53 protein-coding genes and 1 tRNA gene (1 of these 54 only partly in view) are annotated in these 56,875 nt (G+C 72.1%); 16 read left to right on the top strand and 38 right to left on the bottom strand.

What is annotated here, in order from left to right:
• On the bottom strand, positions 1-962 hold the 5' portion of the coding sequence (locus ACIBR0_RS09925; protein WP_396714024.1) for an adenosine deaminase. Its footprint begins 118 nt before the window's first position; 962 of the gene's 1,080 nt are visible here — the first part of the coding sequence; it begins with the start codon at positions 960-962; its stop codon lies off the left edge, out of view.
• 152 nt (positions 963-1,114) lie between these two features.
• On the opposite strand from ACIBR0_RS09925, the gene ACIBR0_RS09920 reads away from it, so the two are divergent.
• Positions 1,115-2,011 (top strand): putative RNA methyltransferase, encoded by an 897-nt coding sequence (locus tag ACIBR0_RS09920; protein WP_396714022.1) that lies wholly within the window; start codon positions 1,115-1,117, stop codon positions 2,009-2,011.
• On the opposite strand, the gene ACIBR0_RS09915 is transcribed toward ACIBR0_RS09920, so the two are convergent.
• From ACIBR0_RS09915 to ACIBR0_RS09875, 9 genes are all read right to left on the bottom strand, one after another.
• Positions 2,008-2,688, bottom strand: a complete 681-nt coding sequence (locus tag ACIBR0_RS09915; RefSeq protein ID WP_396714020.1) for a DUF4272 domain-containing protein — start codon at positions 2,686-2,688, stop codon at positions 2,008-2,010. The genes ACIBR0_RS09920 and ACIBR0_RS09915 overlap by 4 nt on opposite strands.
• Before the next feature lie 91 nt (positions 2,689-2,779).
• Positions 2,780-4,060, bottom strand: coding sequence for a thymidine phosphorylase (locus tag ACIBR0_RS09910; protein ID WP_396714018.1), 1,281 nt, complete (start codon positions 4,058-4,060; stop codon positions 2,780-2,782).
• A gap of 61 nt (positions 4,061-4,121) precedes the next feature.
• Complete coding sequence (locus tag ACIBR0_RS09905) at positions 4,122-4,826, bottom strand: cytidine deaminase (RefSeq protein WP_396714016.1); 705 nt, start codon at positions 4,824-4,826, stop codon at positions 4,122-4,124.
• A 12-nt stretch (positions 4,827-4,838) separates the two neighbouring features.
• Entirely contained in the window at positions 4,839-6,119 is a 1,281-nt protein-coding gene (locus ACIBR0_RS09900) for an ABC transporter permease (RefSeq protein WP_396714014.1), read from the bottom strand.
• Positions 6,120-6,122: 3 nt separating this feature from the next.
• Entirely contained in the window at positions 6,123-7,448 is a 1,326-nt protein-coding gene (locus tag ACIBR0_RS09895; protein WP_396714012.1) for an ABC transporter permease, read from the bottom strand.
• Positions 7,445-8,992 carry an ABC transporter ATP-binding protein gene (locus ACIBR0_RS09890; protein ID WP_396714330.1) on the bottom strand — a complete coding sequence of 516 codons (1,548 nt, stop codon included), beginning with the start codon at positions 8,990-8,992 and terminating at the stop codon, positions 7,445-7,447. The genes ACIBR0_RS09895 and ACIBR0_RS09890 overlap by 4 nt, the downstream gene beginning before the upstream one ends.
• Before the next feature lie 260 nt (positions 8,993-9,252).
• Positions 9,253-10,317 (bottom strand): BMP family protein, encoded by a 1,065-nt coding sequence (locus tag ACIBR0_RS09885; RefSeq protein WP_396714328.1) that lies wholly within the window; start codon positions 10,315-10,317, stop codon positions 9,253-9,255.
• 277 nt (positions 10,318-10,594) lie between these two features.
• Complete coding sequence (locus ACIBR0_RS09880) at positions 10,595-10,936, bottom strand: hypothetical protein (RefSeq protein ID WP_357030193.1); 342 nt, start codon at positions 10,934-10,936, stop codon at positions 10,595-10,597.
• A gap of 47 nt (positions 10,937-10,983) precedes the next feature.
• On the bottom strand, positions 10,984-11,973 hold the full coding sequence (locus ACIBR0_RS09875) for a hypothetical protein (RefSeq protein ID WP_396714009.1): 990 nt from the start codon (positions 11,971-11,973) through the stop codon (positions 10,984-10,986).
• 98 nt (positions 11,974-12,071) lie between these two features.
• Here ACIBR0_RS09875 and ACIBR0_RS09870 point away from each other — a divergent pair, with 98 nt between their 5' ends.
• Positions 12,072-12,668 (top strand): TetR/AcrR family transcriptional regulator, encoded by a 597-nt coding sequence (locus ACIBR0_RS09870; protein WP_396714007.1) that lies wholly within the window; start codon positions 12,072-12,074, stop codon positions 12,666-12,668.
• A gap of 68 nt (positions 12,669-12,736) precedes the next feature.
• Here the strand turns inward: ACIBR0_RS09870 and ACIBR0_RS09865 are convergent, their stop codons facing one another.
• The 3 genes from ACIBR0_RS09865 to ACIBR0_RS09855 form a co-directional block, all read right to left on the bottom strand.
• Positions 12,737-13,648, bottom strand: a complete 912-nt coding sequence (locus tag ACIBR0_RS09865) for a sugar ABC transporter permease (RefSeq protein WP_396714005.1) — start codon at positions 13,646-13,648, stop codon at positions 12,737-12,739.
• Position 13,649: 1 nt separating this feature from the next.
• Complete coding sequence (locus tag ACIBR0_RS09860) at positions 13,650-14,669, bottom strand: carbohydrate ABC transporter permease (protein ID WP_396714003.1); 1,020 nt, start codon at positions 14,667-14,669, stop codon at positions 13,650-13,652.
• 109 nt (positions 14,670-14,778) lie between these two features.
• A complete protein-coding gene (locus ACIBR0_RS09855) occupies positions 14,779-16,080 on the bottom strand; it encodes an extracellular solute-binding protein (RefSeq protein ID WP_396714001.1) in 1,302 nt (433 codons plus the stop codon).
• Between the two features lie 351 nt (positions 16,081-16,431).
• Between ACIBR0_RS09855 and ACIBR0_RS09850 the strand changes: the two genes are divergently transcribed.
• Entirely contained in the window at positions 16,432-17,514 is a 1,083-nt protein-coding gene (locus tag ACIBR0_RS09850; RefSeq protein ID WP_357030205.1) for a LacI family DNA-binding transcriptional regulator, read from the top strand.
• 388 nt (positions 17,515-17,902) lie between these two features.
• Positions 17,903-19,537, top strand: a complete 1,635-nt coding sequence (locus ACIBR0_RS09845) for a glycoside hydrolase family 13 protein (protein WP_396713999.1) — start codon at positions 17,903-17,905, stop codon at positions 19,535-19,537.
• Positions 19,538-19,683: 146 nt separating this feature from the next.
• Here ACIBR0_RS09845 and ACIBR0_RS09840 read toward each other — a convergent pair whose 3' ends face one another.
• The 6 genes from ACIBR0_RS09840 to ACIBR0_RS09815 form a co-directional block, all read right to left on the bottom strand.
• On the bottom strand, positions 19,684-20,124 hold the full coding sequence (locus ACIBR0_RS09840; RefSeq protein ID WP_396713997.1) for a hypothetical protein: 441 nt from the start codon (positions 20,122-20,124) through the stop codon (positions 19,684-19,686).
• An 85-nt stretch (positions 20,125-20,209) separates the two neighbouring features.
• Positions 20,210-20,578 carry a GntR family transcriptional regulator gene (locus ACIBR0_RS09835; RefSeq protein ID WP_396713995.1) on the bottom strand — a complete coding sequence of 123 codons (369 nt, stop codon included), beginning with the start codon at positions 20,576-20,578 and terminating at the stop codon, positions 20,210-20,212.
• Positions 20,579-20,598: 20 nt separating this feature from the next.
• On the bottom strand, positions 20,599-21,522 hold the full coding sequence (locus tag ACIBR0_RS09830) for a YhjD/YihY/BrkB family envelope integrity protein (protein WP_396713993.1): 924 nt from the start codon (positions 21,520-21,522) through the stop codon (positions 20,599-20,601).
• A 32-nt stretch (positions 21,523-21,554) separates the two neighbouring features.
• A complete protein-coding gene (locus ACIBR0_RS09825) occupies positions 21,555-22,127 on the bottom strand; it encodes a 2'-5' RNA ligase family protein (protein WP_396713992.1) in 573 nt (190 codons plus the stop codon).
• Positions 22,128-22,158: 31 nt separating this feature from the next.
• Entirely contained in the window at positions 22,159-23,184 is a 1,026-nt protein-coding gene (trpS, locus tag ACIBR0_RS09820) for a tryptophan--tRNA ligase (protein WP_396713990.1), read from the bottom strand.
• 33 nt (positions 23,185-23,217) lie between these two features.
• Positions 23,218-24,243: a hemolysin family protein gene (locus tag ACIBR0_RS09815; protein WP_396713988.1), complete on the bottom strand. Its 1,026-nt coding sequence runs from the start codon at positions 24,241-24,243 to the stop codon at positions 23,218-23,220.
• A 175-nt stretch (positions 24,244-24,418) separates the two neighbouring features.
• On the opposite strand from ACIBR0_RS09815, the gene galE reads away from it, so the two are divergent.
• Positions 24,419-25,402, top strand: coding sequence for a UDP-glucose 4-epimerase GalE (gene galE, locus ACIBR0_RS09810; protein ID WP_396713986.1), 984 nt, complete (start codon positions 24,419-24,421; stop codon positions 25,400-25,402).
• The gene (gene galK, locus ACIBR0_RS09805; RefSeq protein WP_396713984.1) at positions 25,399-26,583 is read left to right on the top strand and encodes a galactokinase; all 1,185 of its coding nucleotides are present in this window, start codon (positions 25,399-25,401) and stop codon (positions 26,581-26,583) included. The genes galE and galK overlap by 4 nt, the downstream gene beginning before the upstream one ends.
• A gap of 156 nt (positions 26,584-26,739) precedes the next feature.
• Here galK and cysN read toward each other — a convergent pair whose 3' ends face one another.
• From cysN to ACIBR0_RS09765, 8 genes are all read right to left on the bottom strand, one after another.
• On the bottom strand, positions 26,740-28,044 hold the full coding sequence (gene cysN, locus ACIBR0_RS09800) for a sulfate adenylyltransferase subunit CysN (RefSeq protein ID WP_396713982.1): 1,305 nt from the start codon (positions 28,042-28,044) through the stop codon (positions 26,740-26,742).
• The gene (cysD, locus tag ACIBR0_RS09795) at positions 28,044-28,955 is read right to left on the bottom strand and encodes a sulfate adenylyltransferase subunit CysD (protein WP_357032134.1); all 912 of its coding nucleotides are present in this window, start codon (positions 28,953-28,955) and stop codon (positions 28,044-28,046) included. Before cysD ends, cysN begins: the two co-directional genes overlap by 1 nt.
• A gap of 70 nt (positions 28,956-29,025) precedes the next feature.
• A complete protein-coding gene (locus ACIBR0_RS09790; RefSeq protein ID WP_357032131.1) occupies positions 29,026-29,838 on the bottom strand; it encodes a 3'(2'),5'-bisphosphate nucleotidase CysQ in 813 nt (270 codons plus the stop codon).
• A 137-nt stretch (positions 29,839-29,975) separates the two neighbouring features.
• A complete protein-coding gene (gene pth / locus ACIBR0_RS09785) occupies positions 29,976-30,566 on the bottom strand; it encodes an aminoacyl-tRNA hydrolase (protein WP_357032127.1) in 591 nt (196 codons plus the stop codon).
• A gap of 160 nt (positions 30,567-30,726) precedes the next feature.
• Positions 30,727-31,422: a 50S ribosomal protein L25/general stress protein Ctc gene (locus ACIBR0_RS09780; RefSeq protein WP_396713979.1), complete on the bottom strand. Its 696-nt coding sequence runs from the start codon at positions 31,420-31,422 to the stop codon at positions 30,727-30,729.
• A gap of 321 nt (positions 31,423-31,743) precedes the next feature.
• Positions 31,744-32,724: a ribose-phosphate diphosphokinase gene (locus ACIBR0_RS09775; RefSeq protein WP_357032121.1), complete on the bottom strand. Its 981-nt coding sequence runs from the start codon at positions 32,722-32,724 to the stop codon at positions 31,744-31,746.
• 57 nt (positions 32,725-32,781) lie between these two features.
• Complete coding sequence (glmU, locus tag ACIBR0_RS09770; RefSeq protein WP_396713977.1) at positions 32,782-34,317, bottom strand: bifunctional UDP-N-acetylglucosamine diphosphorylase/glucosamine-1-phosphate N-acetyltransferase GlmU; 1,536 nt, start codon at positions 34,315-34,317, stop codon at positions 32,782-32,784.
• Positions 34,318-34,422: 105 nt separating this feature from the next.
• A tRNA-Gln gene (locus ACIBR0_RS09765) sits at positions 34,423-34,494 on the bottom strand.
• A 180-nt stretch (positions 34,495-34,674) separates the two neighbouring features.
• On the opposite strand from ACIBR0_RS09765, the gene ACIBR0_RS09760 reads away from it, so the two are divergent.
• Entirely contained in the window at positions 34,675-35,361 is a 687-nt protein-coding gene (locus ACIBR0_RS09760) for a TetR/AcrR family transcriptional regulator (RefSeq protein ID WP_396713975.1), read from the top strand.
• Positions 35,362-35,379: 18 nt separating this feature from the next.
• On the opposite strand, the gene ACIBR0_RS09755 is transcribed toward ACIBR0_RS09760, so the two are convergent.
• From ACIBR0_RS09755 to ACIBR0_RS09730, 6 genes are all read right to left on the bottom strand, one after another.
• Positions 35,380-35,856 (bottom strand): DUF4383 domain-containing protein, encoded by a 477-nt coding sequence (locus ACIBR0_RS09755; protein ID WP_396713973.1) that lies wholly within the window; start codon positions 35,854-35,856, stop codon positions 35,380-35,382.
• 152 nt (positions 35,857-36,008) lie between these two features.
• Positions 36,009-36,464, bottom strand: a complete 456-nt coding sequence (locus ACIBR0_RS09750; protein ID WP_396713971.1) for a DUF4383 domain-containing protein — start codon at positions 36,462-36,464, stop codon at positions 36,009-36,011.
• Positions 36,465-36,567: 103 nt separating this feature from the next.
• The gene (locus tag ACIBR0_RS09745) at positions 36,568-38,373 is read right to left on the bottom strand and encodes an ABC-F family ATP-binding cassette domain-containing protein (protein ID WP_396713969.1); all 1,806 of its coding nucleotides are present in this window, start codon (positions 38,371-38,373) and stop codon (positions 36,568-36,570) included.
• 205 nt (positions 38,374-38,578) lie between these two features.
• Entirely contained in the window at positions 38,579-39,535 is a 957-nt protein-coding gene (locus tag ACIBR0_RS09740) for a 4-(cytidine 5'-diphospho)-2-C-methyl-D-erythritol kinase (protein ID WP_396713967.1), read from the bottom strand.
• Between the two features lie 147 nt (positions 39,536-39,682).
• Positions 39,683-40,552 (bottom strand): 16S rRNA (adenine(1518)-N(6)/adenine(1519)-N(6))-dimethyltransferase RsmA, encoded by an 870-nt coding sequence (gene rsmA / locus ACIBR0_RS09735; RefSeq protein ID WP_396713965.1) that lies wholly within the window; start codon positions 40,550-40,552, stop codon positions 39,683-39,685.
• A gap of 81 nt (positions 40,553-40,633) precedes the next feature.
• Positions 40,634-41,533, bottom strand: coding sequence for a TatD family hydrolase (locus ACIBR0_RS09730; RefSeq protein ID WP_396713963.1), 900 nt, complete (start codon positions 41,531-41,533; stop codon positions 40,634-40,636).
• A gap of 100 nt (positions 41,534-41,633) precedes the next feature.
• Between ACIBR0_RS09730 and ACIBR0_RS09725 the strand changes: the two genes are divergently transcribed.
• Together ACIBR0_RS09725 and ACIBR0_RS09720 are read left to right on the top strand one after the other, a co-directional pair.
• The gene (locus ACIBR0_RS09725; protein WP_396713961.1) at positions 41,634-42,881 is read left to right on the top strand and encodes a hypothetical protein; all 1,248 of its coding nucleotides are present in this window, start codon (positions 41,634-41,636) and stop codon (positions 42,879-42,881) included.
• Between the two features lie 77 nt (positions 42,882-42,958).
• Positions 42,959-43,810 (top strand): alpha/beta fold hydrolase, encoded by an 852-nt coding sequence (locus ACIBR0_RS09720; RefSeq protein WP_396713959.1) that lies wholly within the window; start codon positions 42,959-42,961, stop codon positions 43,808-43,810.
• A 56-nt stretch (positions 43,811-43,866) separates the two neighbouring features.
• Here the strand turns inward: ACIBR0_RS09720 and metG are convergent, their stop codons facing one another.
• Entirely contained in the window at positions 43,867-45,669 is a 1,803-nt protein-coding gene (gene metG / locus ACIBR0_RS09715; RefSeq protein ID WP_396713957.1) for a methionine--tRNA ligase, read from the bottom strand.
• A gap of 159 nt (positions 45,670-45,828) precedes the next feature.
• Between metG and ACIBR0_RS09710 the strand changes: the two genes are divergently transcribed.
• Complete coding sequence (locus tag ACIBR0_RS09710) at positions 45,829-46,749, top strand: hypothetical protein (RefSeq protein WP_396713955.1); 921 nt, start codon at positions 45,829-45,831, stop codon at positions 46,747-46,749.
• Between the two features lie 92 nt (positions 46,750-46,841).
• On the opposite strand, the gene rsmI is transcribed toward ACIBR0_RS09710, so the two are convergent.
• Entirely contained in the window at positions 46,842-47,708 is an 867-nt protein-coding gene (rsmI, locus tag ACIBR0_RS09705; protein ID WP_396713953.1) for a 16S rRNA (cytidine(1402)-2'-O)-methyltransferase, read from the bottom strand.
• Between the two features lie 66 nt (positions 47,709-47,774).
• Here rsmI and ACIBR0_RS09700 point away from each other — a divergent pair, with 66 nt between their 5' ends.
• From ACIBR0_RS09700 to ACIBR0_RS09685, 4 genes are all read left to right on the top strand, one after another.
• A complete protein-coding gene (locus ACIBR0_RS09700; RefSeq protein ID WP_396713951.1) occupies positions 47,775-49,496 on the top strand; it encodes a dolichyl-phosphate-mannose--protein mannosyltransferase in 1,722 nt (573 codons plus the stop codon).
• A gap of 556 nt (positions 49,497-50,052) precedes the next feature.
• Positions 50,053-50,610, top strand: coding sequence for an HNH endonuclease family protein (locus ACIBR0_RS09695; RefSeq protein WP_396713949.1), 558 nt, complete (start codon positions 50,053-50,055; stop codon positions 50,608-50,610).
• A gap of 213 nt (positions 50,611-50,823) precedes the next feature.
• Positions 50,824-51,453 (top strand): hypothetical protein, encoded by a 630-nt coding sequence (locus ACIBR0_RS09690; RefSeq protein ID WP_396713947.1) that lies wholly within the window; start codon positions 50,824-50,826, stop codon positions 51,451-51,453.
• An 8-nt stretch (positions 51,454-51,461) separates the two neighbouring features.
• Positions 51,462-54,779, top strand: coding sequence for a glycosyltransferase (locus ACIBR0_RS09685; protein WP_396713945.1), 3,318 nt, complete (start codon positions 51,462-51,464; stop codon positions 54,777-54,779).
• Positions 54,780-54,844: 65 nt separating this feature from the next.
• Here ACIBR0_RS09685 and ACIBR0_RS09680 read toward each other — a convergent pair whose 3' ends face one another.
• A complete protein-coding gene (locus ACIBR0_RS09680; protein WP_396713943.1) occupies positions 54,845-55,090 on the bottom strand; it encodes a hypothetical protein in 246 nt (81 codons plus the stop codon).
• 162 nt (positions 55,091-55,252) lie between these two features.
• Here ACIBR0_RS09680 and ACIBR0_RS09675 point away from each other — a divergent pair, with 162 nt between their 5' ends.
• Both ACIBR0_RS09675 and ACIBR0_RS09670 read left to right on the top strand, forming a co-directional pair.
• The gene (locus ACIBR0_RS09675) at positions 55,253-55,399 is read left to right on the top strand and encodes a hypothetical protein (protein ID WP_396713941.1); all 147 of its coding nucleotides are present in this window, start codon (positions 55,253-55,255) and stop codon (positions 55,397-55,399) included.
• The gene (locus ACIBR0_RS09670) at positions 55,392-56,048 is read left to right on the top strand and encodes a 4'-phosphopantetheinyl transferase (protein ID WP_396713939.1); all 657 of its coding nucleotides are present in this window, start codon (positions 55,392-55,394) and stop codon (positions 56,046-56,048) included. The genes ACIBR0_RS09675 and ACIBR0_RS09670 overlap by 8 nt, the downstream gene beginning before the upstream one ends.
• A gap of 6 nt (positions 56,049-56,054) precedes the next feature.
• Here the strand turns inward: ACIBR0_RS09670 and ACIBR0_RS09665 are convergent, their stop codons facing one another.
• Both ACIBR0_RS09665 and ACIBR0_RS09660 read right to left on the bottom strand, forming a co-directional pair.
• Positions 56,055-56,540: a molybdenum cofactor biosysynthesis protein gene (locus ACIBR0_RS09665; protein WP_396713937.1), complete on the bottom strand. Its 486-nt coding sequence runs from the start codon at positions 56,538-56,540 to the stop codon at positions 56,055-56,057.
• A gap of 76 nt (positions 56,541-56,616) precedes the next feature.
• Positions 56,617-56,793 (bottom strand): hypothetical protein, encoded by a 177-nt coding sequence (locus ACIBR0_RS09660; RefSeq protein ID WP_357034918.1) that lies wholly within the window; start codon positions 56,791-56,793, stop codon positions 56,617-56,619.
• Between the last annotated feature and the right edge of the window lie 82 nt (positions 56,794-56,875).

Here is a 56,875-nt window from a genome sequence, read left to right as displayed (position 1 = left end):
CAGCCGTAGCCGAAGGCGTCCACCAGCAGCGCCATCTCCCGGGACATCGAGGTGCCGCTCATCAGGCGGTTGTCGGTGTTGACCGTCACCCGGAACCGCAGGTCGCGCAGCAGCCCGATCGGGTGGTCGGCGATCGAGGCGACCGCGCCGGTCTGCACGTTGGACGACGGGCAGAGCTCCAGCGGGATCCGCTTGTCCCGCACGTACGCGGCCAGCCGGCCCAGCACCGGCGCCTCCCCGGGCGTGATGTCGTCCACGATCCGTACGCCGTGGCCGAGGCGGTCGGCTCCGCACCACTGGATCGCCTGCCAGATGGAGGGCAGCCCGAACGCCTCGCCGGCGTGGATGGTGAAGTGGAAGTTCTCCCGCTGGAGGTACTCGAAGGCGTCCAGGTGCCGGGTGGGAGGGAACCCCGCCTCCGCGCCCGCGATGTCGAAGCCCACCACCCCGGTGTCCCGGTGCCGCACCGCCAGCTCGGCGATCTCCTGCGAGCGGGCGGCGTGCCGCATGGCCGTGAGCAGCGTGCCGACCCGGATCGGCGTACCGGCAGCCGCGGCCTCCGCGCTGCCCTCGGCGAACCCGGCCAGCACCGCCTCGACCACCTCGTCCAGGCTCAGGTCACGCTCCAGGTGCTGCTCCGGAGCGAAGCGGACCTCCGCGTACACCACCCCGTCGGCGGCCAGGTCGAGCGCGCACTCCCGGGCCACCCGGCGCAGCGCCGACGCGGTCTGCATGACGGCGACGGTGTGCGCGAAGGTCTCCAGGTAGCGCTCCAGCGAGCCGGAGTCGGCCGCCGCCACGAACCAACGGCCCAGGGCCTCCGGCTCGGTGGTGGGCAGCTCGTGTCCGACCTCGGCGGCCAGCTCCACGATCGTCGCCGGCCGCAGCCCACCGTCGAGATGATCGTGCAGCAGCGCCTTCGGGACCTTGACGATGTCCTCGTACCGGATTGTCGCGACCATGACCCGACCCTAGTGGGCGCGGGTCCGGCGACCGACGAGGACCAGCCGGTCCGGGTGCCGGCACCGGGCCGGCTGGCCGGCCTGCGAGGATGAGCCGGTGAGCGTCGCACGCCGGACCGTACGGCACCTGCCGGGTGCCCTGGACGCCTGACGTGGATCCGCGCATCGTCGACCGGCTCCGCTGCCCGGTCTGCACCGAGCCGCTGGCCGAGGTGGCCGCCGGCACCGCCCGCGCCCTGCGTTGCTCCCGTCGGCACAGCTTCGACGTGGCGCGGCAGGGCTACGTGAACCTGCTGGCCGGCCGCGCCCCGCACGTCGGGGACACCGCCGAGATGGTCGCCGCACGCGCCGACTTCCTGGCTGCCGGTCACTACGACGTGATCTCGTCGGCCCTCGCCCGTGCCGCCGTCGCAGCCACCGACCGCGGAGCGCAGGGTGGGCGCGGCGTCGGGGCGTACCCCCTGGTCGTCGACGCCGGTGCGGGCACCGGCCGGCACCTCGCGGCGGTGCTGGCGGCGCTGCCGGACGCCGCCGGCCTGGCCCTGGACGTCGCCAAGCCGGCGCTGCGCCGCGCCGCCCGCGCCCATCCGCGGGCCGCCGCGGCGCTCGCCGACACCTGGCAGCGGCTGCCGCTGGCCGACGGCTCCACCGCCGTGCTGCTCAACGTCTTCGCCCCCCGCAACGGCGCGGAGTTCCACCGGGTCCTCGACCCGGCCGGGACGCTGCTCGTGGTGACCCCGGCGGAGGACCACCTCGCCGAGCTGGTCGGAGCGCTGGGCCTGCTCCGGGTCGACCCGGCGAAGGCCGACCGGGTCTCCGACAGCCTGGGCGGGCACTTCACCGAGGCGGCCTCCGAGGTGCACCGGCGCGAGCTGGAGCTGACCGGACCGGAGGTCGCGACGCTGGTCGGGATGGGTCCGAGCGCCTGGCACACCGACCCGGCCGGCCTGGCGGCCCGGATCACCGCGCTCGGCGAGCCGGTACGGGTGACCGTCGCCGTACGGCTCGGCGCCTGGCTCCCCCGTCAGGGCCTGCGTCAAAGCCCCTAGGTGGAGAGGTCGACCTCTTCCCAGCCGGGCGGCTCGTCGTGGTACGGGCCGCGCAGGATCACCGCCCACTCCAGCGCCCACCGGCGCTGCCCGATCGCGTTGGCGTCGACCACCCCGGGCAGCGCCCGGCCGGCCTTCTCGGCCTCCAGGTACGCCCAGTCCAGGCAGTAGTGCAGGTCGAGCAGGGCCGCCGCGTCGGCGGGGTGCTGCGGGGCGGCGAGGATCCGCGTGCGCCACTGCCCGAAGGTCTCCCCGGCGGCGATGTGCGGCATGCGCTCCACCAGCCGCTCGTCCACCGGCAGCGTCGGGTCGAGCTGTTTGGTCAGGCCGATCACCCAGGTGAGCGCGAAGAGCGCGTCGTGGTGCAGCACGAAGGACCGGTGGTCGCCCTTGCCGCCGGTGACGAAGTGCCACTCCGGCGGGGTCACCATCTCGACCAGGTGGGAGGCGAGCAGCCAGCTCATCGCCGCCTGCGGCGGCATACCGAAGCAGCGGGCCAGGATCAGGTGCAGTACCGCGATCCGCGCCTCGATCTCCCGGGTCGGACGCAGCTCGATCTCGTCGCCGGGTTCCCAGACCAGGGGGTACTGGGGTGGCGGCAACGGCAGCCCCATCCGGACCAGCTCGTCGAGGCTCGCCTCGCGCACGGCGCGCGGATCGGGGGCAGGTACGGTCACGGCGAAATCCTGTCTTTCACGACTGCTCGGCGCCGGTGGTCCCCCTGGCGAGGGAGGATAGCCCCACCGGCCCGCCTTCCGAAATGCCGGCTCAGCCGATCCGCTCGATGACCAGTGGCGACGTGGTCGGTGCCGCCGGCGCGATCCGCACCGCCCGGGCCGCCTCGGCGAGCGCCGCCGGAATCCGGGTGGCGTCGTCGGCGCGCAGCTCGTACAGGGGGTCGCCGGCCCGCACCGGATCGCCCGGCCGCTTGTGCAGCACGACACCGGCCGGCACGCTGACCGGGTCCTCCTTGCGGGCCCGTCCGGCGCCGAGCCGCCACGCGGCCACCCCCATGGCGTACGCGTCGACCTCCGCCACGAAGCCGTCCGCGTCGGCACGGACCACCTCGACCTCGGCGGCGGACGGCATCGGGGCGTCCGGGTCGCCGTCCTGCGCCCGGATCATCGACCGCCAGGCGTCCATCGCCCGGCCGTCGCGCAGCGCCGCCTCCGGGTCGGCGTCCGGCAGGCCGGCCGCGTCGAGCATCTCCCGGGCCAGCGCGAGGGTCAGCTCCACCACGTCGGCGGGACCACCACCGGCCAGCACCTCGACCGACTCGGTCACCTCGACGGCGTTGCCGATCGTCAGGCCGAGCGGGGTGGACATGTCGGTGAGCAGGGCGACGGTCTTCACGCCGTGGGCGCCACCCAGCTCGACCATCGTGCGGGCCAGCTCGCGCGCCTGGTCGACCGACTTCATGAACGCGCCGGAGCCGACCTTGACGTCGAGCACCAGCGCGCCGGTCCCCTCGGCGATCTTCTTGCTCATGATGGAGCTGGCGATCAGCGGGATCGCCTCGACGGTGCCGGTGACGTCGCGCAGCGCGTACAGCTTGCGGTCGGCGGGGGCGAGCCCGGCCCCGGCGGCGCAGACGACCGCGCCGACGTCGCGGAGCTGGGCGATGAACTCCTCGTTGCTCAGCGCCGCCCGCCAGCCGGGAATGGACTCCAGCTTGTCCAGGGTGCCGCCGGTGTGGCCGAGACCGCGACCGCTGAGCTGCGGTACGGCCGCGCCGCAGGCCGCCACCAGCGGGGTGAGCGGCAGAGTGATCTTGTCGCCGACGCCGCCGGTGGAGTGCTTGTCCACGGTCGGCCGGTCGACCGCCGACAGGTCGAGGCGCTCACCGCTGGCGATCATCGCGGCGGTCCACCGGGCGATCTCCGGTGCGGTCATGCCGTTCAGCAGGATCGCCATGGCCAGGGCCGACATCTGCTCGTCCGCGACCACCCCCCGGGTGTACGCGTCCACCACCCAGTCGATCTGCGCGTCGGAGAGCACACCTCCGTCGCGCTTCGTCCGGATGACGTCGACCGCCGCAAAACCACTCATCACAAGATCTCTCATCTAGTCGGTGCGGACACCGGTCCGCGAACCGCGACCGCCGACAGGCTCAGGACGACCAGCGGACCGGGATCTCCATCGGCGGATCGCCCTCGCCGGCCCAGAAGATCGTGCCCGAGGCGTCCACCACCACCACGCGTGGTGTCCGGGCCAGGCCCCAGGTGACCGCCTCCGCCGGAGCGTCCCAGGTGGGACCCTCCTCCAGCACGCCGGTCTCGGCGCCCTCGGTGTCGCCGGCCGACCGCTCCCAGTAGGCCGTCCAGATCTGCTGTCCGGCCGACAGGTCGGGATGCACGAAGACCGTGCCCCGCCCGCGCCAGGCGGCGAGCCGCTCGGGGACCACCGGCACCGGGGCCGCCGCGGTCACCGCGTCCAGGTCGGCCACGTCGAAGGCGTGCGGCAGCAGCTCGGCCATCCGCAGCGGGCCGCCCTTCGCCTCCACCAGGCACTCCGGGCCGCCGTTCTCCCACAGCAACTGCCGGCACCGGCCGCACGGCATGAGCGGCTCACCGGTGGCGTCGACGCAGGACAGCGCCACGAGCCGGCCCCCGCCGCTGGCGTGCAGCGAGGACACCACACCGCACTCCGCGCAGAGGGTGACGCCGTACGCGGCGTTCTCCACGTTGCAGCCGACCACGACCCGGCCGTCGTCGACCAGCGCGGCGGCACCCACCGGGAACCTCGAGTACGGCACGTACGCGTGCCGCATCACGTCGGTCGCGGCGGCCCGCAGCCGTTCCCAATCGATCTCCATGTCGCGCTCCCGTCAGCCCTTGATGTACGGCTTGCCGTCGGCGGCCGGCGCCCGTACCCGTCCAACGAGCCCGGCCACGGCCAGAATCGTCGCGAGGTACGGCAGCATGGCCAGGAACTGGCTCGGGATGGTGCTGTTGATCGCGCTGAGGTACGTGGCGAGCTGGTCGGCGAAGCCGAAGAAGAGCGCCGCGAGCAGCGCGCCGGTCGGGCTCCACCGGCCGAAGATCAGGGCGGCGAGGGCGATGAAGCCCTTACCGCCGATCATGTTCTTGGTGAACGAGTACAGCGCCAGGGTGTAGGAGGCACCGCCGATGCCGGCCACCACGCCCGCGAGCACCACGTTCAGGTACCGCAGGCGGAGCACCCGTACGCCGAGGGTGTCGGCCGCGATCGGGTGCTCGCCGACCGCGCGGGTCCGCAGGCCCCAACGGGTACGGAACAGCGCGATGTGGATCACCAGCACCAGCAGCAGGCCAAGGTAGAGGAAGATGTTGCCGCGGAAGAGCGCGGGGCCGAGCAGCGGGATGTCCGACAGCAGCGGGATCTCCCAGTTGCTGAACCGGGGCGCGCTGTTGTACTCCTGCGCGTTGGTCTGCATCAGGCGCTCGTAGAGGAAGCCGGTCACGCCCACCGCGAGCAGGTTCAGCACGATGCCCATGACCACCTGGTCGACCAGGTAGCGGATGGCGAAGACGGCCAGCAGCAGCGAGATGAACGCGCCGCCGATCGCGGCGGCGACCAGACCCACCCAGACGCTGCCGGAGATGCTGCCGAAGAGCGCGCCGCTGAACGCCCCCATCAGCAGTTGGCCCTCGATGGCCACGTTCACCACGCCGGACCGCTCGCAGAGCACGCCGGCGAGTGCGCCGAAGATCAGCGGCAGGGCCAGGATGAAGGTGCCCCGGACGATGTTGACCAGCGGCATGAAGTTCTGCCCGGTCGGCGCCGCGGACACCTGCCAGCACAGGAAGCTCAGCACGAAGCCGACCAGCCCGACACCGAGCACCAGGGTGAACCAGCGCTTCGGCAGCCCGGCGAGCATCGCCACGCCGGCGGCGATCGCGACCAGGCCGAACAGGATCGCGCCGATCGTGCCGTTGACCTCCAGCGCGGCGCCGGCGGCGTCCTCGCTGAGGGTGAAGCGGGCCCGCTGGTCGGTGGCGAGCGCCCCGAACAGGACCGCGCCGAGCAGGCCGAGCGCGAGCAGCACGACGCCGACCTTGCGCGTACGGGTCCAGAACCCCTGGTCGACCGGGGCGACCGCGACGTTCTCGACAGCCATGGTGGACACGGGTCACCAGCCCTTCGCGAGGCTCGTCTGGAGCCGGGCGGCCCGCGCGGCCCGGAGCTGGAAGATCGCCTTCACCAGGGCCGGCGCGGCGATGAAGATGACGATCAGCGCCTGGAGCACGGTGACCAGCTCCAGCGAGATCCCGGAGTACGACTGCATCCGGTTGCCGCCGGCCTGGAGCGCGCCGAAGAGCAGCGCGGCCAGCGCGACGCCCCACGGCTTCACCCGGCCGAGCAGCGCGACCAGGATGCCGTCGAAGCCGATCTGCGCCACCACCAGCGGAGTCAGGGCGCTCGCCGTGGTGCCGAGGACCATCTGCGAGCCGCCGAGGCCGGCGAGGGCACCGGCGAAGACCATGATCAGGACGTACGTCTTGGTGACGCTGATGCCGGCGGTGCGGGCGGCGTCCGGGTTGGCGCCCACGGCGCGCAGCTCGAAGCCGAGCGTCGAGCGGTTGAGCAGCCAGGCCACCGCCCAGGTGGCGAGCACCGCCACGATGATGCCGGCGTGCACCCGCAGCCCGTCGCCGAGCAGTCGGGGCAGCTGCGCCGAGGCGTCCACCGACTTGCTGATCGCGTCCGTACGGTTCGGGTCCTGAACCCCGTTCTGCACGATCAGCCAGGTCAGGAAGTAGACGGCGATGTAGTTGAGCATGATCGTGTTGATCACCTCGTGGGCGCCGGTCCGCGCCTTGAGGATGCCCGGGATGAAGCCCCAGATCGCGCCGCCCAGCGCGCCGGCGAGCACCGCGACGAGCAGGTGCAGGCCGGGCGGCAGCGGCAGCAGGAAGCCGGCCAGCGCGGCCAGGATGACACCCATGGTGGCCTGGCCCTGCGCACCGATGTTGAACAGGCCGCCCCGGAAGGCGAGCGCCACCGACAGGCCGGTGAAGACCAGCGGCGCGGTGTACGTCAGCGTCTCCGAGATCGGGCTGAGCGCCGCGTTGAAGCCCACGGCGTCCGGGTCGAAGACGGCGCCCTTGAACAGGTTCCCGTACGCCTCGCTGACCAGCGTCCAACTGGCGTTGATCGCGTCGGCCGGGCGGGCGGTGATGTAGCTGTAGGTGGCGAGAACCTCCGGGTCGGACACGATCATCAGCACCGCGCCGACGAGCATCGCCAGCACCAGCGACAGCAGCGTCACGGTGAAGGTGTTGGCCGCCCAGAGGTTGTCCAGGAACAGCCGGCCGAGCGACGGCCGCCCCTCGGGCGCCGGCCGCTTCGGCGTGGTCGCCGACTCGGCCTGCTCGGTGTTGCCGAGCGCGGTCTGCGCGGCCTGCGCCTCGGTCGCCGGCTCCTTGTCCGGAGAACCGGGGTTGGGAGTGCTCATGCCTTGTCCTCGCTGCCGGGGCCCTCGGGGGCCGGAGCCGCGCTGTCGGTGGTGGCCGGGCCGCCGGTCGTCCCGCTGCCGGTGCCGGTGGTCGCGCTGTCGGGGGCGATGCCGGCCATCAGCAGGCCGATCTCCTCACGCGGGGTGTCCGGGCCGACGATGCCGATGATCCGGCCGCGGTACATGACCGCGATCCGGTCGGCGAGGCCGATCACCTCGTCCAGCTCGCTGGAGACGACCATGACGGCGGTGCCGATGTCGCGCTCGCGGATGACCCGGCTGTGGATGAACTCGATCGAGCCAACGTCGACGCCGCGGGTCGGCTGGGCGGCGATGAAGAGCTTCAGCGGCCGGGACAGCTCCCGGGCCACGATCACCTTCTGCTGGTTGCCGCCGGAGAGGGTCCCCACCGGCGCTTCGGCCGAGGAGGTCCGGACGTCGAACTGCTCGATCCGCTCCTTCGCCGACGTGGCGATGGCGTCCGGCTTGAGCGCCAGCCCCTTGCCGTACGGCGGCCGGTCGTAGATGTCCAGCACCAGGTTCTCGGCGACGCTGAACTCCTTGACCAGGCCGTCGACGCTGCGGTCCTCGGGCACGTAGCCGACGCCCGCGCGGAGCACCTTCTTGGTCGACCAGCCGTGCACCGGCTGCCCGTCCAGGGTCACCGTGCCGGCGAGCGTCGGACGCAGGCCCATGATGGCCTCGATCAGCTCGGTCTGGCCGTTGCCCTGCACACCCGCGACGCCCAGCACCTCACCGGCGTGCACGGTCAGGTCCACTCCGTCGACGGCGCGCACCTGCCGGTCGTCGTCGACGACCAGGCCGGCGACCTCCAGGATCGGCTTGCCCGGGGTGGCCGGCTGCTTGTCCACGGTGAGGCGGACGCTGCGGCCGACCATGAGGGCGGCCAGTTCGTCGCGGCTCGCCTCCGGGGAGGCGGTGCCGACGGTCTTTCCGCGCCGGATCACGGTGATCCGGTCGGCGATGGCCTTGACCTCGCCGAGCTTGTGGGTGATGAAGACGATCGACTTGCCGGCGGCCTTGAGCGACCGCATCACGGTCAGCAGTTCCTCGGTCTCCTGCGGAGTGAGCACCGCGGTGGGCTCGTCCAGGATCAGCAGGTCCACGTCCCGGGTGAGCGCCTTGACGATCTCCACCCGCTGCTGGATGCCGACCGGCAGGTCCTCGACGATCGCGTCCGGGTCGACCCGCAGGTTGTAGCGGGCGGAGACCTCGGCGACCTCGCGCCGGGCCCGCCGCCGGTCCAGGAAGCCGGCCAGGCCGCCGCGGACCTGCTCGGCGCCGAGCATGATGTTCTCCGCGACGGTGAAGACCGGTACGAGCATGAAGTGCTGGTGCACCATGCCGATGCCAGCCCCGATCGCGTCGGACGGGCCCCTCAGCTTCAGCGGCTTTCCGTCGACCAGGATCTCGCCCTCGTCGGGCTGGTAGAGCCCGTAGAGCACGTTCATCAGGGTCGACTTGCCGGCGCCGTTCTCGCCGAGCAGGGCGTGGATCTCTCCAGGCTCCACCGTCAGGTCGATGTGATCGTTGGCGACCAGATCACCGAACCGCTTGGTGATGCCGCGCAGTTCGAGTCTCAGCGCAACCTCCTGGAGTGCGAAGCGATGGTGCAGCGTAGCTGCCGGGGCGCCGGGGGGCGCGCGGACCCGTCGTCGGGGCGGAGCGGATCGGCCGCCCCCGCGCCACGGTGTGCCCGTGGCGCGGGAGCGGCCGATCGTGGTGCCGTGCCACTCGCCGGCCTACCCCGATGATCGTCCCATCGTGGTCGGCCGGCGGTGGGTCACTTCGGCTGGGCCGCGGACTCGACCTTGATGGTGCCGGCGGCGATGTCCGCCTTCAGCTTGTCGATCTCCGTCTTCAGCTCGGCCGGGACCTTGCTGTCGAACTCGTTGTACGGAGCCAGCGAGACGCCGTTGTTGGCCAGGGTGCCCAGGAAGCCCGGGTTGGCCTCGAGCTTCTCACCGTTGGCGGCCTTGAGCACGGCCTCCTTCACGGCGTCCGGGATGTTCTTGACCACGGTGCTGATGATCACCGGGCAGTCCGGGGTGCTCTTGCAGCCGTCGACGTCCACCCAGATGGTGTTGTACTTGCCACCGGAGGCCTTGGCCGCACTGGTGGTCCCGAGGCCGGCGCCGCCGGCGACCGGCATGATGATGTCGGCACCCTGGGCGACCAGCGCGTCGCTGACCTTCTTGCCCTCGTCCTGCTTCACGAAGTCGTTGGTGAAGGAGCCCTTCTGGGTCGCCTTGTCCCAACCGAGAACGCGGACGTTCTTGCTCTTGGTCTTGTTGTAGTGCGCGACGCCGTCGGCGTACCCGTCCATGAAGATGGTCACCGGCGGGATCGGCAGACCACCGTAGGTGCCCACCGCGCCGGTCTTCGTCATGCCGGCGGCCAGGTAGCCGGCGAGGAACGCCGCCTGGGCGGTGTCGAACTGCATCGGGTAGACGTTGCTCTCCGGCACCTTCGCGTCGACGATGCCGAACTGCTGGTCCGGATTCGCCGCCGCGACCTTGGACGTGGCGGTGCCCATCAGGCCACCGACGGCCAGGATGAAGTCGCAGTCCTGGTTGACGTACTGGGTCAGGTTGACCTCGTAGTCCGCCTCGGCCTTCGACGCGACGTACTTCGTCGTGATGTTGTTGTTCTCGGCCTTGGCGGCCTCGAGGCCGGCCCACGCCGAGGTGTTGAACGACTTGTCGTCGATGCCGCCGACGTCGGTCACCATGCAGGCGTTGTACTTCTTGCCGCCGTCACCGGCGCCGTTGTTCTCGTCCGGGGCCTCGCCACAGGCGGCGGCGCTCAGCACGAGCCCACCCACCGCCAGGACCGAGGCGATCCGCATCCCACGCACCGAGCGCAAGACGTCTCCTTCCCATTGCCCACCGCGTTCCCGCGATGGGCAGCCCTTGCGCCGGCCTGCCCTGCGCCGCCGGCGTCCCACGTTACGGACGGGAGCGTACGCCCGCGCCCACCCACCGGCCGACAATCGTGCACGACTGTTGAGCCCCTGTTACCCCTACGTAACCCTTGCGTGGGGCACATCACTCTCAGTGCTGGTCGAGGGCCGTGCGGGCGACGCCTTTCGTCCGTTTTCCGAGGCCGCTTCCCCTATCCGAAAGCTACCGCCAGAACACCGCCACCGCCGCGTTAACCAGGGTCAACCCGACGATCGCCAGGAAGTGGCCACGGTTGACGTCGGCCCGCTTCCGGGAGAAGAAGACCATGACAAAGATGAGCAGCGCGAGCACCAGTTTGGTAACAAGCTTCGCGGGGTCCGGCTCGTCGCCGTCCCGCAGCGGGGCGGCGAGCCCGATGCCGGTCAGCAGGCCGATCACCGAACCCCACAGCATGGCCGCGTTGATCCGCAGCCGCCCGCTGACGTACTGGGCGACCGCCCCGCCGAGGAGCAGCGCGAAACCGATCAGATGGACGTAGAGGAGTACCAGTCTCAGAGCTTCCACAGGCGACATCCTCCCCCATGAACGACGCTTTGTAGTAGGGGGCCAGTTCAGCCGGCGCGTCCCGGCGCGGCCACCTCGGCGGGACCGACCGGGCGACGGGCGCGATCCCCGAGCGCCACCAGGGTCAGACCGAGCACCGCGTACCCGGCCAGGACCGCCGCCGCGCGGCCCGCGCCGGCACCGTCGAAGAAGGCCGCCGAGCGGAGCAGGGTGCCGCCGGCGCCGACCGGCAGCCACTGCCCGAGGGCCCCCCAGGGCTGCGGGAGCAGCTCCGGAGCGGCGCTGACCGCGGACAGCGGGTTGCCGACCAGGAACACCAGCAGCGCACCCAGCCCGAGGCCCGCGCGTCCGAGCAGTGCGCCGAGCCCGGCCACGGTGGCCGCGGCGGCGAGCGCGAACAGGCCGATCGCCGCCGCTTCGGTGAACCATCCACCGTCGATGACGCCCAGCCACCCGTGCAGCACCGCCGCGCCGACCGCGCCGGCGAGCACCCCGTAGGCCAGCAGTCCGGTCAGCCGCGCCGTGCGGCCGGTGACCAGCAGGGTCAGCAGGAGCCCGGCGAGCATGCTGGTCAGCGCCAGCGGCAGGAAGCCCGCGCCGAAGCCGGCCCCCCGGAGGTCGTCCGGATCGCCGGGCACCACGTCGACCACGGCGACCGGCCGCCCGCCGGAGAGCTGACCGGCGGCCTCGGTGAGCAGCGCGGCGACGGTGGGGCCGGCGGCGGAGGCGGTGTGCAGGGAGACGCCGTGCGGGCCGGTGACGAAGGCGGCGTACACCTCCCGGTCGCGCAACGCCCGGTCGGCCGCCGTCGCGTCGGGCACGGTGGTGACCGCGAAGGCCCCGGGACGGGCGGCCGTGAGCCGGTCGGCCAGTTCGTCGGCGACGGGCGCGGGGCCCGCGACGGCGACCGGCAGATCGCGCGGCGCGAGGTTCGCGGCCGGCGCCGCGAAGAGGGGTACGAGCAGCGCCTGGACCCCGACCGCCAGCGCGGCGATCAGGGCGGCGAGCAGCAGGGGCGATCGGGTACGGGTCGACATGGTGCACTCCTAAAACGAATGCTCGTTCTCTATAGCTCCAGACTCCCCCGCTGGCGTCGTCGCTGTCAAGAACGAGCGTTCGCTTTACGATGTATCCCGTGCCACGTGTCTCGGAGGAACATCTCGCCGCCCGCCGCCGCCAGATCGTCGAGGCGGCCCGCCGGTGCTTCCTGCGCGACGGCTTCCACCGCACGACCATGCAGGACGTCATCGCCGAGGCGGGCCTCTCGGTGGGGGCGGTCTACCGCTACTTCCCGAGCAAGGCCGATCTGATCAAGGCGATCGCCGAGGACGCGATCGGCGGCGCGGGTGCGGTGCTCGCCGAGACGATCCGCCAGGACCCGCCCCTGCCGCTGCTGGACGCGCTCGACCGCGCCCTGAGGTACGTGGAGACCCAGGCCGGCGAGGAGGGCGTCCTGCGGATCGCCATCCAGGTCTGGGGCGAGGCACAGCGGGACCCGGCCCTGGGCGCCTTCGTCGCCGCCACGTACGACGGCTTCCGTCGCCACTTCGAGACGCTCGCCCGGCAGGCGCAGCGCACCGGGGAGCTACCGGCCGAGGCCGACCCGGAAGCCGTCGCCGCCGCCCTCTTCGCCCTGGTGCCGGGCTGGTTCCTCCAGGTCGTCCTCACCGGCGGGCCGGACCGCGAGACCTACCTCGCCGGCGTCCGCGCCCTCCTGCGGCCCACCCGCTGACCCCACGAACGACGACGGGGGCGGACACCGGTCGGTGTCCACCCCCGTCGTGACGGTCGTCCCGCGTGTCAGCCCTTCGTGCCGCCGGCGGTGAGGCCGGAGACGAGGTGCCGCTGGGCGACCATGAACACCAGGCCGGCCGGGATGGTGACGAGCACCGCCGCCGCCGTCAGGTACTCCCACTGCGGGTTGAACTGCGGCACGAACTGCTGGAGCCCGTACGCCAGGGTGAACTTGTTGTCGGTCTGGATGAACGCCGACGCGTACGCCACCTCACCCCAGGCGGTGAGGAAGGTGTAGAAGGCGGTCACCGCCACGGCCGGGCGGGCCAGCGGCAGGATGATCCGCCAGAAGATGGTGAACGGGCCGCACCCGTCCAGCGCCGCCGCCTCGTCCAGCGAGGTGGGGATGGAGTCGAAGTAGCCCTTCAACATCCAGGCACAGAAGGGAACCGCGATGGTCAGGTACGCGATGATCAACGCGGGCAGCGTGTTGATCAGCCCCAGCCGCGCCATGATCGTGTAGATCGGCACGATCAGGATGGCCACCGGGAACATCTGGGTGACCAGGAAGACCAGCATCAGCGGACGGCGGCCCGGGAAGTTGAACCGGGACACCGCGTAGCCGGTGGTGGCCGAGAAGAAGATGCCGATGAGCATGGTGAACGCCGCGACGATCACCGAGTTCAGCAGCCACTTCGGGAAGTTGGTGTCGAAGAGCACGTAGCTGTAGTTGGCCAGGGTCGGGTCCTTGACCAGCGTCAGGTCGCTGCTCTGCACCGCGTACCCGGGCTTGAACGACGACAGCAGCACCCAGGCGATCGGGCCGATCGCGATCAGCGAGGCGAGGATCAGCGTGCCGTGCAGCAGCAGGGACCTGGCCGGGCTGCGGCCGCTGCGCCCGGGCCGCCTGACGGCACGGGTCTTGACGGCCCCGACCGCGGCGGGAGTCGCCGCCACCGGCGTTGTCAGCTGGCTCATGTCACCACACCTCGCCTTGCTTGCGCAGGATCCGCCGGTAGAACACGGAGAACACCAGCAGGATCGACAGGATCAGCACGCCGTAGGTGGAGGCGAGCGAGTAGTTCCGGATGCCCTCGAACGCCGCCCGGTACGCGCCGGTCACCAGGATCTCGGTCTGGCCGGCCGGCTGTCCCTCGGTCACCAGGAAGATGATCGGGAACATGTTGAACGTCCAGATGGTGCCGAGCAGGACCACCGTCATGCTGACCGGGCGCAGGCCCGGCAGGGTGATGTTGCGGAACCGCTGCCACGGGGTGGCGCCGTCGATCTCGGCGGCTTCGTACAGCTCACCCGGGATCGTCTGCATGCCGCCGAGCAGGGCGACCATCATGAACGGCACGCCGAGCCAGATGTTGGTGACGATCGCGGTGAACAGCGACGTCCACTGGTTGGCGAACCAGTCCACCGGGTCGATGCCGAGCGAGGAGAGCAGTGAGTTGGCCAGGCCGAAGCGCTCGTTGAAGATGAACTTCCAGGCGAAGGCGCTGACGAAGGCCGGCACCGCCCAGGGCAGCACCAGCAGCACCCGGTAGAGGCCGCGGCCCCACATCGGGCGGTTCAGCATGACGGCCAGTCCGAGACCGAGGCCGTAGTGGAACACGACGCATGCGACGGTCCAGATCAGCGTGATGCCGGTCCACTGCCAGAACTCGCCGACGTTGCCACTGAGAACGTTGATGTAGTTGTCGAGGCCGACGAACTCCCACTTGTTGGGGTTGTCGTTGCAGACCTCGCTACCGGTGATCGACTTGGTGCAGATCTCGGCGGCCTGGTTGGCCTCGGTGAGGTTGGTCAGGGAGATCCAGACCCCGCGGAACAGCGGGTAGAAGATCAGGACCGCCAGGACGATGACGACGGGCAGGACCATCGCCCAGGCGTACCAGTGCTTCTCCCAGCTGCGTCGCAGCCGGGAGGGTGGTGCGGAGCGGCGGCCGGACGGCGCGGCTTTCGGCGCCGGATCGGCTGTCACAGTGCTCATCAGCTGTGCTCCAGGGGAGAGTTCCGGCAGGGCCCGGTGACCGCGAGGTCACCGAACCCTGCCGGATGCCGAAGGTGGTCGCCGGCCGCTGCCAGCGCCTACGGTGAGGTCAGAGCCCGTAGGAGGGAACGACCTCGGCCTTGTACTTCTTCGCAACCTCGTCGAGCGCGGCCTTCGGGTCCTTGTTCTGGATCAGGACCTCGGTGGCCATCTGGTCCAGCGGGCCGAAGAACTGGCCGGCCTCGGGGATCCACGGACGACCCACGGCCGCCTCGACGACCGGCTGGTACGCCGCGACGATCGGGTTGTTCTTGACCGCGTCGAGGTTGTAGGCCGACTTGCGGGTCGGCAGCAGGCCCAGCTTCTCCGACACGAACGCCTGGGACTCGGCGGAGCTCATGAACTTCACGAACGCGACGGCCGCGTCGATCTTCTCCTGCGGCATGCCGGAGTAGATCGTGTAGTTGTGGCCACCGACCGGGCCACCGGCCTTGGCGGAGCCGCCCGGAACCGGGGCGATGCCCAGGTTCTCCAGGCCACCGAAGCCCGGCGCCTGCTTGACGTTGTTGACCTCCCACGGGCCGTTGATGACCATGGCGACCTTCTTCTCCTTGAAGAGGGTCATCATGGTGCCGTAGGAGTCGTTGGCGGACGGCTTGGCGGCCGCACCGCTGGCGATCAGGTCCTTGGCGATCTTCAGCCCGGCGACGTTCTGCTCCGAGTTGATGGTGATCTTCTTGTTCTGGGTGTCGACCAGGTCGCCGCCCTCGCCGTACATGAACGGCAGCATGAAGTAGCCGGCCGGGTTGATGTACACACCCTCGGCGCCGGTCTTCTGCTTGATGGTCTGCGAGACGGTCTTCAGCTCGGCCCAGGTCTTGGGCGGCGAGGTGATGCCGGCCTTGGTCAGCAGTTCCTTGTTGTACATGAGCGACAGGGTGTCGGTCACCTGCGGGACGCCGTAGGTCTTGCCGTCGAACTTGTTCGAGGCGAGCGGGGTCTCCAGGAAGTCCGACTCTTCGCTCAGCAGCTCGGAGCCGTCCAGCGCGTAGAGGTAACCGAGAGAGGCGAACTCCGGCACCCAGGCAACCTCGGCCCGCAGGATGTCCGGCGCGCCCGTCTTGGCCTGCGCGGCGGTCTTGAACTTGTTCTGGGCCTCACCGAACGGGACCGACTGGTAGTTGACCTTGACGTTCGGGTAGGTCTGGTTGAACTTGGCGATCAGCTCCTGGAACGCCGGACCCTCGTTCTTCGGGTCGGACGTGTCCCACCAGGTGAGTTCGGCCTTGAGGGCTGCGGGATCGGCCTTCGGCGTCTCCTCCGTGGCCTTGTCCTCCCCGCCACAGGCGGCGAGGGCGAGAGCAAGGGTGGTGGAGGCGAGAACGGCGATCCCCTTGGCTGTGCGACGCATGTTCGCTCCTAGATTGCCTGCCGGGTATCGGCGCGACGGTAGCAAGAAGTTTCGGGATTAGAAACCCCTTGCGAACGTGCTTGCAACAACCGAGCCCGTCTTGTCATCTGACACTCCCTCGCATGGGGCCTTTGGGACAAACCAGCAGGGCTCGACGTGGTCAACATCCCATCTCGGTGACCGGGGCAGGACCCTACGTCACCTGCCCATCCGTCGACAGGGCCGGCAGCGCGGCGCTGTCGCCCGCCCGGAAGGCGTCGCCTGACGAGGCCCGCCGATCATGCCTGCTCGAATCTGCAAGAACTTGCCGGCCACTGCGCAAGAACTATCCGGTGAGCTACAGTGCCGACCATGCGCGCTCGTCTGTCCGACATCGCCCAGCAGGCCGAAGTCAGCGAGGCCACGGTGTCGCGGGTGCTCAACGACCGCCCGGGAGTGGCCCCTGAGACCCGGCAGGCCGTCCTGACCGCCCTCGACGTGCTCGGCTACGAGCGCCCGGCCCGCCTGCGCAAGCGCAGTGCCGGCCTGGTGGGCCTGGTGGTCCCGGAACTCGACAACCCGATCTTCCCGGCCTTCGCCCAGATCATCGAGTCGGCACTGGCGCCCACCGGGTTCACGCCCGTGCTCTGCACCCAGACCCCGGGCGGTGTCCGCGAGGACGAGTACGTCGAGATGCTGCTCGACCGCCAGGTCTCCGGCATCGTGTTCGTCTCCGGCCTGCACGCCGACACCGCCGCCGACCACGACCGCTACCGCGCGCTGCTCGCCCGTCCGCTGCCGGTCGTCATGATCAACGGCTACGCGCCCGGCATCTCGGCGCCCTTCGTCTCCTGCGACGACCGGGAGGCGGCCGAACTGGCCGTCGCCCACCTGGTCGCCCTCGGGCACCGCCGGATCGGCCTGATCACCGGCCCGGACCGGTTCGTGCCCGTGCAGCGCAAGGTCGGCGGCTACCTGGCGGCCATGAAGCGCCTGACCGACGTCACCGACGACGAGCTCTCCGAGCTGACCGAGCTGTCCCTGTTCGGCGTGGAGGGCGGCGAGGCGGCCGCCGCACGGCTGCTGGACCGGGGCGTCACCGGCATCGTCTGCGGGTCGGACCTGATGGCGCTCGGTGCGATCCGGGCCGCCCGCCAGCGCGGCCTGTCCGTTCCTGCCGACCTGTCCGTGGTCGGCTACGACGACTCCCCGCTGATGGCGTTCACCGACCCGCCGCTGACCACCATGCGCCAGCCGGTGACGGCCATGGCGGTGGCCGCGGTGCGCGCCCTGGTCGACGAGATCAACGGGCACGCCTCCCCGCACTCGGAGTACCTCTTCCGTCCGGAACTGGTGGTGCGCGGCTCCACCGCGGTCGCCCGCGCGGCGGCCGGGTCGGGTGACAGCCCGGCACGCCAGCGGGCCACACCGTCCGCGCTCGCCGTCTCCGCCTGACACCCCGCCACGCCACGCCACGCCACCCCGCCACGCCACTGCGCCACGCCACGCCGCCCACCGTCCGAGGGCCGGCGTCGGTCGGCCCGTCTCCCCCCGGGCCGGACACCTGTGGCGTGCGCTGTCGAGCTGAGCCATCAACGACATCAGGGATCGACAGCCCGCTCGGACCGGACGATCCATCGCCGACATCAGCTCGACAGGACCCGAACCTCGGGGTGCCGACCCGGCGGCGTACCGACGGGTAGCGTGACCGCTGTCATTTCTTGCGCAAGCATTGCTTGACTCTTGCAGCAAGCGAGCGGCATTCTTCTCAGACACCCGCGTGTCACCACCCGGCCGCGCCGCAGTGCCGCTGTCCCGAGCCAGAGAACGGGGAACGCCTCCGATGACCGTCAGCAACCCCACGCCGCTGACCTCCGACGACGACTGGTGGCGCTCCGCGGTCGTCTACCAGGTCTACGTCCGCAGCTTCGCCGACTCGAACTCCGACGGCATCGGAGACCTCCAGGGCATCCGGGAGCGCCTGCCGTACCTGCGGGACCTCGGGGTCGACGCGCTCTGGCTGACCCCCTTCTACACCTCGCCGATGGTCGACGGCGGCTACGACGTGGCCGACTACCGCGACGTCGACCCCATGTTCGGCACCCTCACCGACTTCGACAACATGATCGCCGACGCCCACGCGCTGGGGCTGCGGATCATCGTCGACCTCGTACCGAACCACACCTCCGACGCGCACCCCTGGTTCCAGGCCGCCCTGGCCGCCGGCCCGGGCTCCCCCGAGCGGGAGCGCTACCTCTTCGCCGAGGGTCGGGGCGAGAACGGTGACGAGCCCCCGAACGACTGGGAGAGCATCTTCGGTGGCCCGGCCTGGACGCGGCTGCCGGACGGCCAGTGGTACCTGCACCTGTTCGACCCGGCCCAGCCCGACCTGAACTGGCGCAACCCCGAGGTCCGCTCCGAGTTCGAGGGCGTGCTGCGCTTCTGGCTGGACCGCGGCGTCGACGGCTTCCGGATCGACGTGGCGCACGGGATGATCAAGGCCGAGGGGCTTCCGGACGTCGGCTTCAGCACGATGACCACCGGTCAGCGTCAGGTGGAGCTGCTCGGCAAGGGCCGACTCCCCTACTTCGACCAGGACGAGGTGCACGAGATCTACCGGGCCTGGCGGCCGATCCTGGACAGCTACCCCGGCGGCCGGATGGCCGTGGCCGAGGCGTGGGCGGAGACCCCGCAGCGGCTGGCCCGCTACATCGGGGCCGACGAGCTGCACCAGGCGTTCAGCTTCGACTTTCTCGACGCCACCTGGTCCGCCGACTCGTTCCGCAAGGTGATCGACACCGCGCTCGCCGAGTCGACAATCGTCGGCGCGCCGACCACCTGGGTCCTGTCGAACCACGACAAGCAGCGGCACGTCACCCGCTACGGCGACGGCGCCGAGGGGCTGCGCCGCGCTCGCGCCGCCTCCCTGCTGATGCTGGCCCTGCCCGGCTGCGCGTACCTCTACCAGGGCGAGGAACTCGGCCTGCCGGAGGTGCTGGACCTGCCCGACGAGATGCGGCAGGACCCGCAGTTCCTCCGTACCGGCGAGAGCCGCGACGGCTGCCGGGTGCCGATCCCGTGGAGCGGCGAGCTGTCCCCGTACGGCTTCGGGCCGGAGGGCAGCGAGCTGAGCTGGCTGCCGGCCCCCGCGACCTGGCGTGCCCTCTCGGTGGCCGCCCAGGCCGGCGTGCCCGGCTCGACGCTGGAGCTCTACCGCGCGGCGCTGCACGTACGGCGCGCGCACCCGGCGCTGTCCACCGGCGCGTCCGGCATCACCTGGCTGGAGACCGAGCCCGGCGTGCTCGCCTTCAGCCGCAACGCCGGCGAGGCCGTGTTGACCTGCGTGGTCAACATCAGCGGCGCGCCGGCCCTGATCGACGGGTACGGCGAACCGGTCGTGGCCAGCGAGGCGCTCACCGGGCAGGGCTCCGGCCACCTGCTCCCGGTCGACGCCGCCGCCTGGTTCGAACGCCGCTGAGCGGGTATCCCGTCATCGACCTGGTCGTCCGTTGTGCTCCGCGCCGACGGGCGGCTGGGCAACCGACCCCTTGTGGTGGGGGGTGAGGTGGCGTCGGCGCCTCGCGGAGCACGCTCCGTGAGGCGCCGACGTTCCATCTCGGGTGATCAGTCCGCCCGGCCGGTCAGCCTCGCCGCGATCCGGCCGAAGCCCGCGCGCAGCTCCGCCTCGGAGGGTGCGGGCAGTGGTTCGAGGCGGTCCTCGGCGGCCGCCGCCTCCAGCTCCTCGTCGATCGTGTCCTCGTAGTCGCCGTAGAGGTCGGCGTCGTCGACCCGGGCCACCTCGTCCTCGGCGGCGATCTGGGCGGCGGCGATCTCGCCGCGGATCTCCTCCGCCGACACCGCCGGCAACAACGGCTCGACCACCGCCATGAGCTGCTCCTCGGCGACGACCGCCTCGGCCAGCGCGAGGGCGTGGGCTCGCTCGTACGGCCCGCAGACCACCGGTTCCCACTCGTCGACGTCGCCGAGCGGGCCGAAGGTGATGATCCACGGCAGGCCGAGCATCGGCGAGTCTTCCGGCAGGTCGAGTGTCACGAGAGCGCCCACGCGCCCATCATGGTCCCCCGGTGCGGGGACGCGGGGGCGGATCGGCGCGATTGCGGTGATCGACTCCGCGCCCGGCGCGGAACGGTCACCCTCGCCGGCCGGCGTCCAGCGCGGCCCGCACGAGGTCCAGCGCCGCCTCCGGCGGGACGCCCAGCCGGGCGGCCTCCGCCGCGTAGTCGGCCGCCGCGCGGTGCAACCGGTCCCGCGCGTCGTCGCGGCCGGGTGCGACGAACGTGCCGTGCCGCCCCCGGGTCTCCAGCAGGCCGGCCGCCTCCAGCTCACGGTAGGCGCGGGCAACGGTGTTCACCGCCAGTTCGAGGTCCGCGGCGAGCTGCCGCACCGTGGGCAGCCGCGTGCCGACCGGCAGCCGCCCGTCACCCACCTGCGCCGCGAGCTGCGCGCGTACCTGCTCGTACGGGGGCACCGACGAGCCCGGGTCGACCGAGAGCCGCACGGCTCCTCCCTTCCCGCCGGTCACCCGGCGCCGCCCGGGGTGCCCGGGTCGGTGTCCACGTCCAGGTCGGCCGGCGCGGGGCCCTCGGCCAGGTCGACCACCCGTCCCCGGGTGCTGGTGGCGGCGAGCGCCGCGCCGAAGAGCACGAGCTGGTTGAGCAGATACAGGTAGAGCAGCAGACCGACCGCGCCGGCCACGACGGTGTACGCCGGGTTGCGCTCGGTCCGGACCACCCAGTACCGCCCGACCGTGTTGAGCAGCGTGATGCCGACCGCGACGAAGAGCACCACCGGCCGCAGCCGGGACCGGCTCATGCGGAGCCGGGGCACCGCCACCAGCAGCAGGGTGGCGAGCACCGCGTTGACCACCACGCTGAGCACCGCGCTGACCGTGGTCAGGCCGACCGAGCCGGTGCTGCGTAACAGGAAGCGCAGCAGCGACTCCAGCGCGTCCACGGCGGCCACCGATCCGCCGAGCAGCACGAACACGACGAGCAGCACGCCGAGGTCGACCAGCCGCCGGATCACCAGGTTGCCGGGTTGCTGGTTGAGGCCGTACATGAGCCGCTGCGAGGAGCGAATCGCCTCCACCCAGCCGATGCCGGTGAACGCCAGGATGATCAGGCCGATCACGCCGACGGTGCCGCTGCTCTCCTCGATCTGCACCGGATCCAGGAACGGCAGGTTCTCCCGCAGGAAGTCCGCCGCCGCGTCGCTGACCTCGTCGTTACTCCCCAGGACCGCGCCGAACACCCAGTACCCGACCAGCGCGAGCGCGAAGACCGCGAAGAACCCGTAGTAGGCGATGGCCGCCGCCAGCCGGCCGCCCAGCACGTCGTTGTAGAGCACGCCGGCCCGCCACACATGGTCGACACGGACCGAGCGGCGGCGCGCCGCGCTGATCCGTCGGTCAAGGGCGGCCTCGATCCGGCCGAACGCGTTCACGCCGTCATCCTTGCCGATCCGACCCGTACGGGTCAGCCGCCGAGCCGGAAGTCCCGGCGCGGCTGCCAGCGGGCCGCACCGCTGTGGGAGAAGAGGGTGAACGCCTCCACCTCGAACATCGCCGAGAAGTCGGCCAGGTCCTCGTACGCCCTGTCCAGCGCCTCCGGCGCGACGTCCTGGGCGACGGTGACGTGCGGGTGGTACGGGAAGCGCGTCTCCCGGTGCAGTTCGGGGGCGGCCCGGATCGCGGCGGCGAGCAGCTCGCACTCGCTGATCCCGGCGGCGACCGCCACGAAGACCACCTGGGTCACCGGCCGGAAGGTGCCGGTGCCCCGCAGGTGCAGGGTGAACGGCAGGTGGCCGGTGGCGACCGCGCCGAGGTGCCGTTCCACCGCCGGCAGCGTCGCCACCGGGATCTCGGTGGGCCCGAGCAGCGTCACGTGCGCGGGCACGGCCTGCGGGTCGCCCGCCTCGACCCGGCGCCGGGTCAGGAAGCTGCCCCACGGCTCCGGGATGTCGACGGCGATGCCGATCTGGATGGTGTCACCGGCCGTCGCCGGCGTCCCGTCTCCGCGGTCCACGCTGCCCGCCACCCCTTCGGCCACCGACCCTCCACCTCGCCCGTACGCCGCGGCGCTACTCGCCGCGCACCGGCGGGAAGAAGCCCACCCGCTCGTACGCGGTGCGCAGCGTCTCGGCGGCGACCGTGCGGGCCTTCTCCGCCCCGGCGGCGAGCAGCTTGTCGAGCTGCGCCGGGTCGTCGAGGTAGCCCCGGGTGCGCTCCTGGACCGGGGTGACGAACTCCCGGACCACCTCACCGAGGTCCTTCTTCAGGTCGCCGTAGCCCTTGCCGGCGTACGCGGCGACGAGGTCGTCGATGCTCCGGCCGGCCAGCGCCGAGTAGATCGTGAGCAGGTTGGACACGCCGGGCTTGGTCTCGGTGTCGAAGACGATCTCGCGGCCGGTGTCGGTGACCGCCGAGCGGATCTTCTTCGCCGAGCGGGCCGCGTCGTCCAGCAGGTTGACGATGCCGGCCGGCGACGAGGAGGACTTCGACATCTTGGCGGCCGGGTCCTGGAGGTCGGTGATCTTCGCGGTGTCCTTGACGATGTGCGGGGCGGGCACCGTGAAGGTCGGGCCGAACAGCGAGTTGAACCGCTGCGCCAGGTCGCGGGACAGCTCCAGATGCTGGCGCTGGTCCTCGCCGACCGGCACCGCGTGCGCCTGGTAGAGCAGGATGTCGGCGGCCTGCAGGATCGGGTAGGTGAACAGGCCCACGCTGGACCGCTCGTTGCCCTGCTTCTGCGACTTGTCCTTGAACTGGGTCATCCGGCCGGCCTCGCCGAAGCCGGTGATGCAGGACAGGACCCAGGCGAGCTGGGCGTGCTCGGGCACCTGGGACTGCACGAACAGCGTGCAGCGCTCCGGGTCCAGACCGACGGCGAGCAGCTGCGCGGCGGCCGTCCGGGACCGCTGCCGCAGTGACGCCGCGTCGTGCCCGGCGGTGATCGCGTGCAGGTCCACCACGCAGTAGAAGGCGTCGTGGGTCTCCTGCAACGCCACCCAGTGCCGGACCGCGCCCAGGTAGTTGCCGAGGTGGAACGAGTCGGCCGTCGGCTGGATACCGGAGAAGACGCGCGGGCGGACGGGTACGTCGGACATGCCGGCAATTCTGTCAGCAACACCCGGCGTACGTCATGACGGGCCGGCGGGTCGACTCGCGCCGGCCGCCGTCGGTGCGGTGACCTCGCGCCTCGGTCCGGGCGGCCGCCCGGCGGAGACCGCGAGCCGGGCCACCCGGCGGCCCTCCAGCTCCACGACCCGCAGCAGCCAGCCGCCCGACCCCTCGGGCGGCTCCGGCGTGCCGTTGCCGGCCGGCTCGACGGCCACCGGCACCTCGTCACCGGCGACGGGCAGGCGTCCCAGCGACGCCATCACGAAGCCGCCGACCGTCTCGTACGGGCCGACGGGCAGCGCCACCCCGGTCCGCTCGGCGAAGTCGGCGAGGTTCAGCCGGCCGTCGACCTCGGCGGGCAGGCCGACGTGCACCGGGTCGGGCGGGGCGTCGTACTCGTCGTGGATCTCCCCGATCAGCTCCTCGATGAGGTCCTCCAGGGTGACGATGCCGGCGGTGCCGCCGTACTCGTCGACCACGACCGCGAGGTGGTGGCGCTCCCGGCGCATCTCGCTCAGCGCGGCGAGCACCCGCTTGCTGCCGGGCAGTTGTTTGACCTCCCGGGTCAGCTCGCCGACCGTGGTGCACGGGTGGAGGTCGGGGCGGAGCAGCACGTCGCGCAGGTGCACGAAGCCGACGACGTCGTCGTGGGTGCCGTCGACGACGGGGTAGCGGGTGTGCGTCTCGGCGCGTACCAGCCGCTCGGCCTCGGTGACGGTCAGGCCGGCGGAGAGGAACACGACCTCGGTGCGGGGCATCATCACCTCGCGGACCATCTTGGCGCCGGCCACCAGCACCTCGTCGATGATCCGGCGTTCCACCGGGTCCAGGACGGTGTTGGCGGCGACCAGGTCGCGCAGCTCGTCCTCGCTGATCCGCTCCCGGCCGGCCGCCGGGCTGGCGCCGAGCAGGTCGGTGACCAGCCGGGTCGCGCCGTCGGCGGCGCGGACGACGAGCCGGGCGACGCCCCGGGCCAGCGGACCCGGCGCAGGGCGCGGCCGCCCCCGCGACCGCCGCCGGAGCCCGGGACCACCCGCTTCCCGCATGGAAAGGATGGTAGACACCGCGCCCCGTTCCCCGCGGGCCATGTTCGGGTCTGTTTAATCGTGAGAGTTTGTGATGGAATGGCGACGGGGTGACGCAAAGCGCCGGCACAGCGGGCGGCCGTAGGGTGATCACCACACGGTCGCGACCGAGGCGGCCAGGCAGGAGGAGACCGACGTGAAACTGCTCGTGACCGGCGGAGCCGGCTTCATCGGCAGCGTGGTGACCCGGATGCTGCTCGACGCCGGCCACCAGGTCGTCGTCCTGGACGACCTGTGCACCGGGCACCGGGAGGCGCTCGCCGGAGAGGCGACACACGTCGAAGCCTCCATCCACGACGCCGCCCGGGTGCTCACCCCGGACGCCGGCTTCGACGGTGTCCTGCACTTCGCCGCCCTGATCGCCGCCGGCGAGTCGATGGTCAAGCCGGAGCTGTACTGGCGGACCAACACCATCGGCTCCCTCGCGCTGATCGACGCGGTCCGCGCCGCCGGGGTGCCGAAGCTGGTCTTCTCCTCCACCGCCGCCGTCTACGGCAACCCGACCGAGCTGCCCATCCCGGAGACCGCCGTCAAGGCCCCCACCAACACCTACGGGGCCACCAAGCTCGCCGTCGACATGGCGCTCACCTCCGAGGCGATCGGGCACGGCCTCGCCGCCGTGTCGCTCCGCTACTTCAACGTGGCCGGCGCGCACCTCGACGGCGACGTGGCACTCGGCGAGCGACACGACCCGGAGACCCACCTCATCCCCATCGCGCTGGAGGTCGCCGCCGGCCGGCGGGAGAAGCTCCAGCTCTTCGGCGACGACTACCCCACCGTCGACGGCACCTGCGTCCGCGACTACATCCACGTCGCCGACCTGGCCCGCGCCCACCTGCTCGCCCTGGACGCGGCCACACCCGGGCAGCACCGCATCTACAACCTGGGCAACGGCAACGGCTTCACCAACCGCCAGGTCACCGACGTGGTCCGCGAGGTCACCGGACACCCGCTCCCGGTGGAGGTCGCACCCCGCCGCGAGGGCGACCCGGCCGAGCTGGTCGCCTCGTCCCGGCTGGCCCGCGAGGAACTGGGCTGGGTGCCGCAGAAGCCGACCCTGCACGACATGGTCGGCGACGCCTGGTCCTTCTACCGCACCCACGTGCTGGAGGGCCGGTGACCGACCACCCCGCCGGTACGGCGCCGACCGACGTCGCGGACCGCGCCGCCGCCGGCTTCCGCCGGGAGTACGCCGGGGAGCCCGCCGGCCGCTGGGCGGCTCCCGGGCGGGCCAACCTGATCGGCGAGCACACCGACTACAACGACGGCTTCGTGCTGCCCTTCGCGCTGTCCCTGCGGACCGTGGCCGCCGCCGCGCCGCAGCCCGGGCAGACGTGGACGGTCTGGTCGGAGCTGTCCGGCGAGACCGTCACCTTCGGTGCCGACGAGGTCGCCGCGCCCGGCCGGGTGAAGGGCTGGGCCGCGTACGTGGCCGGGGTGGTGTGGGCGCTGCGCGACGCCGGCCACACCGTCGGAGGTGCCCGGCTGGCGATCGCCTCCGACGTGCCGCTCGGCTCCGGGCTCTCCTCCTCGGCCGCGCTGGAGGCCGCCGTGCTGGCCGCCCTGGTCGACCTCGGCGGGCTCGACCTGCCCACCGACCGACAGCCCCGGCTCGCCCAGCGCGCCGAGAACGTCTACGTGGGCGCGCCGACCGGGATCATGGACCAGTCGGCGGTGATCCGCTGCCGGGAGGGGCACGCCCTCTTCCTCGACTGCCGGGACGAGTCGGTCGAGCAGATCCCCTTCGACCTCGCCGCCGCCGGCCTGGCCGTGCTGGTCGTGGACAGCCGGGCACCGCACCGGCACGCCGACGGCGAGTACGCGGCCCGCCGTCGCTCCTGCGAGCGGGCCGCCGCGCAGCTCGGGGTGTCGGCCCTGCGGGACGTGCAGGTGGCGGACCTCGACGGCGCCCTGGCTCGGCTCGACGACCCGGAGACCCGTCGCCGGGTCCGGCACGTGGTCACCGAGGACCAGCGGGTGCTCGACACCGTGGCGCTGCTGCGCGCCGGCCGGGTTCGCGAGATCGGCCCCCTCCTGACCGCCTCGCACGCCTCCATGCGGGACGACTTCGAGATCACCGTCCCGGAGATCGACACCGCGGTCGACGCGGCGCTCGCGGCCGGCGCGCTCGGCGCCCGGATGACGGGTGGCGGCTTCGGCGGCTGCGTGCTCGCCCTGGTCGACGCCGACCGCGCGGACGCCGTCGCCGACGCAGTCACCGCCGCGTACGCCGAGCGCGGCTTCGCCGCCCCCGGCCACGTCACGGTCCTCCCGTCCCCCGGAGCCACCCGCCTACCGTGAAAGGAAGGGCCCCCGCTTAACGCCTGCGGTAGAGGAAGGGTCCCTTCTTAACGGACCGGCACGCCCGGCGGGAGTCGTCGACGCTCACACGGAAGGAGTGGCTGTCCGGACGCGGACAGCCACTCCTTCGGTGTGACGGGGTCGAGCGACCGCCGGTCAGCCGGCCTCGACGATCATGCCCGCGCCGACCGTGCGGTTGGTGGCCTCGTCGATGATGACGAAGCCGCCCGTCGTGCGGTTGCGCCGGTACTCGTCGGCGAGCAGCGGCACGGTCGTCCGCAGCCGCACCCGGCCGATCTCGTTGAGCCGCAGCTCGGTGGCCGCCTCGTCGCGGTGCAGCGAGTTGACGTCCAGCCGGTAGTGCAGGCCGCGCACGATCGCCCGCGCCGACCGGGTGGTGTGCTTGATGGCGTACCGGCCGCCGACCTGCAACGGTCGCGTCTCGTCCATCCAGCAGACCATCGCCTCGATGTCCTGCGCGACGGTGGGCGCGTTGTTCGGCCGGCAGATCAGGTCGCCCCGCGAGATGTCGATCTCGTCTTCCAGGCGTACGGTCACCGACATCGGCGGGAACGCCTCCGGGACCGGACCGTCGGCGGTCTCCACCGCGGCGATCCGGCTGGTGAAGCCGGACGGCAGCACCATCACCTCGTCGCCCGGCTTCAGCACGCCGGAGGCGACCTGGCCGGCGTAGCCCCGGTAGTCGGTGACGGTCGTCGACTGCGGCCGGATCACGTACTGCACCGGGAACCGCACGTCGACCAGGTTCCGGTCGCTGGCGATGTGCACCCGCTCCAGGTGGTGCAGCAGCGACGGACCGTCGTACCAGGGCATGTTCTCCGACCGGGAGACGATGTTGTCCCCGCGCAGCGCGGAGATCGGCACCACCGTCAGGTCCGGCGCGTCGAGCTTCGCGGCGAACGCGGTGAACTCGTCCGCGATCTGCTCGAACACCTCCTGCGACCAGTCCACCAGGTCCATCTTGTTGACGCAGAGGACCAGGTGCGGCACCCGCAGCAGCGAGCAGAGGAACGCGTGCCGGCGCGACTGCTCGACCAGGCCCTTGCGGGCGTCGACCAGGATCAGCGCCAGGTCAGCCGTGGAAGCCCCGGTGACCATGTTCCGCGTGTACTGGGTGTGCCCCGGCGTGTCGGCGATGATGAACTTCCGCCTCGGCGTGGCGAAGTAGCGGTACGCCACGTCGATCGTGATGCCCTGCTCCCGCTCGGCCCGCAGGCCGTCGGTCAGCAGCGCCAGGTTCGTGTACTCGTCACCCCGGGCCGCGCTGACCGCCTCCACGGCGGCGAGCTGGTCGGTGAAGAGCGACTTCGTGTCGTACAGCAGCCGGCCGATCAGGGTCGACTTGCCGTCGTCGACGCTGCCGGCGGTGGCGAAGCGCAGCAGGTCCATCGGTCGGGCCTCCGGCCCGACGCCAGCCGGGGCCACGGTCTCGGTGCTCATCAGAAGTAGCCCTCCCGCTTGCGGTCCTCCATGGCGGCCTCGCTGACCCGGTCGTCACCACGGGTCGCGCCCCGCTCGGTGATCCGGGTGGCGGCGACCTCCTCGATGACCTTCTCGACCGTGTCGGCGTCGGAGCGGACGGCCGCCGTGCAGGACGCGTCGCCCACCGTCCGGTAGCGCACCTGCGCCTTGAACCGCTCCTCGCCCGCCCGGGGGTGGAAGAACTCGTTGACCGCGTACAGCATCCCGTCGCGCTCGACCACCTCGCGCTGGTGCGCGTAGTAGATCGACGGCAGCGGGATCCGCTCCCGGGCGATGTAGTGCCAGATGTCCAGCTCGGTCCAGTTGGACAGCGGGAACACGCGGATCGACTCGCCCGGGTGGTGCCGCCCGTTGTAGAGCGACCACAGCTCCGGCCGCTGGTTCTTCGGGTCCCACTGGCCGAACTCGTCGCGGAAGCTGAACACCCGCTCCTTGGCGCGGGCCTTCTCCTCGTCACGCCGGGCGCCGCCGAAGAGCGCGTCGAAGCGGTGCTTCTCCACCGCGTCGAGCAGCACCGGCGTCTGGATCCGGTTACGCATCCCGTCGGCCGACTCACGGACCAGCCCGCGGGACAGCGCCTCCGGCACGCTCGCCACGACCAGCTGCAGGCCCAGCTCGGCGACCCGCTGGTCCCGGTACTCCAGGACCTCCGGGAAGTTGTGGCCGGTGTCCACGTGCATGACCGGGAAGGGGATGTTCGCGGGGGCGAACGCCTTCTGCGCCAGCCGCAGCATGACAATCGAGTCCTTGCCGCCGGAGAAGAGCAGCACCGGCCGCTCCATCTCGGCGACAACCTCGCGCATCACGAAGACGCTCTCGGCCTCCAGCGCGTCGAGATGCGACACCTGGTAGGCGGCGGGCGAGGTCATGACACCGGCTCGATTCGCAGGCTCATTTCCAGACCTTTCCGGTCGGGCATGTGAAGAAACAGCGGTCAGACTACTGGGAATGCTCGTGCAGCGCCGCAAGCAACCGACTGGCGAGATCCTTCCGGCAGACCAGGAGGTCCGGCAGGCGCGGATCCGCCTCGTTGTATCTCAGCGCAGAACCGTCGATCCGGGAAGCGTGCAGTCCGGTGGCCGTCGCCACAGCGACCGGAGCCGCCGAATCCCACTCGTACTGGCCGCCGGCGTGGATGTAGGCGTCGACCTCACCCGTGATCACCGCCGCGATCTTCGCGCCGGCCGACCCCATCGGCACCAGGTGCGCCCCGACGTCCTCCGCCAGGTCGGTCAGGAACACCGGCGGCCGGCTCCGGCTCGCCGCCAGGCGGATGGTCCGCCCGCCGCCCGCGGTCGCCGCCTCCAGCGTCATCGGAGGGTACGCGGGCGGGTAGTCCGTCCCCAGCACCCGGTGCTGCGCCGGCAGGCCCACCGCGCCCGCGACCAGCCCGTGCGGGGTGGGCGAGTTCCGCGCCCACAGCGCCACGTGCACCGCCCAGTCCGAGCGGCCCTCCTCCGAGAACTCCCGCGTGCCGTCCAGCGGGTCGACGATCCACACCCGGTCGGCACCCAGCCGGGACACCGACCCCGCCGACCGCGCGCCCTCGTCCTCCTCGGAGAGGACCGCGTCGCCCGGGCGCCAGTTCGCCAGCTCGGTACGGATCAGGTCGTGCGAGACCTTGTCACCCGCCGACTTCAGCGCCGCCGCGTCGGCGAAACCCAGCTCGGCCCGCAGTCCGAGCAGCGCCTGACCGGCGCGGGCCGCCAGCCAGCGGGCGAACGCACCATCGATCATCGGAGGACTGCCCATGCCCCTGCTCCCGTCGCCGCACCACGGTCCACCTCGTCGGGCCCGCACCGGCAGCCCGTTGCCACCGGCCGCGCCACGCGCCCCGAAGGGCGCAGACTACCGGCTGGCGGACCCACGGCGGACACGCCCCGCCCCGCTCAGGCGCCGTGGTACAGGTTCTGCGTCGGCTCCACGCCCTTGACGACCACCGACTCCACCACATCGGCGGCCCGGTCCACCAGGAAGTCGAGCTCCTTGCGTTCCGCCGCGCCGAAATCCGACAGTACGTAGTCCGCCGGATCCTGCCGGCCGGGCGGCCGACCGATCCCGAACCGGACCCGGACGTACTCCTTGGTGCCCAGCGATTTCGTCATCGACCGCAGGCCGTTGTGGCCGCCCTCGCCGCCGCCGCACTTCACCCGAACCTGCCCGTACGCGATGTCCAGCTCGTCGTGCACGGCGATCACCCGGCCCGGCTCCACCTTGTAGAACTGCGCCAGGCTGGCCACCGGCCCGCCCGAGAGGTTCATGTAGGTCAACGGCTTCGCCAGCACCAGCCTCGGGCCGCCGAAGCCGAGCCGGCCCTCGGCCACCTCCGCCACCGCACGCCGGTGCCGGCCGAACTTCGCACCGACCCGACCGGCCAGCAGCTCCGCCACCATGAAACCGACGTTGTGCCGGTTGCCGGCGTACTCCCGGCCCGGGTTGCCCAGGCCGACCACCAGCCACGGCCCCGTCTCGTCCGTCACCGTCCGTCCCTTCCCGCTCTCGCCCGGCGGACCCCGCCGCCCTCCCTGGTCGCCACCGCACGCGCGCCGGGGCCGGCACCACCGGCCCGACCCCCGCTCCGATACGCCGACAGGCGCCCCCGGAAGCCGGGGACGCCTGTCGACAACGCAGCGGGACCGATCAGGCCTCGGTCTTCGCCTCGGTGGTCTCCTCGCCCTCGGCGGCCGGAGCCTCGGCGCCCTCGGACGACTCGGTCTCCTCGCCGACGCCGGCCTCGGCCTCCTCGGCGGCCTCCTCGACCTCGGGGAGGGTGGCCTCGAGCTGCTCGGCGGTCGGCGCGGCGGTCACCGAGGCGACCATCAGGCTCGCGTCGGCGGCCAGCTCGACACCGGCCGGCAGCTCCACGTCGCCGGCGGTGACCTGGCTGCCGGCCTCCAGGCCCTCGATCGAGGCCTCCAGGTGGTCCGGAACCTTGGTGGCGTCGGCGGTCACCGACAGGGTGTCGTGGTCGTGCACGATCAGGGTGTCCCGCGCGGCCTCACCGGTCAGCTGGACCGGGACCTCGACGGTGACCTTCTCGCCCCGGCGGACCAGCAGCAGGTCCACGTGCTCGAAGGTGTCCTTGATCGGGTCACGCTGGATCGCCTTCGGCAGCGCCAGCACCTGGGTGCCGTCGCTGACCTCGATCGCGAAGAGCTGGTTCGCGCCACCCTTACGGATCGCGGCCGCGAACTCACGGGCCGGGAGCGCGATGTGCTTGGGCTTCTCGCCGTGGCCGTACAGCACGGCGGGCACCTTGCCGGCCCGGCGGGTACGACGGGCACCACCCTTGCCGAACTCGGTACGGGGCTCGGCGCTGATCTTTACCTCGGACACGGGGAAACTCCTGATGCTTTCGCTGCGGCGGCTTGTCGTCTGGCGGTGCTGGGGCGAGGGGCTCGCTGGGGCTCATGCGTTCTGAACGAATGCCCGGAGCACCGCGTCGATGACGGCGCCTCCGTGCGGTGCTTTTCAGCGGCCCGCCGGGCACCCTCGCCGTGGCAACCGCACCAGTCTACCCGAGCCGATTCCCGGGTCTCCGGCAGTCCCCACTATCACCGCCCGGCCTCGCACGCAGGGCGAAAACGGCGATCTGCGAATCACCGGGATCGGTACGGCCGGAGCGCCCCGCGCGCCCCGGCCGCAGCCGTCACCTCGTCAGCTCAGACCGCCGAACAGGGTCGTCACCGAACCGTCGTCGAAGACCTCGCGGATGGCCCGGGCCAGCAGCGGCGCGATCGACAGCACGGTCAGCTTGTCCAACTGCTTCTCCGGCGGCAGCGGGAGCGTGTTGGTCACCACGACCTCGCTGATCGGGCTGTTCTTCAGCCGCTCGGTCGCCGGGTCGGAGAGCAGCGCGTGGGTGGAGGCCACGATGATCTCCGCCGCGCCGGACTCCTTCAGGATGTCGGCGGCCTTCGTGATCGTGCCACCGGTGTCGATCATGTCGTCGACGATCAGGCAGATCCGGCCCTCCACCTCACCGACCACGCGGTTCGCCACCACCTGGTTCGGCTTGAGCGGGTCGCGGGTCTTGTGGATGAACGCCAGCGGGCAGCCGCCCAGGCGGTCCGTCCAGCGCTCGGCCACCCGCACCCGGCCCGAGTCCGGCGCGACCACGGTCATCGGCCGGCCGGCGAACTTGTGCTCCACGTACTCGGCCAGGATGTCCATCGCGAACAGGTGGTCCACCGGCCCATCGAAGAAACCCTGGATCTGCGCGGTGTGCAGGTCCACGGTGAGGATCCGGTTCGCACCGGCCGTCTTCAACAGGTCCGCGATCAGCCGCGCCGAGATCGGCTCCCGGCCGCGGTGCTTCTTGTCCTGCCGGGCGTACGGGTAGAACGGCAGGACGACAGTGATCCGCTTCGCCGAACCCCGCTTCAGCGCGTCGATCATGATCAGGGTCTCCATGACCCACGTGTTGACGCCGTGCGTGACCGACTGCACCACGAACGCGTCCGAACCACGGACCGAGTCCTTGAACCGTACGAAGATCTCGCCGTTGGCGAACTCGTACGCGTCGGCCGGCGTCGGCGCTACGCCGAGCACCTCGCCGATCTCCTTGGCCAGGTCCGGAAAACCACGTCCGGAGAAGAGCATCAGGCTCTTGCGGTTTTCGGCGACGATGCTGCCCATGGGCCCGTCTGCTCCCGTTGGTCGGTGGTACCCGGCTTGGTGGTGGCGGGCCGGGGACTAGTCGGTTGCAGTATCTCCCGCGCCGGACGCCGGGCCCACCGCCTCCGTGTCCCCGTGGATTGCCTCACCTTCACTTGCCGTCAACCCCGGGTTCGACGCACCCTCGCCGCCCCGCCGGGCGCGCTCGGCGGCCTCCGCGGCGGCCGTGCCGGCCCGGCGCTTGACCACCCAGCCCTCGATGTTGCGCTGCCGGGCCCGGGCCACGCCCATCGCGCCCGGCGGCACGTTCTCGATGATCACCGAACCGGCCGCCGTGTACGCCCCGTCACCCACCTCCACCGGGGCGACGAACATGTTGTCCGCCCCGGTACGGGCGTGGCTGCCGATCACCGTGCGGTGCTTGTTGACGCCGTCGTAGTTCACGAACACCGACGCCGCGCCGATGTTGCTCTGCTCGCCGATCGTCGCGTCACCGACGTACGTCAGGTGCGGCACCTTCGAGCCGGCGCCGATCTCCGAGTTCTTCACCTCGACGAACGTGCCGACCTTGGCCTTCTCGGCCAGCCGGGCCGCCGGCCGCAGGTACGCGTACGGGCCCACGCTGGCGTTCGGGCCCACCTCGGCGCCGACCGCGTGGCTACGGATCACGGTCGCGCCCGCCCCGACCACCGTGTCGACGAGCGTCACGTCCGGCCCGACCAGCGCGCCGGTGCCGATGACCGTGCCGCCCCGCAGCTGGGTGTTCTGGTCGACCACCGCGTCCCGGTCCAGTGCCACGGTCACGTCGATCCATGTCGTCTCCGGGTCGAGCAGGCTCACCCCGGTGCGCATCCACGCCTCGTTGACCCGGTCGCGCATCAGCCGGCGCAGCGCGGCCAGCTCCACCCGGTCGTTGCAGCCCAGCGTCTCGGAGTGGTCGGCCGCCACGTGCACGCCCACCGGCTCACCGGCCGAGACGAGCAGGCCGAACACGTCGGTCAGGTACTCCTCGCCCTGGTCGTTGTCGGTGGAGAGCTTGCCCAGCGCGTCCCGCAGCCGGACCGCGTCGAAGGCGTAGATCCCGGCGTTGATCTCCCGGATCGCCCGCTGCGCCTCGGTGGCGTCGCGCTGCTCGACGATCTGCTCCAGCCGACCGTCGGCGTCGCGCACGATCCGGCCCAGACCGGCCGGGTCGGGCACCTCGGCCGCCAGCACGGTCGCCGCCGAGCCGGCACCCTCGTGCGCCTCCACCAGCGCGGTCACCGTCTCCGGGCGGAGCAGCGGCACGTCGCCGTTGAGCACCACGACGGTGCCGGTCACGTCCGGCACGGCGTCCAGCGCGATGCGGACCGCGTGACCGGTGCCGAGCTGCTCGGCCTGGAGCACAGGCGTGGCGTCGGGCGTGATCTCGGCCAGGTGGGCCCGCACCTGGTCGGCGCCGTGGCCGACCACGACCACGGTGCGATTCGCGGCCAGCGGCGCGGCCGCGGTCAGCACGTGACCGACGAGCGTACGACCGAGCAGCGGGTGCAGCACCTTGGGCAGGGCCGACTTCATGCGCTTGCCCTCACCGGCGGCGAGCACGACAACGGTGCGGAGGTGGGGCTGGGACACGACGTGGCTCCAGTCGGGACGGCGACAGTCTCGCCGTCATGCTAACCACGCCACTGGGCAACCCTGCCCATTACCCCAGGGAACGAATCGGACTTCTGGGGACAGCTCGGCCGCCAGGGTTCGAACCTGAAATACGGGTACCAAAGACCCGGGTGTTGCCAATTACACCACGGCCGAAGGATCGTCAACAGCTTAGCGCCTACCCCGAGAGGACACGAAGTTCGTTTCCACGCCGCCTGTCGAAGCGGACGCCGCGCGGTAAAGCGGAGGCTCGTCGGCGAGGTTACCTGGCAGTATGGCCGGGTGACCGGCAAGATCCCACGACCGGGCGTCATCGAGCGCCCACGAGGTGACGACATGGCGGATGGTTCCGGCGACGAGAGCACCCCGCGCCGGCGCCGTGCCGGCCCGCCAGCGGCCAAGACACCGCCCCGCGTACGCATGTCCGCGACGCAGCGCCGCGAGCAGTTGATCTCGATCGCCCGGCAGATCTTCGCCGAACGCGGCTTCGACGCCACGTCGATCGAGGAGGTGGCGGCACGCGCGAAGGTGTCCAAGCCGGTGGTGTACGAGCACTTCGGCGGCAAGGAGGGCCTGTACGCGGTCGTGGTGGACCGGGAGGTGCGCAGCCTGCTGGACCGGATCAGCACCGCGCTGACCGCCGGGCATCCCCGTGAGCTGCTGGAGCAGGCCGCGCTGACCCTCCTGACGTACATCGAGGAGGAGACCAGCGGTTTCCGGGTGCTGGTGCGGGAGTCACCGCTGCTGTCGGCGACGGGCAACTTCAGCAGCGTGATGAACGACGTGGCGCACCAGGTCGAGCACATCCTGGGTGCCGAGTTCTCCAGCCGGGGGTACGACCCGAAGCTGGCGGAGTTGTACTCGCAGGCGCTGGTGGGGATGGTGGCGTTGACCGGCCGGTGGTGGCTGGAGGTCCGCAAGCCGCGCAAGGAGACGGTCGCCGCGCACCTGGTCAACCTGGCGTGGAACGGGCTGTCGCACCTGGAGGCGAAGCCGGGCCTGATCACGGTGCGGGGGCGCTGACGCGCCGGGCGGTGCCCCTCAGCGGGCCTGGGCCTCCCTGACCGGGTGGTTGCGGTTGCGCCGTTCGGCCTCGGCGTGCTCCTCGGGACCGACCTTGTCGTACAGGCCGGTGCCGAGCAGGACCAGCCCGAAGATCATCGACACGATGACGGTCGACATCGAGAAGTTGAGGAAGTTGGCCGACGTCTGGAGCACGGACATCATCAGGATGCTGGTGGCCAGGAAGACGATGCCGGCGGTCAGGTTCATGTAGTGGCCGAGGTTGCCCCGGCGGGACGCCCCGACCATCAGGACGATCCCGAAGGCCACGGAGGCCAGCGAGAACGCGAGGTTGGTGCGGAGCCCGAGCGCCCAGTTGTCGCCCCGGTCGAAGAGCGGGTCGCCGACCGTCAGAGCGACGCCCCACACGCCGAAGACCAGGATGTAGAGGCCGATGAGTCCGGCGAGGACCCGGTAGATCGGCCGCGCCGGGTGGTTGACCGGAAAGTGCGCCATGACGCCTCCGCCCCAGTGATGGCAATTGAGGGGATTGTCCCTCGGAAGCGTTGCCGGTGTCGGCCGAATCGCCGGAGCCCGACCCGCGCGGTGGTCAGCGGACCACCCGGCGCGCGGGTCGGGCTCGGCGAAGGAACGGGGACCGGGAAGGCTCAGAGCACGAGGCGGGCCTTCTGCCAGGCCTCCTTCTCGTCCTCCGTGCCGACCTTGCCGTACATGCCGACCATCAGCAGGACCAGGCCGATCACCATCAGCACGATCACGGTGACGACGCTGAAGTTGAAGATGTTCGCCTCGGTGCGGATGAAGGCCAGGCCGGCCAGGCTGACCGCCATGATGGCGTACGCCAGCCACTGGTTGATCAGCACGTCGAGGTTGCGGCCGATCGCGGTGCCGGCGAGGATCACGCCGCCGAGCAGGATGCTGAGCAGCGAGAAGCCGAGGTTCGTCCCCTGGCCGAGGACCTGGGTGTCGTCCTGGGCGAGGAGGTCGTTCCCGGCGCTCGCGATGACGCCGAGCCCGCCGAAGGCCACCAGGTACAGACCGGTCAGCCCGCCGATCGCCCGGTAGATCGGCCGCGCGGGGTGGTTCACGGGGGTGTGGGCCATGTCTGAGTCTCCAACGCCGTTCGGGTGAGGGGTCGGGCACGATTGTCCCGCATGTCGAGGTGTGACGCCGCACACGGGCCCCCAGCCCGGCGCCACCGCCGGATCAGACCGGCGGGATCTCGTCGGCGAGCGCCAGCCAGGTCTCCTCGGTGCGTTCCCGCTCGGCGCGTACCTCCTTGAGCTGCGCGTCGAGGTCGGCGACCTTCGCGTAGTCGGTGGCGTTCGCGGCCAGCTGGTCCAGCAGCGCGGTCTCCTTCTGCTCCAGCTTTCCGATCTGCCGTTCCAGCCTGGTCAGCTCCTTGCGGGCCTGGCGTGCCTCGGCGGCGGACATGCCGGTGGCGGCCGGCGCGTCCGCCGTCGCGGCCGGAGCCGCCGTGGTGGGTGCCGGGCCGGGCCGGCCGGCCGCGCGGGCCAGGTACTCGTCGACGCCGCCGGGCAGGTGCACCAGCCGGCCGTCGCCGAACATCCCGAACACCGACTCGGTGACCCGCTCGATCAGGTAGCGGTCGTGGCTGGCCACGATGATCGTGCCGGGCCACGAGTCGAGCAGGTCCTCCAGCGAGGCGAGGGTGTCGGTGTCCAGGTCGTTGGTCGGCTCGTCGAAGAGGAGCACGTTCGGCTCGGTGGCGAGCAGCCGGAGCATCTGGAGCCGTCGCCGCTCACCGCCGGACAGGTCGCTGACCGGGGTCCAGAGCCGCCGGTCTTCGAAGCCGAAGACCTCGGCGAGCTGGGCGGCCGAGATCTCCCGGTCGCCGAGCTGCACCCGCCGGGCGACCTCCTCGACGGCTTCGAGGACCCGCAGGTGGCCGGGAAGTTCGCCCAGCTCCTGGGAGAGGAATGCGGGACGGACCGTGGAGCCGACGGCGAACCGGCCGCCGTCCGGGCGGGTGACACCCGCGAGCATCCGCAGCAGGGTGGTCTTGCCAGCCCCGTTGGCGCCGAGGATGGCGATCCGGTCGCCCGGCCCGACCTGCCAGGTGGTGTCGTCGAGGATGGTCTTCGGGCCGGCGTGCAGGCGGACGTGCTCCAGGTCGTACACCTGCTTGCCGAGCCGGGCGGTGGCGAGCCGTTGCAGCGACATGGTGTCGCGCGGCGGCGGCACGTCGGCGATGAGGGCGTTGGCGGCGTCGATGCGGAAGCGCGGCTTGGAGGTCCGGGCCGGCGGGCCGCGCCGCAGCCAGGCGATCTCCTTGCGGAGCAGGTTCTGACGGCGGGCCTCGGTGGCCGCGGCGACGCGTTCCCGCTCGACACGCGCCAGGGTCCACGCCGCGAAGCCGCCCTCGTACGCGCGGACGGCCTGGTCGCCGACCTCCCAGGTGGTGGTGCAGACCGCGTCGAGGAACCACCGGTCGTGGGTGACCACGACGAGGGCGCCCTTGCGTGACAGGAGGTGCTTCGCGAGCCAGTCCACACCGCCGACGTCGAGGTGGTTGGTGGGCTCGTCGAGGATCAGCAGGTCGGACTCGCGGACGAGCAGTGCGGCGAGGGCCACCCGGCGGCGCTCGCCGCCGGACATCGGGCCGATCGGCTGGTCGAGGCCGAGGTGGGGCATACCGAGGCCGTCGAGGATCGCGCGGACCCCCGCGTCGCCGGCCCACTCGTGCTCGGCGCCCATGCTCTCGGCGAGCCACTCGGTGCCGAGGACCACGTCCCGGACGGTGGCGTCCGGGGACAGGTGCAGGGTCTGCGGCAACCAGGCGACGCGCAGGTCACGGCGGTGGGTGACCCGGCCGTCGTCCGGCTCCTCGCCGCGGGTCAGCAACCGCAGCAGGGTGGACTTCCCGGCGCCGTTGAGGCCGACCACGCCGATGCGGTCGGCGTCGTCGAGCCCGAGCGAGACGTCGGTGAGCAGCGGCCCGGCGGCGCCGTAGCCCTTGGACACCCGGTCCAGGTTGACGATGTTGGCCACTGCACCCCTCCCATGATCAAGGCGTCCCGGTGCCGGCGGGCACCTGGGGACGCCTGGCCTTCCAGCGTACGCGCGCCGCGCGGACGCCGACCGACGACCTCGGTGATCATGAAGTCGCTGCGGCGACGGCGCCGACGGGCCAGGCAACAACGTCATGATCGACTGCCCGGGGCGGGTGGATGGGGCCGGGGCGGGTGGAGGGGGGTTAGACGATGCGGGCGCCGGCTACCGGGCCGTGGGCGACGCGGGCCTCCCGGCACACCCCGGCCGCGTCCAGTTCCGCGGCGACCCGATCCGCGTCGGCCTCGTTCGCGACGAGGAAGACGCAGGTGGGCCCCGAGCCGGAGACGAGGCCGGCCAGGGCACCGGCCGACTCCCCCGCCTTGAGGGTCGCCGCCAGGGACGGGCGCATGGCGAGCGCCGCGTCCTGGAGGTCGTTGCCGAGGGTGGCGGCGAGCACCCGGGGGTCCCGCTGGCGCAGCGCGGCGAAGAGCGCGTCGGTGCTGCCCAGCGGCTCACCGGCGGCGCCGGTCTCGCGGAGCCGGTCGAGTTCCGCGTACGCCGCCGGGGTGGAGAGCCCGCCGTCGGCGATGGCGACCACCCAGTGCCAGGAGGTGGGCCGGGCCAGGACCGGGCTGACCGCCTCCCCCCGGCCGGTGCCGAGGGCGGTGCCGCCGTGGATCAGGAACGGCACGTCCGAGCCGAGGTCGGCGGCGATGCCCGCCAGCTCGTCCCGGGACAGGCCGGTGCCCCAGAGCGCGTCGCAGGCGACCAGCGCGGCGGCGGCGTCGGCGCTGCCCCCGGCCAGCCCGCCGGCGAGCGGGATCTGCTTGCGCAGGTGCAGGCGGGCGTGCGGGAGGACGCCCGCGTACCCGGCGAGGGCGTGGGCGGCCCGGATCACCAGGTTGGAGTCGTCCAGGGCCAGCTCGCCGGTGCCCTCGCCCTCCATCGTCAGGGTAAGGGTGTCGCCGCGCCGCGCGGTCAGCTCGTCGTGGATCGAGATCGCGTGGTAGACGGTGTTCAGCTCGTGGTACCCGTCGCGGCGCAGCGGACCCACCCCGAGGTGCAGGTTGACCTTGGCGGGCACCCGGACCTTCACCGGCCCGCTGGCCCCACGCGGCCGCTGGTCGTCCTCGTCGTCCGGTCGCCAGGCCTCGGTCACGGGGCGACGTCCCGCGGGCACCGGCGGATGTCGAACGGCTTGGTCACGGTCAGCTCCTCGGGGGGCGTCGGCGACCGGTCCGTACCGGCCGTCGACCAGGTCCTACGCGTACACGTGCGGTGGGCCCTCGGCGGGCACGGCGCCAGCCTAACCGGCGGTGGGTGCGGGGGCCGGAGCCGACGCGGCGATGGCGGCGAACTGCTCGACGGTGAGGGACTCGCCGCGGGCGCCGGGATCGACACCGGCGGCGGTGAGGGCGGCGGCGGCGCGGTCCGCGCCGCCGGCCCAGCCCGCCAGCGCGGCGCGCAGGGTCTTGCGCCGCTGCGCGAACGCCGCGTCCACCACGGCGAAGACCCGCTGCCGGGGTACGTCGGCGCGGGGCGGCTCGCGGCGGGTGAAGGCGACCAGGCCGGAGTCGACGTTCGGCACCGGCCAGAACACGTTCGGCGGGACGCGGCCGGCGGCGCGGGCGCGGGAGTACCAGGCGAGCTTCACCGACGGCACTCCGTACACCTTGGAGCCGGGACCGGCGACGAGCCGGTCGGCGACCTCCTTCTGCACCATGACCAGGCCGTGCCGCAGGGTGGGCAGCTCGGCCAGCAGATTGAGGACCACCGGCACGGCGACGTTGTACGGCAGGTTCGCCACCAGCGCGGTCGGCGCCGGGTCGGCCAGGTCGGCGGCGGTGATCCGCAGCGCGTCGGCGTGGTGCACGGTGAGCCGGGCGGCGTCCGGGCCGGCGTGCCGGGCGGCGGTCTCCGGCAGGGCACCGGCCAGCGTCCGGTCGATCTCCACGGCGTGCACGTGTGCGGCGACCGGGAGCAGGCCCAGCGTGAGCGACCCGAGGCCGGGGCCGACCTCCAGCGCCACGTCGTCCGGGCTGAGGCCGGCGGCGGTGACGATGCGGCGGACCGTGTTCGGGTCGTGCACGAAGTTCTGGCCGAGCTTCTTGGTGGGTGCCACGCCGAGTCGGGAGGCGAGGTCCCGGATCTCCGCCGGGCCGAGGAGACCGGTCACACCCCGTAGCGTATGCGGACCTCCTGCGGTGAAAGGAAGGGCCCCTTCTTAACGCCTGGCGTTAAGAAGGGGCCCTTCCTTTCACCAGGGGCCGAAGACGCGGTCGCCGGTCGCGGAGAGCGCGGCGCAGAGGGCGTCGAGGTCCGTGCCGGTGGTGGCGGCGAGCGACCGTACGGTCAGCGGGATCAGGTACGACGCGTTGGGCCTGCCCCGGTGCGGCATCGGGGTGAGGTACGGGGCGTCGGTCTCCACCAGCATCTGCTCGAGCGGCGTGACGGCGGCGGCCTCGCGCAGCGCGACGGCGCTGCCGAAGGTGACCGTCCCGGCGAAGCTCAGCACGTACCCCCGGCGGACGCACTCGGCGGCGAAGTCGGCGTCACCGGAGAAGCAGTGCAGGACCACGGTGTCCGGAGCGCCCTCGTCGTCGAGGATCCGCAGCACGTCGGCGTGCGCGTCCCGGTCGTGGATGACCAGGGCCTTGCCGTACCGCTTGGCGATGGCGATGTGCGCCCGGAAGCTCTCCTCCTGCGCGGCCCGCCCCTCGTCGCCGGTGCGGAAGAAGTCCATGCCGGTCTCGCCGACCCCGCGGACCCGGTCGCGGGCGGCGAGCGCCTCGATCTCGCGCAGCGCCTCGTCCAGGTCGGACAGCCGGGGTGCCTCGTTGGGGTGCAGGGCGACGGTCGCGACCACGGCGCCGTACTTCCCGGCGACGTCGGCACCCCACCGGGAGGAGTTCACGTCGACGCCCACCTGGACCAGCCGGTCGACACCGACCCGGGCGGCCACGTCGATCGCCGCCGCCACCGGGTCGTCGGCGGCCCCGCCGCCGGGCACGCCGGCCTCGCTGACCGTGATGTCGAGGTGGGTGTGGCTGTCCGGCACGGGACGGGGCAGCGCCTCCGGCGGGGGCGGGAACTCGCCGGCCCGGCGGGCGGCGCGCTGCTTGCGGGACTCGGTCTGCTCGCTCATCGCGGCAAGCATCACACATCGGGTTTGTCCATCCGGCGGCCATTCCTCGTTCACCCCGCCTACGCCGTACGCGCCTAGCGTCGCCCCGTGAGCGAGCCGAAAGGGTGAGGACGTGACCACCACTCCCCAGGCCAGCGGGTCCGCGGGCGAGCGGACCGGCCTGCACGTGGCGTACGGCGGCGCGGTGTACCCGGCCGAGGAGATCGCGCGCGGCGCGGCGTACGAGTTGTTCAGTGCGGACGAGGTGGCCGGCTTCGAGTGGGCGCCCCGGCCCGGCAGTGCTCTGCCCTGGCGAAGGTTCGTGCACGTCACCGAGGTCACCGCCGTGCACGGGGCGGTGGAGCCGGCCGAGGAGCCGGAGGCGGAACTGCTGGTGCCGCTGCACCGGGAGCGAGGCTGGACGCACGTGCACCAGCTCAGCCAGCAGCCCGGCGCGGCGGGCGACCGGCTGCTGCGCACGGTCCGCGCGTCGGCCACGATCCGGCCGGGCACCCGGATGGTGAAGGTGCTCTCCGCCCGGCAGCTCGGGGGCTACGTACGGGGGTGGCTGCCGCACGGCTTCTGCTACCGGGAGCACGACGTCGCGCACCTGCGTACCCCGGCCGGCACGGCGGTGCTGCGCAGTGACGGCGCGGGCGCCCGGGACGGCACCGATGTGACGTACGCGCTGCGCTGGCGGGCCGCGGACCCGTCCGACTACGACGTGCCGGCCGGCGCGGAGCACCACGGACTGACCCTGCTGGCGCCTCGCGACCGGCTCGGCGCGCCGGTGCTGGGCACCGGTTTCGTGCCGAGCAACAGCCAGCTGATCCCCGAGTTCGTCACCCGGGACTTCGCCGACCTGCCGATGCCGGCGAACGCCACCCTGATCGCCTACCCGACGGACGGGGTGGAGGTGGTGCTCTACACCTACCAGGCCGAGCAGCGCGGGTGGCTGCGCATGGTGGGTCCGCAGTGGCGGCACCTGTTGGCGGCGGTGCCGGGGCTCTCTCCCGACCAGGAGTACGTGCCCACCGGGGAGACGCCCCGCTCGACGCAGCTGGTCGGCGGCTACGCCGGCGGCGAGTACGAGGCGGTGGCGGACATGCCCGGCGGGTTCCGGGTACTGGCGATGACCCGGGCGGCCCGGTACCCGGTCGACTCGGCGGCCCGGCGGGTGCGCTTCGGCCAGTGGCGCGGCGTGCTCTGCCTGGTGCTGCGGGAGGAGGCCGGCTGGCTGCGGCTGCGGCTGTGCCGGCCGGATCCGGAGTCGGTGGCGACCACCGGGGCGCAGTGCCACGAGCGGGGCGTCTACGAGACCTGGGCACCGGGGACGGAGGTGGTCGACGACCGCGTGGTGGACCACCCGTACGCGCTGTAGAACCGCGGGACATATCGGCGGGCGAGGTGGGAATGCGGGCCGCGACCGATCAGGGAGCGCGACCTCGGGAGACACGCATGCCTTTCATCACCGTGGGGACGGAGAACTCCGCGCCGATCGACCTGTACTACGAGGACCACGGGTCCGGCCAGCCGATCGTGCTGATCCACGGATTCCCATTCAACGGGGCGAGCTGGGAGAAACAGACCATCGCCCTGCTCGACGCCGGATACCGGGTGATCACGTACGACCGGCGCGGCTTCGGCAGTTCCGCCCAGCCGACGTTCGGGTACGACTACAACACGTTCGCGGCCGACCTGGACGTGCTGATGACCGAGCTGGACCTGCGGGACACGGTCCTCGTCGGTCACTCGATGGGCACCGGTGAGGTGACCCGCTACCTGGGCACGTACGGCTCGCAGCGGGTGCAGCGGGCGGTGCTGCTCGCCCCGTTGGCGCCGTTTCTGTTGCAGACGGCGGACAACCCGGAAGGGGTCGAGAAGAGCCTCTTCCAGGGCTTCCAGGACGCGATCATCGCCGACCGGTTCGCCTACCTGACCCAGTTCTGCGAGGCGTTCTTCAACTACAAGGAGAACAAGGGCAAGCTGGTCAGCGAGGAGGCGTTCCGGGCGCACTGGGAGATCGGCGCCCGCGCCTCGGCGAAGGGCACCCACGACTGCGTCGACGCCTGGCAGACCGACTTCCGCGCCGACATGACCCGGATCGACGTGCCGGTGCTGATCGTGCAGGGCGACAAGGACGCGGTGCTGCCGTACCCGAAGACGGGCGCCCGGCTGCAGCCGATGCTGCCCGGCAGCCAGCTGATCACCCTGAAGGGCGCTCCGCACGGCACCCCGTGGACCAATGCCCGCGAGGTGAACCAGGCGATCCTGGAGTTCATCGGGTCGCCCACGATGGCCCGCGCCTGACCGCGCCACCGTACGCGCGACGGTCCGGGGGCTGACGCCCCCGGGACCGTCGCGGGTCAGGCGGTGAGGCGGGCCAGCTCCTCGTCGACGATCGACGGGTCGAGCTTGCGGAAGACCGGCTTCGGCGCCGCGAGGGGCCGGTCGACCTCCAGCGGAACCGACTCCCAGCGCGCGCCGACCGTGTAGTCACCGGTCAGCACCGGGTACGCGGGCCCGCCGTCGAGGTCGTCGACCTCCTGCACCACCGGCATCGGCGCGTGCACACCGGTGCCGCCGAGCAGCTCGTGGACCTTCTGCGCCGAGTGCGGCAGGAACGGGGTGAGCAGCGTGTTGGCGTCGCTGACCACCTGGAGGGCGACGTGCAGGATGGTGCCCATCCGCGGCTTGTCCGCCTCGTCCTTGAGCTTCCACGGGGCCTGCTCGGACAGGTAGCGGTTGGCCTCGGCGACCACCTTCATCGCCTCGCCGATCGCCTGCTTCTGCCGGTGCTTCCCGATCAGCTCGCCGACGGTCGCGAACCCGGCCCGGGCCACCGCCAGCAGCGCCTCGTCGGCCCCGGTGAGACCGGCGGGGTCCACCGGCGGGATCGCGCCGAAGTTCTTCGCCGCCATGGAGACCGACCGGTTGACCAGGTTGCCCCAGCCGGCGACCAGCTCGTCGTTGTTGCGCCGGAGGAACTCCGCCCAGGTGAAGTCCGTGTCGTTGCTCTCCGGGCCGGCCACGGCGATGAAGTAGCGCAGCGCGTCGGCGTCGTACCGCTCCAGGAAGTCCCGGACGTAGATGACGACCCGGCGGGACGAGGAGAACTTGCGGCCCTCCATGGTCAGGAACTCGCTGGAGACCACCTCGGTGGGCAGGTTGAGCCGTCCCAGCGCACCCGGCTCGCCGTCCTTCGCGCCCTCGCCCGAGTAGCCGGAGAGCAGCGCCGGCCAGATCACCGAGTGGAAGACGATGTTGTCCTTGCCCATGAAGTAGTAGGCGCGGGCGTCCTTGCCCTCACCGTCGGTGGACCACCACTTCCGCCAGGCCTCAGGGTCACCGGAGCGGCGGGCCCACTCGACGGACGCGGACAGGTAGCCGATCACCGCGTCGAACCAGACGTAGATCCGCTTGTCGCCGCGCTCCCGCCAGCCGTCGAGGGGGATCGGCACACCCCACTCCAGGTCCCGGGTGATGGCCCGGGGCTGGAGGTCGTCCAGCAGGTTCTTCGAGAACCGCAGCACGTTGGGCCGCCAGCCCTCGCGGTCGTCCAGCCACCGCCGCAGCACGTCGGCCAGCGCCGGCAGGTCGAGGAAGAAGTGCTCGGTCTCGACGAACTTCGGGGTCTCCCCGTTGATCTTCGACTTGGGGTTGATCAGGTCGATCGGATCGAGCTGGTTGCCGCAGTTGTCGCACTGGTCGCCGCGGGCGCTGTCGTACCCGCAGATGGGGCAGGTGCCCTCGATGTAGCGGTCGGGCAGGGTCCGGCCGGTGGACGGGGAGATCGCCCCCATGGTGGTCTTCGGCACGATGTATCCGTTGCGGTACATCCCCTCGAACAGCTCCTGCACCACCGCGTAGTGGTTGCGGGTGGTGGTCCGGGTGAACAGGTCGTAGGACAGGCCGAGGCCGCGGAGGTCCTCGACGATCACCCGGTTGTAACGGTCGGCCAGCTCGCGCGGGCTGACGCCCTCGGCGTCGGCCTGCACCTGGATGGGCGTGCCGTGCTCGTCGGTGCCGGAGACCATGAGCACGTCGTGGCCGGCCATGCGCATGTACCGGGCGAAGACGTCGGAGGGAACGCCGAAACCGGAGACATGGCCGATGTGGCGCGGGCCGTTGGCGTAGGGCCAGGCTACCGCGGCGAGAACGTGACTCATGACCAGCAAGCCTAGTGACCCGTCGGGGAGGGCCGCGAACCAATAGGCCGGGCGGGTCGACGGGTCGACCCCGACCGGGTCCGCCATCGGTCCGTTTTGTCGCCGACACGCGGCCTGAGCTGCGGGGCACCCGCCGCGTACCGGTGTGCAATGGTCACCGTGAGTAGCAGACGAGCGGCGCGGGACCACGACGAGCGTCCCACCGGGCCGTCGGCGGGCGGACGCCGGGACCCGGTCGGGCCGCCGGCGCGCGGCGGGACGGTGGCACCGCACCCCCGGCCGGTGCCGGCGGTCCCGCCGGATCGGCCGGTGGAGGCGCCCGAGCCGGAGGCCGCCGTCGAGGTCGAGCCGACGACGGGGGCGCCGGTCGACGCGCTGCCGCGCCGGGCCCCGCTACGCCAGCCGCGCCGGCTCCGCCGTGGGCGTTCCACCGACGGCGGTACGCCCACCGACGCCGACGAGGCGCCGTGGGCACCGATCGAGCAGGTGCACTGGGACGGTACGCCGGTGCGGGAGGAGCCACGCGGGGACCACTGGCTGACCCGGGTCCTGCGGTGGCGGCCCACCCGGCCCGCCCGTCGGGCCCACCCGCCGGATCCACTGCCCGGGCTCGCCGCGTTGGTGGCGCTCAGCCTGGCGGCGGCGTTCTTCGCCTGGGTCAGCGCGGCGCCGTTCTGGCTGGCGGTGGGGCACGCCACGCCGGGCCGGGTGGTCATCGACGACTGCACCGGGGGCGGGCTCGGCCAGCGGTGCCGGGGCACCTTCGTCGCCGAGCGGGAGCGGTTCTTCGCGCACGGCGTCGCGGTCAGCGGAGTGCCCCGGGAGCGGGCGACGCCGGGCGCGACGGTGGCCGCCCGGATGACCGGCCCGGACGGTGCCACCGCGTACGCGGACACCGGCGCGAAGGGGCACCTGCGCTGGCTGCTCGGCCTGGTGACGGTGCTGGGCTGCGCGGTGGGGATCGTCCGGTGGACCGGGGCGGCCCGACTCGCCGACCCGCGGGCCCGCCGCTGGGCGGTCGGCGCCGGGCTGGCCGGCCCGTTGCTGATCACCGTGGGCTTCCTCGCCGCCGCCTGGTGAGCGGTGAAAGGAGGGGCCCCTTCTTAACGCGCTGCGTTAAGAAGGGGCCCTTCCTCTACACCAGGCGTTAAGAAGGGGCCCTTCCTTTCACGTCAGCGGTGTACGACGCCGTAGACGTCGCGGCGGCGCAGCCCGTACGCCGTCGCGGCGTCGGTGATCGCGTCGCGCCGGGACATCCCGGCGGCCTCCCGGTCGGCGACCGCCGCGCGCAACGTGTCGTCGTCGGGGCGTTCCGCGGCGATCTCCGGTGCGCCCGCGACCACCAGGGTGATCTCTCCGCGCGGCTCCTGCGCCGCCGCCCAGTCGGCCAGGTCCCCGAGCGGCTTGCGGACGACCTCCTCGTACGTCTTGGTCAGCTCCCGGCACAGCGCGGCGGGCCGGTCCGGGCCGAACGTGGCGGCCAGGTCGGCGAGCGCGCCGGTGATCCGGTGCGGCGCCTCGAACAGGACCAGCGTGCGTTCCTCGGTGGCGAGGGCGCGCAGCCGGGACCGGCGGCCGCTCGGGGTGCGGGGGAGGAAGCCCTCGAAGCAGAACCGGTCGCTGGGCAGCCCGGACAGCGCGAGGGCGGTGGTCACCGCGCTCGGGCCGGGGGCGGAGGTGACCGGCACGCCGGCGTCCAGGGCGCCCCGGACCAGCCGGTAGCCGGGGTCGGAGACGCTCGGCATGCCGCCGTCGGTGACGAGGGCGACCACGTAACCGCCGACGAGGGCCTCGACCAGTTCCGGCGTACGACGCTCCTCGTTGCCCTCGAAGTAGGAGACGATCCGGCCCTCGACGGTGACGTCGAGGTCCCGGGCGAGCCGGGTGAGCCGTCGGGTGTCCTCGGCGGCCACCACGTCGGCGGTGGCGAGCACCTGCCGGAGTCGCGCGGAGGCGTCGGCGGGATTGCCGAGCGGCGCGCCCAGCAGGATCAGGCGCCCGGTGTCGGACATTTCACCCACGAGTTGGTGCTCCTTCATCGACGTTGGTTCCGGATTCGGGGACGACGGGCGCCACCGGTCACCTTCGCAGCCTACGATCGCCAGGTGACCCAGGCGTCCACAGCGCACAGCGCGGGCCCGGCCGGGCCGGAGCACTCCGGGCCCGACGGCGACGACCCGCAGCGGCCCACCGAGACCACCGCCGGAGATTCCGCCGCATCCGGTGGCGGCGTGCCCGACATCGTCCGGCGCCGCCTGGCCACGGTCGAGGCCCGACTCGACGGACGCTCCTGGCTCGCCACCGGGGTGATCGTCGCGATCGCGGCGATCCTGCGGTTCGTCGGCCTGAGCCACCCGCCCGGCAAGATCTTCGACGAGACCTACTACGCCCGCGACGCGTGGGCTCTGGTCGACAAGGGCGTCGAGTGGAACTACAAGGACGGTGGCCCGTCGTACGTGGTGCACCCGCCGCTGGGCAAGTGGCTCATCGGGCTCGGCGAGTGGGCCTTCGGCTACTCCGACACCGAGCACGGCATCTCGGTCCCCGGGCACATCGTCACCACCGCGCCGGAGTTCGGCTGGCGTTTCTCCGCCGCCCTGGTCGGCACCCTGTCGGTGCTGCTGCTGGTGCGCATCGGCCGGCGGCTGTTCCGGTCCACGCTTCTCGGCTGCACGGCCGGTCTGCTGCTCGCCCTGGACGGCTTCCACCTGGTGCTGTCACGCACCGCGCTGCTCGACATCTTCCTGCTGTTCTTCGTGCTCGCCGCGTTCGGCGCCCTCGTTCTCGACCGGGACTCCCGGCGGCGACGCTGGGCCCGCGCCCTGGACGCCGGGCTCGACCCGACCCGACCCGGCCGGGCCGGCCGCCCGGCCGGCGGCTGGCGGACCTGGCCGTGGTGGCGGCTCGCCGCCGGGGTGCTGCTGGGCTGTGCCTGCGCGGTGAAGTGGAGCGCGCTCTACTTCCTGCCGGCCTTCGCGCTGCTGGTGTTGCTCTGGGAGGTCGGGGTGCGCCGCTCCGCGGGGGTGCGCCGGCCGTGGCGGGACACCGCACTGGACGAGCTGCCCTGGATGGTGGTCGCCGGTCTGCTGCTGGTCGTCACCTACGTCGCCACCTGGTCCGGCTGGCTGCTCGGCGACGAGGGCTACTACCGGGTGCCCGACGCGCAGCGGTGGCCCACGGCCCCGCTCAGCGACACCCCGGTCATCGGTGCGCTGCACAACCTGTACGAGTATCACAAGGCCGCGTACGGCTTCCACTCGACGCTGGACGATCCGCACAAGTACCAGTCGTGGCCGTGGCAGTGGTTGCTGCTGGGCCGCCCGGTCGCCTTCTACTGGTCCGGGGAGGGCGCCTGCGGTGCACCGTCCTGCGCCTCGGAGATCCTGCTGCTCGGCACGCCGCTGCTCTGGTGGTCGTTCCTGCCGGCGCTGGCCGCGCTCGCCTGGCTCGGGCTCGCCCGGCGGGACTGGCGGGCGGGCGCGATCCTGCTCGTCGCCGGGGCCGGGCTGCTGCCCTGGTTCTGGTTCGCCCTCGACGGCGGCCGGACCATGTTCTCCTTCTACACCGCTCCGGCCCTGCCGTTCCTGGTGCTGGCGGTGACCTACGTGCTGGGTGCGATCGCCACGCCGGGCGGGCCACCCGACGACACCACCACCGCGCTGGCGGAGACCACCGCGGACCGCCGGCTGGTCGGCGGGGTCATCGCTGGGGCGTACGTGCTGCTGGTCGCGCTGTGCTTCGCGTACTTCTATCCGATCTTCGTGGCGGAGCTGATCCCGTACGACGAATGGTCGGCACGGATGTGGCTCGACGGCCGCTGGATCTGAGGGGCGGTGACCCGGCGCGGAGGCGGCCCGGCGTGGCCGCCTCCGCCCGGACCGCGACCCGATGGACGACCGGAAAAGGGCCCACACGCTGAAGCGTGTGGGCCCTTTTCACCGTTAGGGCGCGCCCCGATCGCCTGCCACGGGGGAAGCGGGCGATTGAGGCGCGCACGAGCAAGCTTAACCACAGTGCACGACCGGCACAACGGGTCGAGTTGGGTCAGATTTCCGACCGATGCCACGCCGGCCGGAAGGTTTACGTCGGGAAACTGACGGACGGCTATCGCCCGGAAACATGGCGGATCGGCGAAGGTGTCCCGACGATTCTCGACCGCGATCCGGGCTCTCGGGCACGTTCTCCGAACGTATCGACCAATTTCGCTCGCTGGCCATCCACCGTCGGATCAGTGGGAACCCGGCCCGACTGCACTGTCGGCATCCCCCGACGACCGATGGAGTCCGCGATGACCCGCACCCTCCGCTGGATCGGTGGCCTGCTGGCCGCCGTCACCCTCTCGACCCTCGGCCTGACCGCCCCCGCCGGGCCGCCAGCGTCTCGGTGCCGCTGCGCACCCTCATCGCCGACCTGCCGGTCGCGTCCGAGGTTCGCACCGGCTACTCCCGGGACCTGTTCCCGCACTGGATCGACGCCGACGGTGACGGCTGCAACGCCCGGTACGAGGTGCTGATCGCCGAGGCCACCACGGTGCCCTCGGTCGGCTCCGGCTGCTACCTCAGCGGCGGGCGCTGGTACTCCTACTACGACGCGGCCTCCTGGACCAACCCGTCGGACCTCGACATCGACCACGTGGTCGCACTCGCCGAGGCGTGGGACTCGGGCGCCCGCAACTGGACCACCTCGCGCCGACAGGCGTTCGCCAACGACCTCGGCGACGCGCGCTCGCTGGTCGCGGTCACCGACAACGTCAACCAGGCCAAGGGCGACCAGGACCCCACCACCTGGATGCCGACCCACGAGAAGTGCCGCTACGTCCGTGAGTGGACGGCGGTGAAGACCCGCTGGCGGCTGACCGTCGACAGCGCGGAGAAGAGCGCGCTGACCAGCTGGGGCAACTCCTGCTCGAACGTCACCGTCACGGTGACCCACGCGTACTGACCGACGAGGGACGGGTGGCGATATGCGACGGCACTCACCACCCGGACCGTCGGAGACATCGAACCTCCTGCGCCCTTTTGTCATACCTGATCCGGCCGTCACGTTCAGCCTTGCCTGCGCGGTCCTTCCGTATGTTCATCTTCTGTAAGCGCCAGCCGGACCACGATGACAACTTGGACATAAACCACTAATCACCTATCTAGCCTCGTCTGAGTGGCTACTCACACCCATCACGACGAGCCCTCGTCCGTCCTGAGTGGATCGCATCCGGTCCTCCACCCGCCGCTGGCACCGGTCTTCGTCGACGTCACCGGGCGACGGCATCGCCTGGTTCGCCGCTGGGGCCTTCTCGTCGCGTCCGGCTCCCTCGCCTACCTCCCGATCGTCGCCCTCGCCGCCCTGACCGGACCGGCGGTACCGATCGGCGGAACGCCGCACCTCGACGCCGCCCCGACGATGGAGATCGGCGATCAGCCCCCCGCCCTTCCGGGGGCGGTGGTGGCCCTGCCCATCGCTCCGCCGGCGGAGCCCGCCGGCGTCGAGGACGCACCGGGGCCGGAGGGCCGATCGGTCGCGAATCCGCCCAGCCACGGCGAGCCTGACGCCGACACGCTCGTCCCGCCCGCACCCGTTGTCGTCGGACCGATGCCGACACCGCTGCCCGCGCCCGGTCTGACGTCAGCGCCTCCGCCGCCCCGGCCGACCGGTGAGCCCACCGACACACCGTCCCCGACGGCTCCGCCGCCGACGCCGGATCCGGCCGTCACCAGCACCCCGTCCCCGGAGAACTGGACCGGTTCCGTGGTCACGGGCACCACTCTCACCGCTTTCACCGCGAGGTAACCCGCCTGATGCTCTTCTCCACCACACCGACGACCCCCGCACGCCACCACTCCGATCCACCCCGGTCCCGCCTCCGCATCGGCTGGATGGTCTGGACGACGCTTCTCGTCGTCGTGGCCAGCGTGCTGGCCGTGGAGGCGTACGCGAACTCGAAGTTCACCCCCGACCATGTGCGGGAGGTCGGCGACCAGAGCACGGTGCCCGCCGCGATCCTCTCGGGTGGTCCGGTGATCGACACCGTCGACGGACGGGCGACCTCCTACCGGGTGCCCCCGCGCACCATCGCGCTGACCTTCGACGACGGGCCGGATCCGGTGTGGACACCGCAGGTGCTCGACGTGCTACGCCGGCACCGGACGCCGGCCACCTTCTTCGTCGTCGGCTCCCAGGTCGCCCGTAACCCCCGCCTCACCGCACGGATCTCGGCCGAGGGCCACGAACTCGGGGTGCACACCTTCAGCCATCCCGACCCGACCGTGCTGCCCGGCTGGCAGCGGCGGCTGGAGTACGCGCAGACCCAGGCGGCCATCATGAGCACGGCGGGGGTCCGGACCAACCTGCTGCGCTTCCCGTACTCCTCGATGCCCGGAGCGATCGACGACGGCGCGTGGGCGGCCGTCCGGGAGGCCGGTCGGCAGGGCTACCTCACCGCGGTCAACGACGTCGACAGCAGGGACTGGGCCCGGCCCGGCACGGACGCCATCGTGCGGAACATGACTCCGCCCGCCGGACAGGGCGCCGTGGTGCTGCTGCACGACGCCGGCGGCGACCGGGCCCAGACCGTGGCTGCCCTGGACCTCTTCATCCCCGCGATGACCGCCCGCGGCTACACCTTCACCACGATCAGCGAAGGAGTGAACCGGGCCCGGGGAAGGGACGACGCGGCCCCGGCCCCGGCCCTGGCCGGCAACGTACCGGTCGGAACGGTCGACCGGTGGCGGGCCTCAGCGGTCGTGGTGGCGGTGCACGTCGCCGACCTGTTCGTCACGGCGCTGAAGGTGATGTTCCTGGTCGTCGGAGTGCTGATGCTGCTCCGCACACTGCTGCTGTTCGTCCTCGCCGTCCGGCACGCCCGGCGAAGACGGTCACCCCACTGGTCGTGGGGGCTACGCGTCACCGAGCCGGTGTCGATCATCGTGCCGGCGTACAACGAGCAGGCCGGCATCGTCACCAGCGTGCGGTCACTGGCCGGGTCGGACCACCGGGTCGAGGTGATCGTGGTGGACGACGGATCCACCGACGGGACTCCCGACCTGGTGGACGCGCTCGGACTACCCAACGTCCGCGTCGTCCGCAAGCCCAACGGCGGCAAGTCGAGCGCCCTCAACACCGGCATCATGTACGCCCGGCACGAGATCATCGTCATGGTCGACGGCGACACCGTCTTCGAACGCGACTCCGTCCGCCGGCTGGTGCAGCCGTTCGGGGATCCGTCGGTGGGGGCGGTGGCCGGCAACGTCAAGGTGGCCAACCGGCACGGCCTGCTCGGCCGCTGGCAGCACATCGAGTACGTCATCGGGTTCAACCTGGACCGCCGGCTCTACGAGACCCTCGGCTGCATGCCGACCGTGCCGGGGGCGATCGCGGCGTTCCGCCGTCGGGCGCTCCTCGCCGCCGGCGGCATGAGCGACGACACCCTCGCCGAGGACACCGACGTCACGATGGCCGTCCTACGGGCCGGCTGGCGCGTGGTGTACGAGGAGCAGGCCCGCGCCTGGACCGAGGTGCCCGGCACGGTGGGTCAGTTGTGGCGCCAGCGCTACCGGTGGAGCTACGGCACCATGCAGGCGATGTGGAAGCACCGCCGGGCGCTGGTCGACCGGGGTGCCTCCGGCCGGTTCGGCCGCCGGGGCCTGCCGCTGCTCGCCCTGTACGGCGTGCTGCTGCCGCTGCTCGGGCCGGTCCTGGACCTGATGGCCGTCTACGGGCTCTTCTTCCTCGGCTCGACCGAGACGGCGGTGGCGTGGGTGGCGATGCTCGCGCTCCAGGCGGTCACCGCGCTGATCGCTTTCCGGCTCGACCGGGAGCGCCTCGGTTCCCTGGTGACGCTCCCGTTGCAGCAGTTCGCGTACCGCCAGCTGATGTACCTGGTGCTGGTCCGGTCGGCGGTGACCGCGCTGACCGGCACCCGGCTGCGGTGGCGGAAGCTCAAGCGGGCGGGCGACCCGGCCACCGACCCGCGACAGCAGGTCGTCGGCGCCGCCGACCGCGCGGCGGGCCCGGACGGGGCGGGGGCCGGCCGGGACCGGTGGTTCGACGTGCTGCGGGCGGTCGCCCTCGCCCGGGTGGTCGCCTACCACATGTTCGGCGCGGCCTGGCTCAGCCTCGTCTTCCCGGCCATGGGGGTCATGTTCGCGCTGGGCGGCTCCCTGATGGCGCGGTCACTGGACCGGGCGCCGGGCGACGCCGTGAACTCCCGGCTCCGGCGCCTCCTGCCGGCCCTGTGGGCGATGGGCGCGGTGCTGGTGCCGGTCATGCTCTGGCACGGCTGGTCCGACCGTCCGGCGTGGCCGGCATTCCTCACCTGGCTGGTTCCCCTTGCCGAGCCACCGGGCAGCGAGTGGGCCCGGAACGTCACCGGAGTGCTGTGGTACCTGGTCACATACGTGTGGCTGGTGCTGCTCTCCCCCGTGCTGCTCGGCCTCTACCGTCGCTGGCCGGTGCCGACCGTGCTCCTCCCGCTGGCCACCATCGTGCTGCTGCAGACCGCGGCGCCGTCGCTCGGCCGCGTCGTCGTCGACTCCGCCGCCACCGATCTCGCCACCTTCGGTGCCTGCTGGATCGTCGGTTTCGCCCACCGCGACGGCCACCTGCGCCGGCTGCCCGTGGCGGTCCTGATGGTGCTGGCCGGGGCGTGCGCGGCGATGGGGGTCGGGTGGGTGCTCACCCACCCCGAGGGCGGGCTGGACCTGAACGAAATTCCGGTGGCCCAGGCGTTCTACTCCCTCGCCTTCGTGCTGCTGCTGCTCCGGGTCCGGCCCGCGATGGCGTGGCTGGCCCGGGCCCGCCTCCTCGACCGGCTGGTCACCGCACTCAACCGGCGCGCGCTGACGATCTACCTGTGGCACAACGCCGCGATCGCGGTCTGCTTCGTCGTGGGGGACCGCTTCGACGTCTGGCGGATCGGGCAGGTCGGATACCTCGCGGTGGCTCTGGTGATCCTCGCCGCGTTCGTGCTGCTGCTCGGGTGGATCGAGGATCTCAGTGCCGGTCGGCGGCCGAGTCTCGTGCCATGGACGCCACGCGTCCGCCCGGGTAGGACGCCCGACCGGCCGGCTCCGCCTCGGCCCGGCCAGCGGCCCGACCGGGTGGGTGCCGCGAGGTGACCCCCCAATGAGCGGCGCGGGCCGGGACGGACCGTCCGCCGTTCCGGCCCGCGCTCACGTCCGGGTCAGTGCATCCGGCGGGGGCGCGGCAGCCAGCCGATGAACCGGTCCTGCAGGTTCGTGCCCGGCAGGCCCTTCAGGTCCTCGGTGGCGGCGGCCAGACAGGACCCCAGGTAGACCGTGAGCATGGCGCGGTCCACCCCGTACTCGTGCAGCAGCTGGCTGCGTTTGGGCGGGCACGGCCAGTCCTCCCCGCACCGACCACAGGTCCAATCAGGCGTCAGCGGGATGTGGTCGTCCGCTCCGGACAACGAGGAATCCCCACCACCGTTCATCGCGCTCCCCCTTACGGATCCCCACACCGACGCAGGCCGGCCCGGGGTCGAGAGTGGATGGCGCCGATCCCCAGGAGACGCACAGTTCAGCGCGCTGGGACTCTCCGGCGTTACACGGTTGCGGTACGTTGACCGACCATGGCCACCGTTCCGACCCTGACCGTCGACCAGGTGCCGGCCCCGCGCACCGGCCGGCACCTGCCGCACCGGCCGCCCGGAACCGACCCGGTCGGCGTCGGGCGGGCGGGGCTGTCCGCGTACTCCTGGGGGGTTGTCGATGCGTGACCTGCTGCCGCCGGAGGTCGCGGTGGCCGTGGCCGCGGCCGGCGACTGGACCGGCGAGCTGCTCTCCGCCGAGGCTGTCTGCCTGGGCGAACGGGCGGTCGAGACCCGGCGCCGCGACTTCACCGCCGGGCGCGTCTGCGCCCGGCGGGCGATGGCCGCGCTCGGTCTGCCGCCGCTGCCGGTCACGTCGTCGCCCGACCGCTCGCCGGCCTGGCCGGCCGGCCTGGTCGGCACCATCACCCACACCCGCGGCTACTGCGCAGCCGCCGTGGCCCGCGCCGTGGAGGTCCGGTCCGTCGGCATCGACGCCGAGCGGCACAAACAGCTCGACCCGGGGGTACGCCGGTTGATCTGCTCCTCGCAGGAGGAGGAGCACTGTGCACGGCTACCCGTCGGGGTGTCCTGGCCGGTGGTGCTGTTCAGCGCGAAGGAGACCGTCTACAAGGTCTGGCATCCGATCGTGGGCAGCTGGCTGGACTTCCACGACGCGGTGGTGGAGTTGGACCCGTCCTCCGGAACCTTCGTCGCGCGGATCTCACCGGCGAAGGTCGCGGCGGCGCCGGTCGCGGACCCGCCCACGGTGATCACCGGACGGTTCGTGGTCGAGCCGGAGATGGTACGCACGGCCGCCGTGCTCCGACACCGCTGAGCCCGGTCACGCCGGATCGGCCTCCTCGACGGTCACCGCGACCGGCCCCACCCGCAGGACGCCGTCGTCCAGCGGTGTGCAGCGGACGCCGCCCCGGCGGCGCAGGGCCTTGAACGCACCCGGGCCGATGGTGACGTCCATCCAGGCGCACGGGTTCGCCGGGCGGTTGACCCGCAGCCGCACCGGGCCGTCCCCCGAGTCCAGGGTCAACACCGACCCGACCAGCTCGTCCACGGCGAGGCCGACGGTCAGGATGTTGCGGCGGACCTGCACCAGGTCGACACCGGGCGGCAGCGACTCCCGCGCGATGAGCGTGACGCTCGCGGCACGGTGCGCCGGCTTGCCGAAGTAGCGGTCACCCACGACGCCGAGGCCGGCCCGGATCGTGATCGCCTCGACCAGTTCGTTCGGCGGGGCCGGGGCGGGACCGTCCGCCGGCCGGCCCACGAGACGGTGGACGGGTGAGGCCAGCAGCTGGACGATCTCGGGCACGCCGTCGAGTCTAGGGAGCTGAGCTGCCCATCCGGGCTCGGCCTGTGGACAAGGTGCGAGTTGTCCACAGGCGGGCTCAGTCGAAGTCGAAGATGCTGTGACGGTCGTAGAAGTGCAGCACGTACCGGCAACGGCGGCAGATCATCAGGGTCATGCGGTGGCTCGTGAACCCCCACCGGCTGTCCTGGCGGGCCTCTTCCTGCTGGAACTCCGTGCCCCGACACAGCGGGCAGGAGAGCTGGGGTGCGGTCATGCCGGCGAGTGTAGGAAGCCGCCGCCATCGGGACGGCATCGCCGGACAGTGGGCTGGCATGATCCGCCCGCTCGTCGTCGCG

It is taken from the genome of Micromonospora sp. NPDC049497 (assembly GCF_044465805.1).
GTDB lineage: Bacteria > Actinomycetota > Actinomycetes > Mycobacteriales > Micromonosporaceae > Micromonospora.
Note: the sequence above shows the minus strand (reverse complement) of the source record. Positions and strands in the feature narration are given on the sequence as shown.

Bases quoted from the DNA above. Each gene is read 5' to 3' on its own strand.
- ACIBR0_RS09910 (WP_396714018.1), bottom strand. From the start codon at position 4,060: ATGAGTGGTTTTGCGGCGGTCGACGTCATCCGGACGAAGCGCGACGGA.
- ACIBR0_RS09905 (WP_396714016.1), bottom strand. From the start codon at position 4,826: ATGGAGATCGATTGGGAACGGCTGCGGGCCGCCGCGACCGACGTGATG.
- ACIBR0_RS09895 (WP_396714012.1), bottom strand. From the start codon at position 7,448: ATGAGCACTCCCAACCCCGGTTCTCCGGACAAGGAGCCGGCGACCGAG.
- ACIBR0_RS09885 (WP_396714328.1), bottom strand. From the start codon at position 10,317: ATGCGGATCGCCTCGGTCCTGGCGGTGGGTGGGCTCGTGCTGAGCGCC.
- ACIBR0_RS09875 (WP_396714009.1), bottom strand. From the start codon at position 11,973: ATGTCGACCCGTACCCGATCGCCCCTGCTGCTCGCCGCCCTGATCGCC.
- ACIBR0_RS09865 (WP_396714005.1), bottom strand. From the start codon at position 13,648: ATGAGCCAGCTGACAACGCCGGTGGCGGCGACTCCCGCCGCGGTCGGG.
- ACIBR0_RS09860 (WP_396714003.1), bottom strand. From the start codon at position 14,669: ATGAGCACTGTGACAGCCGATCCGGCGCCGAAAGCCGCGCCGTCCGGC.
- ACIBR0_RS09855 (WP_396714001.1), bottom strand. From the start codon at position 16,080: ATGCGTCGCACAGCCAAGGGGATCGCCGTTCTCGCCTCCACCACCCTT.
- ACIBR0_RS09850 (WP_357030205.1), top strand. From the start codon at position 16,432: ATGCGCGCTCGTCTGTCCGACATCGCCCAGCAGGCCGAAGTCAGCGAG.
- ACIBR0_RS09845 (WP_396713999.1), top strand. From the start codon at position 17,903: ATGACCGTCAGCAACCCCACGCCGCTGACCTCCGACGACGACTGGTGG.
- trpS (WP_396713990.1), bottom strand. From the start codon at position 23,184: ATGTCCGACGTACCCGTCCGCCCGCGCGTCTTCTCCGGTATCCAGCCG.
- ACIBR0_RS09815 (WP_396713988.1), bottom strand. From the start codon at position 24,243: ATGCGGGAAGCGGGTGGTCCCGGGCTCCGGCGGCGGTCGCGGGGGCGG.
- cysN (WP_396713982.1), bottom strand. From the start codon at position 28,044: ATGAGCACCGAGACCGTGGCCCCGGCTGGCGTCGGGCCGGAGGCCCGA.
- cysD (WP_357032134.1), bottom strand. From the start codon at position 28,955: ATGACCTCGCCCGCCGCCTACCAGGTGTCGCATCTCGACGCGCTGGAG.
- ACIBR0_RS09790 (WP_357032131.1), bottom strand. From the start codon at position 29,838: ATGGGCAGTCCTCCGATGATCGATGGTGCGTTCGCCCGCTGGCTGGCG.
- ACIBR0_RS09775 (WP_357032121.1), bottom strand. From the start codon at position 32,724: ATGGGCAGCATCGTCGCCGAAAACCGCAAGAGCCTGATGCTCTTCTCC.
- ACIBR0_RS09760 (WP_396713975.1), top strand. From the start codon at position 34,675: ATGGCGGATGGTTCCGGCGACGAGAGCACCCCGCGCCGGCGCCGTGCC.
- ACIBR0_RS09755 (WP_396713973.1), bottom strand. From the start codon at position 35,856: ATGGCGCACTTTCCGGTCAACCACCCGGCGCGGCCGATCTACCGGGTC.
- ACIBR0_RS09750 (WP_396713971.1), bottom strand. From the start codon at position 36,464: ATGGCCCACACCCCCGTGAACCACCCCGCGCGGCCGATCTACCGGGCG.
- ACIBR0_RS09730 (WP_396713963.1), bottom strand. From the start codon at position 41,533: ATGCTTGCCGCGATGAGCGAGCAGACCGAGTCCCGCAAGCAGCGCGCC.
- ACIBR0_RS09720 (WP_396713959.1), top strand. From the start codon at position 42,959: ATGCCTTTCATCACCGTGGGGACGGAGAACTCCGCGCCGATCGACCTG.
- metG (WP_396713957.1), bottom strand. From the start codon at position 45,669: ATGAGTCACGTTCTCGCCGCGGTAGCCTGGCCCTACGCCAACGGCCCG.
- rsmI (WP_396713953.1), bottom strand. From the start codon at position 47,708: ATGAAGGAGCACCAACTCGTGGGTGAAATGTCCGACACCGGGCGCCTG.
- ACIBR0_RS09685 (WP_396713945.1), top strand. From the start codon at position 51,462: ATGCTCTTCTCCACCACACCGACGACCCCCGCACGCCACCACTCCGAT.
- ACIBR0_RS09675 (WP_396713941.1), top strand. From the start codon at position 55,253: ATGGCCACCGTTCCGACCCTGACCGTCGACCAGGTGCCGGCCCCGCGC.
- ACIBR0_RS09670 (WP_396713939.1), top strand. From the start codon at position 55,392: ATGCGTGACCTGCTGCCGCCGGAGGTCGCGGTGGCCGTGGCCGCGGCC.
- ACIBR0_RS09660 (WP_357034918.1), bottom strand. From the start codon at position 56,793: ATGACCGCACCCCAGCTCTCCTGCCCGCTGTGTCGGGGCACGGAGTTC.